At 43.3% G+C, this 57671-nt stretch carries 49 protein-coding genes, 4 tRNA genes and 1 other RNA gene (1 of these 54 running past the window's edge); 32 read left to right on the forward strand and 22 right to left on the reverse strand.

The annotated features are described in order from the left end of the window. From IKB69_RS04800 to ftsZ, 5 genes are all read left to right on the forward strand, one after another. Positions 1–1482: site-specific DNA-methyltransferase (locus IKB69_RS04800; RefSeq protein WP_290946672.1), on the forward strand; the 1482-nt coding region annotated here is incomplete at its 5' end. 84 nt (positions 1483–1566) lie between these two features. Further along, on the forward strand, positions 1567–4146 hold the full coding sequence (locus tag IKB69_RS04805; RefSeq protein WP_290946675.1) for a DEAD/DEAH box helicase family protein: 2580 nt from the start codon (positions 1567–1569) through the stop codon (positions 4144–4146). A gap of 641 nt (positions 4147–4787) precedes the next feature. Beyond that, positions 4788–6275 (forward strand): peptidylprolyl isomerase, encoded by a 1488-nt coding sequence (locus IKB69_RS04810; RefSeq protein ID WP_290946677.1) that lies wholly within the window; start codon positions 4788–4790, stop codon positions 6273–6275. 15 nt (positions 6276–6290) lie between these two features. After that, positions 6291–7727 carry a cell division protein FtsA gene (gene ftsA, locus IKB69_RS04815; RefSeq protein ID WP_290946679.1) on the forward strand — a complete coding sequence of 479 codons (1437 nt, stop codon included), beginning with the start codon at positions 6291–6293 and terminating at the stop codon, positions 7725–7727. A gap of 12 nt (positions 7728–7739) precedes the next feature. After that, a complete protein-coding gene (ftsZ, locus tag IKB69_RS04820) occupies positions 7740–8891 on the forward strand; it encodes a cell division protein FtsZ (RefSeq protein WP_290946681.1) in 1152 nt (383 codons plus the stop codon). A 7-nt stretch (positions 8892–8898) separates the two neighbouring features. Here ftsZ and IKB69_RS04825 read toward each other — a convergent pair whose 3' ends face one another. Together IKB69_RS04825 and rnpB are read right to left on the reverse strand one after the other, a co-directional pair. Further along, complete coding sequence (locus IKB69_RS04825; protein WP_290946684.1) at positions 8899–11034, reverse strand: heavy metal translocating P-type ATPase; 2136 nt, start codon at positions 11032–11034, stop codon at positions 8899–8901. A 62-nt stretch (positions 11035–11096) separates the two neighbouring features. Further along, positions 11097–11455, reverse strand: an RNA gene (rnpB, locus tag IKB69_RS04830) — RNase P RNA component class A. A 60-nt stretch (positions 11456–11515) separates the two neighbouring features. Here rnpB and IKB69_RS04835 point away from each other — a divergent pair. Further along, positions 11516–12721 carry a hypothetical protein gene (locus IKB69_RS04835; RefSeq protein ID WP_290946686.1) on the forward strand — a complete coding sequence of 402 codons (1206 nt, stop codon included), beginning with the start codon at positions 11516–11518 and terminating at the stop codon, positions 12719–12721. A 31-nt stretch (positions 12722–12752) separates the two neighbouring features. On the opposite strand, the gene pta is transcribed toward IKB69_RS04835, so the two are convergent. The 4 genes from pta to IKB69_RS04855 all read right to left on the reverse strand — a co-directional run bounded on the left by pta (position 12753) and on the right by IKB69_RS04855 (position 17496). Beyond that, entirely contained in the window at positions 12753–13781 is a 1029-nt protein-coding gene (gene pta, locus IKB69_RS04840) for a phosphate acetyltransferase (protein WP_290946688.1), read from the reverse strand. A 105-nt stretch (positions 13782–13886) separates the two neighbouring features. Further along, complete coding sequence (locus IKB69_RS04845) at positions 13887–16331, reverse strand: hypothetical protein (RefSeq protein ID WP_290946691.1); 2445 nt, start codon at positions 16329–16331, stop codon at positions 13887–13889. Beyond that, entirely contained in the window at positions 16322–16759 is a 438-nt protein-coding gene (locus IKB69_RS04850) for a GtrA family protein (RefSeq protein ID WP_290946694.1), read from the reverse strand. The genes IKB69_RS04845 and IKB69_RS04850 overlap by 10 nt, the downstream gene beginning before the upstream one ends. After that, positions 16756–17496, reverse strand: coding sequence for a polyprenol monophosphomannose synthase (locus IKB69_RS04855; protein ID WP_290946696.1), 741 nt, complete (start codon positions 17494–17496; stop codon positions 16756–16758). The genes IKB69_RS04850 and IKB69_RS04855 overlap by 4 nt, the downstream gene beginning before the upstream one ends. Here IKB69_RS04855 and IKB69_RS04860 point away from each other — a divergent pair. Then, positions 17471–17740: a hypothetical protein gene (locus tag IKB69_RS04860; protein ID WP_290946699.1), complete on the forward strand. Its 270-nt coding sequence runs from the start codon at positions 17471–17473 to the stop codon at positions 17738–17740. The two genes, IKB69_RS04855 and IKB69_RS04860, sit on opposite strands and share 26 nt — an antisense overlap. 138 nt (positions 17741–17878) lie before the next feature. Here IKB69_RS04860 and pbpC read toward each other — a convergent pair whose 3' ends face one another. Continuing rightward, a complete protein-coding gene (pbpC, locus tag IKB69_RS04865) occupies positions 17879–20047 on the reverse strand; it encodes a penicillin-binding protein 1C (protein WP_290946702.1) in 2169 nt (722 codons plus the stop codon). 113 nt (positions 20048–20160) lie between these two features. Here pbpC and IKB69_RS04870 point away from each other — a divergent pair, with 113 nt between their 5' ends. The 4 genes from IKB69_RS04870 to IKB69_RS04885 are packed head-to-tail and all read left to right on the forward strand — an operon-like array spanning position 20161 to position 28210. After that, positions 20161–25359 (forward strand): MG2 domain-containing protein, encoded by a 5199-nt coding sequence (locus IKB69_RS04870; RefSeq protein WP_290946703.1) that lies wholly within the window; start codon positions 20161–20163, stop codon positions 25357–25359. A gap of 9 nt (positions 25360–25368) precedes the next feature. Beyond that, the gene (locus IKB69_RS04875) at positions 25369–26136 is read left to right on the forward strand and encodes a hypothetical protein (protein WP_290946705.1); all 768 of its coding nucleotides are present in this window, start codon (positions 25369–25371) and stop codon (positions 26134–26136) included. Further along, entirely contained in the window at positions 26133–27311 is a 1179-nt protein-coding gene (locus tag IKB69_RS04880; protein WP_290946707.1) for a sulfatase-like hydrolase/transferase, read from the forward strand. Before IKB69_RS04875 ends, IKB69_RS04880 begins: the two co-directional genes overlap by 4 nt. Positions 27312–27313: 2 nt before the next feature. Then, entirely contained in the window at positions 27314–28210 is an 897-nt protein-coding gene (locus IKB69_RS04885) for a hypothetical protein (protein WP_290946710.1), read from the forward strand. A gap of 200 nt (positions 28211–28410) precedes the next feature. Here the strand turns inward: IKB69_RS04885 and IKB69_RS04890 are convergent, their stop codons facing one another. Together IKB69_RS04890 and coaBC are read right to left on the reverse strand one after the other, a co-directional pair. After that, positions 28411–29196: a hypothetical protein gene (locus IKB69_RS04890; protein ID WP_290946712.1), complete on the reverse strand. Its 786-nt coding sequence runs from the start codon at positions 29194–29196 to the stop codon at positions 28411–28413. A 3-nt stretch (positions 29197–29199) separates the two neighbouring features. Continuing rightward, positions 29200–30552 carry a bifunctional phosphopantothenoylcysteine decarboxylase/phosphopantothenate--cysteine ligase CoaBC gene (gene coaBC / locus IKB69_RS04895; protein WP_290946714.1) on the reverse strand — a complete coding sequence of 451 codons (1353 nt, stop codon included), beginning with the start codon at positions 30550–30552 and terminating at the stop codon, positions 29200–29202. A 494-nt stretch (positions 30553–31046) separates the two neighbouring features. On the opposite strand from coaBC, the gene IKB69_RS04900 reads away from it, so the two are divergent. From IKB69_RS04900 to IKB69_RS04920, 5 genes are all read left to right on the forward strand, one after another. After that, a complete protein-coding gene (locus IKB69_RS04900; protein ID WP_290946716.1) occupies positions 31047–32363 on the forward strand; it encodes an MATE family efflux transporter in 1317 nt (438 codons plus the stop codon). Positions 32364–32472: 109 nt separating this feature from the next. Next, entirely contained in the window at positions 32473–32967 is a 495-nt protein-coding gene (locus IKB69_RS04905; RefSeq protein ID WP_290946718.1) for a ferritin, read from the forward strand. A 136-nt stretch (positions 32968–33103) separates the two neighbouring features. Further along, positions 33104–33547, forward strand: a complete 444-nt coding sequence (locus IKB69_RS04910) for a DUF1104 domain-containing protein (protein ID WP_290946720.1) — start codon at positions 33104–33106, stop codon at positions 33545–33547. 4 nt (positions 33548–33551) lie between these two features. Beyond that, on the forward strand, positions 33552–34262 hold the full coding sequence (locus IKB69_RS04915; RefSeq protein ID WP_290946723.1) for a response regulator transcription factor: 711 nt from the start codon (positions 33552–33554) through the stop codon (positions 34260–34262). A 2-nt stretch (positions 34263–34264) separates the two neighbouring features. Further along, the gene (locus IKB69_RS04920) at positions 34265–35584 is read left to right on the forward strand and encodes a HAMP domain-containing sensor histidine kinase (RefSeq protein ID WP_290946725.1); all 1320 of its coding nucleotides are present in this window, start codon (positions 34265–34267) and stop codon (positions 35582–35584) included. Here IKB69_RS04920 and IKB69_RS04925 read toward each other — a convergent pair. From IKB69_RS04925 to IKB69_RS04945, 5 genes are all read right to left on the reverse strand, one after another. Continuing rightward, positions 35573–36754 (reverse strand): glycosyltransferase family 9 protein, encoded by a 1182-nt coding sequence (locus tag IKB69_RS04925; protein ID WP_290946728.1) that lies wholly within the window; start codon positions 36752–36754, stop codon positions 35573–35575. The two genes, IKB69_RS04920 and IKB69_RS04925, sit on opposite strands and share 12 nt — an antisense overlap. 20 nt (positions 36755–36774) lie before the next feature. Beyond that, a tRNA-Arg gene (locus tag IKB69_RS04930) sits at positions 36775–36851 on the reverse strand. A gap of 10 nt (positions 36852–36861) precedes the next feature. Then, positions 36862–36938, reverse strand: a tRNA-Arg gene (locus IKB69_RS04935). 6 nt (positions 36939–36944) lie between these two features. Further along, positions 36945–37021: transfer RNA gene (locus tag IKB69_RS04940), tRNA-His, on the reverse strand. 41 nt (positions 37022–37062) lie between these two features. Continuing rightward, positions 37063–37140: transfer RNA gene (locus tag IKB69_RS04945), tRNA-Pro, on the reverse strand. 145 nt (positions 37141–37285) lie between these two features. On the opposite strand from IKB69_RS04945, the gene IKB69_RS04950 reads away from it, so the two are divergent. The 8 genes from IKB69_RS04950 to IKB69_RS04985 all read left to right on the forward strand — a co-directional run bounded on the left by IKB69_RS04950 (position 37286) and on the right by IKB69_RS04985 (position 42766). Further along, positions 37286–37414, forward strand: coding sequence for a hypothetical protein (locus IKB69_RS04950; protein WP_290946730.1), 129 nt, complete (start codon positions 37286–37288; stop codon positions 37412–37414). 203 nt (positions 37415–37617) lie between these two features. After that, positions 37618–38253, forward strand: a complete 636-nt coding sequence (locus tag IKB69_RS04955; RefSeq protein ID WP_290946732.1) for a superoxide dismutase — start codon at positions 37618–37620, stop codon at positions 38251–38253. Positions 38254–38418: 165 nt separating this feature from the next. Next, positions 38419–39720 (forward strand): transcription termination factor Rho, encoded by a 1302-nt coding sequence (gene rho / locus IKB69_RS04960; protein ID WP_290946734.1) that lies wholly within the window; start codon positions 38419–38421, stop codon positions 39718–39720. A gap of 8 nt (positions 39721–39728) precedes the next feature. Then, positions 39729–40547: a glutamate racemase gene (murI, locus tag IKB69_RS04965; protein ID WP_290946737.1), complete on the forward strand. Its 819-nt coding sequence runs from the start codon at positions 39729–39731 to the stop codon at positions 40545–40547. Continuing rightward, positions 40534–40968 carry a nickel-responsive transcriptional regulator NikR gene (nikR, locus tag IKB69_RS04970; protein WP_290946739.1) on the forward strand — a complete coding sequence of 145 codons (435 nt, stop codon included), beginning with the start codon at positions 40534–40536 and terminating at the stop codon, positions 40966–40968. Before murI ends, nikR begins: the two co-directional genes overlap by 14 nt. A 2-nt stretch (positions 40969–40970) precedes the next feature. Beyond that, positions 40971–41618 carry a nicotinate-nicotinamide nucleotide adenylyltransferase gene (locus IKB69_RS04975; RefSeq protein ID WP_290946741.1) on the forward strand — a complete coding sequence of 216 codons (648 nt, stop codon included), beginning with the start codon at positions 40971–40973 and terminating at the stop codon, positions 41616–41618. A 17-nt stretch (positions 41619–41635) separates the two neighbouring features. Then, the gene (rsfS, locus tag IKB69_RS04980; protein ID WP_290946744.1) at positions 41636–41968 is read left to right on the forward strand and encodes a ribosome silencing factor; all 333 of its coding nucleotides are present in this window, start codon (positions 41636–41638) and stop codon (positions 41966–41968) included. A 3-nt stretch (positions 41969–41971) separates the two neighbouring features. After that, positions 41972–42766 carry a histidinol-phosphatase gene (locus IKB69_RS04985; protein WP_290946747.1) on the forward strand — a complete coding sequence of 265 codons (795 nt, stop codon included), beginning with the start codon at positions 41972–41974 and terminating at the stop codon, positions 42764–42766. Here IKB69_RS04985 and IKB69_RS04990 read toward each other — a convergent pair. From IKB69_RS04990 to rpe, 5 genes are read right to left on the reverse strand one after another with little or no spacing between them, the layout of a single operon-like run. Beyond that, the gene (locus IKB69_RS04990) at positions 42763–43296 is read right to left on the reverse strand and encodes a hypothetical protein (RefSeq protein WP_290946749.1); all 534 of its coding nucleotides are present in this window, start codon (positions 43294–43296) and stop codon (positions 42763–42765) included. The genes IKB69_RS04985 and IKB69_RS04990 overlap by 4 nt on opposite strands. Before the next feature lie 9 nt (positions 43297–43305). After that, positions 43306–44145 carry a cytolethal distending toxin subunit B family protein gene (locus IKB69_RS04995; protein ID WP_290946751.1) on the reverse strand — a complete coding sequence of 280 codons (840 nt, stop codon included), beginning with the start codon at positions 44143–44145 and terminating at the stop codon, positions 43306–43308. A 15-nt stretch (positions 44146–44160) separates the two neighbouring features. Then, positions 44161–44862, reverse strand: coding sequence for an RICIN domain-containing protein (locus tag IKB69_RS05000; RefSeq protein ID WP_290946754.1), 702 nt, complete (start codon positions 44860–44862; stop codon positions 44161–44163). A gap of 51 nt (positions 44863–44913) precedes the next feature. Beyond that, complete coding sequence (locus tag IKB69_RS05005) at positions 44914–45675, reverse strand: 3'-5' exonuclease (RefSeq protein ID WP_290946756.1); 762 nt, start codon at positions 45673–45675, stop codon at positions 44914–44916. Continuing rightward, complete coding sequence (gene rpe, locus IKB69_RS05010; RefSeq protein WP_290946758.1) at positions 45672–46325, reverse strand: ribulose-phosphate 3-epimerase; 654 nt, start codon at positions 46323–46325, stop codon at positions 45672–45674. Before rpe ends, IKB69_RS05005 begins: the two co-directional genes overlap by 4 nt. 141 nt (positions 46326–46466) lie before the next feature. On the opposite strand from rpe, the gene IKB69_RS05015 reads away from it, so the two are divergent. The 5 genes from IKB69_RS05015 to IKB69_RS05035 all read left to right on the forward strand — a co-directional run bounded on the left by IKB69_RS05015 (position 46467) and on the right by IKB69_RS05035 (position 51418). Further along, on the forward strand, positions 46467–47342 hold the full coding sequence (locus tag IKB69_RS05015) for a class 1 fructose-bisphosphatase (protein WP_290946874.1): 876 nt from the start codon (positions 46467–46469) through the stop codon (positions 47340–47342). Positions 47343–47351: 9 nt separating this feature from the next. Then, positions 47352–47579 (forward strand): hypothetical protein, encoded by a 228-nt coding sequence (locus tag IKB69_RS05020; protein ID WP_290946760.1) that lies wholly within the window; start codon positions 47352–47354, stop codon positions 47577–47579. 70 nt (positions 47580–47649) lie between these two features. Continuing rightward, positions 47650–49284, forward strand: a complete 1635-nt coding sequence (gene dnaG / locus IKB69_RS05025) for a DNA primase (protein WP_290946762.1) — start codon at positions 47650–47652, stop codon at positions 49282–49284. Further along, positions 49281–50324: a 7-cyano-7-deazaguanine synthase gene (locus tag IKB69_RS05030; protein ID WP_290946765.1), complete on the forward strand. Its 1044-nt coding sequence runs from the start codon at positions 49281–49283 to the stop codon at positions 50322–50324. The genes dnaG and IKB69_RS05030 overlap by 4 nt, the downstream gene beginning before the upstream one ends. Positions 50325–50335: 11 nt before the next feature. Next, positions 50336–51418 (forward strand): glycosyltransferase family 9 protein, encoded by a 1083-nt coding sequence (locus tag IKB69_RS05035; RefSeq protein ID WP_290946768.1) that lies wholly within the window; start codon positions 50336–50338, stop codon positions 51416–51418. Here the strand turns inward: IKB69_RS05035 and IKB69_RS05040 are convergent. From IKB69_RS05040 to IKB69_RS05050, 3 genes are read right to left on the reverse strand one after another with little or no spacing between them, the layout of a single operon-like run. After that, the gene (locus tag IKB69_RS05040) at positions 51405–52523 is read right to left on the reverse strand and encodes an SLAC1 anion channel family protein (RefSeq protein WP_290946770.1); all 1119 of its coding nucleotides are present in this window, start codon (positions 52521–52523) and stop codon (positions 51405–51407) included. The genes IKB69_RS05035 and IKB69_RS05040 overlap by 14 nt on opposite strands. A gap of 3 nt (positions 52524–52526) precedes the next feature. After that, the gene (locus IKB69_RS05045; RefSeq protein WP_290946773.1) at positions 52527–53255 is read right to left on the reverse strand and encodes a cytochrome b/b6 domain-containing protein; all 729 of its coding nucleotides are present in this window, start codon (positions 53253–53255) and stop codon (positions 52527–52529) included. 3 nt (positions 53256–53258) lie between these two features. After that, entirely contained in the window at positions 53259–54311 is a 1053-nt protein-coding gene (locus IKB69_RS05050; RefSeq protein ID WP_290946775.1) for a 4Fe-4S dicluster domain-containing protein, read from the reverse strand. 88 nt (positions 54312–54399) lie between these two features. Here IKB69_RS05050 and IKB69_RS05055 point away from each other — a divergent pair, with 88 nt between their 5' ends. The 3 genes in view from IKB69_RS05055 to IKB69_RS05065 are tightly spaced (at most 27 nt apart) and all read left to right on the forward strand, a layout consistent with a single transcriptional unit that may run on beyond the window. After that, positions 54400–55065, forward strand: coding sequence for a Crp/Fnr family transcriptional regulator (locus IKB69_RS05055; protein ID WP_290946777.1), 666 nt, complete (start codon positions 54400–54402; stop codon positions 55063–55065). Between the two features lie 27 nt (positions 55066–55092). Continuing rightward, positions 55093–57525: an EcoAI/FtnUII family type I restriction enzme subunit R gene (gene hsdR, locus IKB69_RS05060; RefSeq protein ID WP_290946779.1), complete on the forward strand. Its 2433-nt coding sequence runs from the start codon at positions 55093–55095 to the stop codon at positions 57523–57525. After that, positions 57525–57671: the 5' end (the start) of a class I SAM-dependent DNA methyltransferase gene (locus IKB69_RS05065; protein ID WP_290946781.1), read on the forward strand. 1344 nt of this gene lie beyond the right edge of the window; only the first 147 of its 1491 coding nucleotides appear in the window; the start codon lies at positions 57525–57527; its stop codon lies beyond the right edge, outside the window. Before hsdR ends, IKB69_RS05065 begins: the two co-directional genes overlap by 1 nt.

Here is a 57671-nt window from a genome sequence, read left to right on the forward strand (position 1 = left end):
AGACCGCAGCTTAAAGATAGCTTAAGCATAAGTGCTAACCTACTCATCAAAGGTAACAATCTCCTAGCGCTCCACACACTTAAAAAGAGAAAAGATATTTATGGTAAGGTAAAGCTTATTTATCTTGATCCTCCATATAACACTGGTAATGATAGCTTTAACTATAACGATAGATTTAACCACAGCACCTGGCTAACCTTTATGAAAAATCGCCTTGAAATTGCAAGAGAATTTTTAAGCGAAGATGGGGTGATATTTGTGCAATGCGATGATAACGAGCAAGCCTATTTAAAAGTGCTAATGGATGAGATTTTTGGTAGGGAGAATTTTGTAGCGTGCGGAATTTGGAATTCTATTTCTAGTGTTTTAAAACAATCTAAATTTATAAGAAAAGAACACGAATTTATCTTAATTTACGCTAAAAATAAATTAAATTTAAAATTTAATAAATTAGAAAATTCTATGAAATTTGAAAACTTGGATAATGATCCAAATGGTGCTTGGTTTAGTTCAAATGCAGCTAGTCCTAATCAAAAATCAAAAACTAATTTTTTTGGAATAAAATTACCAAATGGTGAAATTTGTGAAAGAAATTGGAAATTTACATATGAAGAATTTATAAATGGAGAAGTTTCATTATATTTTAAAGACGGAAATGTTCCTAGATTAAAGATATATGAAAAAGACTATGATAAAAATACAGCGATACAATCTAGTATTTTTATAGATTTAGGTTCTATTACAACTGCTAAAACTGAATTAAAATATATTTTTAAAGATGATTTATTTGCCACACCAAAACCCGAAGCCTTACTTCAAAGAATTATCGAAATCTCTACAAACGAAAACGACTTAGTCTTAGACTTTTTTGCTGGTAGTGGGACGACTTTAGCAGTTGCTCACAAGATGAAAAGACGCTATATAGGAATTGAGCAGATGGATTATATAGAATCCATCACCAAAGAGAGATTAAAAAAGGTAATTGAAGGCGAGCAAGGTGGAGTTAGCAAAGCTGTAGGCTGGAGTGGCGGCGGAAGCTTTGTGTATGCTGAGTTAATGCCTTTAAATGCGGTGTATAAAGAGAGAATATTATCATTGCAAAACGAAGCTTATTCTCTGTCATTGCGAGGGAGTGAAGCGAGTGAAGCAATCCATAATCAAAAAGTAGATTTTGGTATAGATTGCCACGAAAAATCTAGCGATAAGTCTTGCAATGACAAAGCAATAGAAAGAGACCTAGAAAAGCTTTACACAGAGCTAGAGTCTAAAGCCTTTGTAGATTATCGAGTGGATATACAAGCAATGCTACAAGATAAAGAATTTCACGCATTAAGCCTTGATGAAAAACTAAAGGTTTTATACACGATTTTGGATTCTAATATGGACTATGTCCCCTATGCGGATATGGAAGATAGTGAGTATGGGGTAAGTGAAGAGCTAAAGAGGCTAAATAGAATCTTTTATGGGGATGATGATGAGTGAAAGGGTGGATTACCGCGGTTTGCTACCGCAAAATCTCGCAACGACGATAAAAGCCATTTGCAATGATAAAAGAAAGGGAAAATAATGAGTGAAAATACACAAAAACTCAGTGAAGAGCTACAAAGCGCTTTAAAATATGCAAGTGTAGAAGTCCCAAGCTATATAAGCGATAATCTAAGCAAAGAGCTAAGAGAGTATCAAAAAGAAGCCTTAAAGCACTATCTTTTACAAAGGCAAAGACCTAATACAAATCATCTAATGTTTAATATGGCAACAGGCAGTGGCAAAACGCTAATAATGGCAGCTTTAATGCTTGATTTGTATAAAAGGGGATATAGGGAGTTTGTGTTTTTTGTAAATTCTAGTGAGATTGTGGAAAAGACAAGGGATAACTTTTGCGATAAGACAAGTAGTAAATATCTTTTTAAGCAAGAGATTATTGTAGATTCTAAACGCGTGGAGATAAAGAGTGTAGAGAACTTTAGCGCGTGTGATGGTGAGAGCATTAATATAAGCTTTAGCACGATACAGGGCTTACACTCACTCCTTACACAAGAGAGGGAAAATAGCTTAACTCTTGCGGATTTAGCAGGGAGAAAACTCGTGCTTATTGCCGATGAGGCACATCATCTAAACACAGAGACGAAAAGTAAGCTAACTAAAAAGCAAGAAGAAGAGAAGCAAAACTGGGAGAGCACAATAAAAAATGCCCTGAAACAAAACAAAGAAAACCTTCTACTAGAATTTAGTGCGACTATCCCAAAAGATAAGAGCGTGCTAGAAAAATATAGAGATAAAATTATCTATGAATATGCACTAAAGGAGTTTTATAGCGATAAATATAGTAAGAAAATATTTTTAGTCAAATATGAGAGTAGGGGGCTAAAGGAGCTGTATTTAGGAGCGTGTGTTTTGAGCCTTTTTAGGCAGCTTGTGGGGAGGGATTTTAATGTATGGCTAAAGCCTGTGATACTCTTTAAAAGTGGGAGCATTGCTAAGTCAAAAGAGAATGAAAAGGGCTTTTATGAGTTTTTAGATAGGCTAGATTCTAAAGAGATTGAGAGCTTTTTTGCTAAAGTGGATTCTAGCGGGGAGGAGTTATTACAAAAAGCAAAGGGGTATTTTGAAAAGGCGCTTGAAAACTATGCGTTCAAAGTAGTAGAGCATATAAAGGCTAGTTTTGATAAAAGCTACTGCATAAATATGAATGATGAAAAGGACTTAAATGCCAATCAAAAGCGAATAAATACTCTAGAATCTAGAGATAATGCTTTTCGTGTGATTTTTGCCGTAGATAAGCTTAATGAGGGCTGGGATGTGCTAAATCTCTATGATATTGTGCGACTTGATACCACAAAGGATAAAAACACGACTAAAAATGCCCAGCTTATAGGGCGGGGGGCAAGGTATTATCCATTTAGCTTTAAAGAGTATGCGAAAGATAAGCGGAAATTTGATGAATCGCGGCACGATTTAGAAGTACTAGAAGCTTTAAGCTATCATTCTTTTAATGAGAGTGGCTATATTGCCGCTTTGCAAAAAGAGCTAGACAATCAAGGCACACCAGCACAAGATAAAAGGACTCGCTACATTTTAAACCCACAAGATAAGGCACTCGCACTTGCAAGGGAGTTTGCTATACATAACTCAAAAGATTCTGCGAAAACCTTGCAGCAAGATGAGGATCTGCTCCTCCCTATAATGAGTAATGATATACGAAAGCTTAGGCAAGATGAGCATTTGTTTAGTGAGAAAATAGAAAAAGATATAAAAACAACGATAAGCACACTGCATATACCACTATTAAATAGCACGGAAAAATCGCAAGTAGAAGTCTATGAAAAGCAGGATTTTAAAGAAGATGCATTTAATACAAAAAGCTTAGAATCTATCAGCAAAGCTGCGTTTCTAAAAGCTATGAATAAGGAGGGTATAGGCTTTGATTTGCTTAAAAATCTGCGTGAAGTGGCAAGTAAAGGGGAGTTTATAGATAAGCATTTATACACACTTGAAGTGCGTTTCCACAAAAGACAGGAATTTAGCAGAAAATCGCAACTACATATTGCACTTTTTATAGCGGGGAGATTGAAAGAGATTCTAAACACAAGTACTACAAAGTGGAAAATAGAGAACTTTAGTATAAAGTATTTTACACTAAAAGCTAGAGAACTATGGAGTGAGAGAGTGCTAGAATCTAGCAAATATCAATGGCTAGTGTATGACAAAATGCTAAAGGATTCTAGCTATGAAGAGAAGTTTTTAGACTTTATCAACGGCTACGCAGGGGAGCTTGATGCAAAGTATCAACACTGGTGTGTGATACGCAATGAATGCTTTAGTGAATTTAAGCTTTTTGGTAAGAATAGTATGGGGGAGATTAGGGGGTTTAACCCAGATTTTGTGTTTTTTGGTGTAAGTGATGATAGCAGGGAAGTGCTATTTGAGTGTGTGATAGAGGCTAAGGGGGAGCAGCTAGAATCTAAGGATGAGTGGAAAGAGAGGGTTTTACTAAATTTAGAGAGAGAGCTTTTAGGGGTGAGGGAAAAGGACAAGAGTGCCAAGAATCTAAGGCTAAGAGGGCTTGGGTTTTTTAGTGTTGGCGATAAAGAAAAACAAGTGGAGTTTCAAAACGAATTTAAAAAAGTAGTGCTGGGGGCTAGCTAGAGTTTAGAATCTTTGCCTTGTATTGGCTAGGTGCAGGACTTGGGGTGCAAAAATTAGAGTTTAGATTCTAGTCAGTACTAGGTGGCGTAATTACAGAAGTGTGAAAATGGATTTAGAATATATGGGAAGCATAATTGTCAAAGAATCCGTGCTTGCATAACAATTTTTATCATATAAAAATTTTAGCGATTGCTTATTGATACGCAAACAAATAAACAGCAAAATAAATAATTGCTTGTGCAGTTTTGCTTCTAAAGCTTTAATGCTCACTTCTACACATAGAATCTATTTGTTATGCGGTTGCAAAATTACCCATCTATCTGCTAAAGTGATGGTAGTTTTGTGGTTAAATTTTTTCTATTGGTATGGGCTTGGGCATAAGCACTAGCTCCATCTATGTATCGCACTATGACTTAACAATATTTGTTAAAATTAATCTCCACCTACATAAACATCTAAATCACAAAAAGCTCGCAAATATGTTTAGGGGTTGGCACAATATCTCAAAGTTTGTCTCTAGCAAGATTAGCAACACACTTATGGTGCTGGGCAAGACTTTGCTATGAAGTGGGGTGGCGTTATTGTGGATAATGGTTTTCTGTGTTACAATCGTGCTTTATTTGTGTGGTTAGGATGGATGAATGATTGAATGGATGCAAAAGCACAAAAAATGGCTTGTGGTTACTATTTGGATTAGCACGATAGCATTTATCGGTGCTGGTGGCTTTGCTTGGGGAGTTTATGATTACTCTCTCTCTGGAAACTCTGTGGCAAAAGTGGGGCAGATAAATATTAGCAAGGCAGAGTTTGCCCAAGCGTATCAAAATGAATTTGATCGTCGCAACTACCAGCAAGGAGGCACTTTAGATGAAGCGCAAGCTAAGGAAATGGGGCTTGATCAATATGTTTTAAACAATCTTATCTCCAATGCACTTATTCGTAATTACGCGTTAGATCTAGGCTTGCGCGTGAGTGATGAGGAGATTGCTAAAGAGATTAGCTCAGGGAGAGATTATGAGTCTTTTCGCACAGATGGGGTGTTTGATCTGCAGAAGTATGACCAATTTATCGCATCTAATGGGATTACCAAGCAGTATTTTGAAGAGCAAGTGCAGCAGCAGCTTCTCACGCATAAGATTTTAGGACTCTTGCTCCCGCAAATCATCACACAGCAGCCCTTGCCAGCTACGCCGCTTGAGCGCAGTGCTTTGAGCTTTGGCTTTGCTATGCAGGATATTGTAGAGCTGGAAGTGATCCATGGAGCAAGCGTGGCAATCACCCATACTGAGAGCGCACTCAAGGCATTTTGGGAAGAACATAAAGATTCTTATCAAACGCCAGCGAGCTATAAGGTGGAGATGGTTGTTTCTCTAGCAAAGTCTCAGGTCTATGATGAAGAAGAGCTACAAAAATTCTATGAGCAAAACTACATTACTCAAGGGAGCAAAGAGATCCCAGAATCCATAAAACCCCAAGTCGTTTTAGCCCTGCAGCAGCAAAAGGCACGAGTTGCCGCACTTAAGGAGTATTCTAAGCTACAAAAATCACAGCAAGCTGATAGCAAAGAGCAGATAATCACACAAGATTCTAGTGAATACAGTCAGGAGATTATTCAAGCATTAGATTCTAGCGCTACGGGTAGTGTGCTTAAGCCTATGCCCTTGGGTGATGACTTTATCACATTAAAAATATTGGAGAAGATCCAGCCTAAGCCATATCCATTTGATGAAGTGCGCGCGCAAATCCAAGAAGAGTATAGTAAGAGTGAGCGATTAAAAGAGCTTCATAAGCTAGCATTAGCACGACTTGGGACTTTTAAAGGGCAAAAGGTTGTAGCGAGATTCCCTACGCAATCAGAGATTTCCAAGCAGCAATATAGGCTTGGTAGCCTTGACTTTTATACATCTATGGGGCTTTTGCAGTATATCTTTGATAGTCATAAAAGTGCAAATTATGCTATAATTGGCGAAAACGCGTTTTTGTTTAGGATTGTTTCGCAGTCGGTGTCGCCTATGGATTCTGCAGATAGCTATGTGGGTGCGCTTGTCAATCAGGTAAAAATGGAGCTTATGACAAGACTTGTGTTCAACTTCTTGGAGCAGCGTTATAGGGTTAAGAAGTTTATTTAGGTGTAGGAGGATAGTTTGGATCAGACGATTTTGGGCATTGATATAGGCTCCAGCAAAATCTGTGCCGTGATCGCTAGCGTGCGCGATGGTGTGCCGCACATTATTGGCGTAGGTAGGCATCGATCACAGGGGCTTAAAAAAGGCTTGGTTGTCAATATCGACTTGGCAAGCAAGGCTATCAAGGCTGCAGTGGAAGAGGCAAAGAGTCAGGCTGAGGGGACAGAATCTATCAACAAAGCCATTGTCTCTGTCTCTGGTGCTTATACAAAGAGTGTATTGAGCTCTGGTGTTTATAATGTTACAGAAAATGAAATTACTATTCGGGAGATTGGTAAGGCACTTAATAATGCTGTTTATAATGCCTCAATCCCACAGGAATTTGATGTCATTCATGTGCTTCCATATAAATTCCGCCTTGATGAGCAAGACCACATAGAAGATCCTATGGGTATGACTGGGCGCAGGCTTGAGGTATTTGCACATATTGTTACAGCGCAGCACTCAAGCCTAGAGAATCTGCGCAGGACAATTCAGCTAGCTGGCGTTGAGATACAAAATATCGTGCTAGCTTCCTATGCTTCTTCAATTGCTGTACTTAGTGATGATGAGAAGAACCTAGGCGTGGCGTGTATTGATATTGGTGGAAGCACTTGTGAGATTATGATCCACGATGGCAATGCTATGCGCTATAACAATTTCTTTGGTGTTGGATCGCATCATATTACAAGCGATCTTGCCATAACGCTAAATACAAAGATTTCTGCTGCCGAAGAGGTCAAAATCCGTTATGGAGACTTAGGTATAAAAAGCGATGGTGAGACAGGTGATCAGATGCAAGGTGATCAAATGATTGAAGTGCCATCTGTGGGCGTAGATGAGGCGGTGCATTTTGTCGAGCTGGCTAAGGCACAAGAAGTAATTAAAGCGCGCGTTCTAGAGACTTTTAGCGTGCTCACCCGATATATTGATCAAAGTGGGCTTAAGGATAGGCTTGGTGCGGGAATTGTTCTAACAGGCGGAATGATGAATATGCAGGGCATCCGTGATCTTGCAAAGGTGTTTTTCCACAATATGCCTACAAGGATTTCAAAAACTATTGAAATGCCCGGGATTTATGATGAGTTGCGAGATCCTTCGTATTCCACGGTGCTTGGATTGATTTGGTATGGGGCTGGTAAATGCACAAATTATGAGCGCGATTCAATGATGAAGATCTGTCATAAAGAGACCAAGAATCAAGATGCACTGCCAGCTTTCTCGCAGTCAAACTCATACGCTCCAAATCGCGACTATCAAAATATCTTAGATACGGATTTGTCAAATCTCAAGGAAGATCTCGCACAAGGAGCAAGAAGCCAGGCAAGCATACCAAGTGCGAATCGAGGCAAGGGTGAGTTTTCTCTTAGCAAGGCAAAGCAAGCTTTCACCAAGTTTGCAGAGAAATTATTTTAGAAAGGAAGTGCGATGCAAGATACCCACATAGAAGTTCAAGAAATTAGGCAGACAAAAGGGGCGAAGATCATTGTTGTTGGTGTGGGTGGTGGTGGCTCAAATATGGTGGCGCATTTACATCACAATAACCAATACCAAGATCTTACTTTGATCGTGGCAAATACCGACTATCAGCACCTTAGTGTAAGCCCAGTGCCAAATAAAATTCAGCTGGGCGAACGACTTACAAGTGGCTTGGGTGCTGGGGCAGATGATGAGGTAGGCAAAAAAGCTGCGCTAGAGAGTGCCGATGAGATTAAGCAGGCTTTGAGTGGAGCGGATATGGTGATTGTGTGTGTTGGACTTGGTGGTGGGACAGGCACGGGGGCGGCTCCTGTGGTGGCACAAATTGCTAAAGACTTGGGGGCATTGACTGTTGCTGTTACGACTAAGCCTTTTGTTATGGAGGGCTCAAAGCGTGCAAAAACTGCACAAAGAGGGTTTGATGAGCTTAATAAAATCACCGACTCTATTATTGTTGTCCCTAATGATAAGGTCCTATCGATTATTGGGAAGAATACCGGCTTAAGAGAGAGTTTCCGTCATATTGATGATGTGTTGGCGCGTGCGGCTAATGGTATATCAAGTGTGATTTTGACCTGTGGTGCTGGTGATATTAATGTGGATTTTGCTGATTTGACTCGTGTTATGAAGCATCAGGGGCTGGCACTTATGGGTGTAGGTGAAGGCTCTGGAGAAAATGCTTGCATAGATGCCTTGCGCAATGCTATAGAATCTCCACTTTTTGACAATCTCTCTATAAGCGGAGCTAGAGGTGTGCTTATGAATTTTGAAATACACCCTGATTACCCATTGTCCCAGATAGCAGATGCATTAAGCTATATTTTCGAAGTCGCCGATGCTGATGGGTCGGATATTATTTGGGGGACAAATTGTGATGAGAGTCGTCCATTAGATTTTATGCGTGTGACGGTGATTGCCACAGGGTTTGAAAAAAACATAACTACCTCCCATCAAACGCCGCATCAGGAAGTCAAGCAGCCAGCGGCTAAAGCACAGCAAGAAACTCTCCAAATGGATCTTACCGCGTTGTTGCGCGCAAGTGGAAGCGATGAGGTGGTTGATTATGATAGTCCAGCGTGGCAGCGAGCGAAGAAGGACTAGATAAGATTTACTTATGGCTCTGTGAGCTGGCAAGTTTGTTGGCACTTGTCATCGTGCGCATAGCATTTGCTAACGCTAGCAGTGCCACACCCACATCGCCAAACACTGCCTCCCAAATACTTGTTGCCCCAAAAATACCCAAGATGATAAATAGCCCCTTTATCCCAAGTGCTAGGGCAATGTTTTCGTAGATGATGGTTTTTGTCTTTTTGGCGATTTTGATGGCTTGTAAGAGAGAGTCTAGCGAGCTATTAAGCACGATAATATCAGCTTTTTGTTGCGAGAGATCGCTTCCGCTTCCCATAGCGACTCCCACATCGGCAAGTGCGAGTGTGGGCGCATCATTGATCCCATCACCCACAAAGCCGACCTTCCCTCTGCTTTGCGCCTTAAGCTTTGCAAAAAGTGCTACTTTATCTTGTGGTAGAAGCTCGCTGTGATAAGCGATAGAGAGTTGCTTGCCTACGATTTTGCAAGGATACTCCCCATCGCCACTTAGCATAATTGGCGTGATATGTAGTCGCTTTAGCTCATCTATCACGCGTTTAGATTCTACTTTAAGCTCATCAGCGATGGTGATGTAGCCTAGGTAGCGTTTATCTACGCTTATATGCACAATCGTGCCATCTATATCGCAAGTGCTATGCGGGATAGAAAATTTATGCAAAATTTTGTCATTACCTGCGATGATCTCTCTGCTATCACACACCGCGCGCACACCAAGCCCAGAAAACTCTTCAAACTCGCTGATATGATGAGTGTGTGCTATATCCATATAGGCTTGTTTGATTGATTGAGCTATGGGGTGGCTTGAGAGATTTTGCGCGCACACAGCAAAGCCTAGAATCTCTCTTTTGCTCACGCCTTCTTCAGGCACAATTTCTGCGACCTTAAACACACCCTTTGTCAGCGTACCTGTTTTATCAAAGCTTAGCATACTAAGCTGGCTTAGGGCTTCTAGGTAGCTTGAGCCTTTAAGTAGCACACCAACTTTTGAGCAAGCAGCAATCCCGCCAAAATACCCAAGCGGCACAGAGATGACAAGCGCGCAAGGGCAGCTTACCATAAGCACAACAATTGCACGATACGCCCATTCATAGAGATTCTGGCTATAGGCGTTGCTTGCAAAAAGTGGTGGCACAAAGGCGATACACAAAGCAGCAAAAAATACAATGGGTGTGTAATATCTGGCAAAAGAGGTGATAAAACTCTCAGTCTTCGCCTTTTTTGCCGTGGCATTTGCGATGAGTTCGTTGATCTTGGCAATTTGACTTATGTGGTAGGGGCGCAAGACGCGTAGTTTTGCTGGGGAATGTAAGACAATCGATCCTGCTAGAATCTCAGTATTTTGGTTGTTTGTAGTGGGAAGAGATTCTCCACTAATGGCACTTGTATCAAAGCTAGCTAGCTCATCAAGCAATACGCAATCCACTGGCACCATCTCTCCAGCAAGCACGATGATTTTATCATTTGGCATAAGCTCTTGTGCTGCTATATCAATAGTTTTTTTGTTGTGGATTTTATGGGCTTTTGGTGGGGTGAGATTGGCTAGGGCGTTGATAGACTCCATACCTTTGCGCACGCTGGCATTTTGCAAATACTCCCCTACGCAAAAAAAGAGCATAATCCCAACTGCCTCTTCGCTTGCCCCGATGATAAAAGCTGCAATAGAAGCTACGATCATTAACACATTTTCATTGAAAAACTCCTTGCGCCTAGCATTGCGCAAGGCACGCTTGAACACCTCTTTGCCTGCGATGATATACAGCACAATATGCCCTAGCCATAGCATAGTTTTGTAGGATTCATAATCTTTTTGCCTAGCACTTTCTAGCGGTGCAAGTAGTGCATACTCTACTACTAAGCTTGCAAGAAACACAGCAATTAACCCCAGCAAGACAAATAGCTCAATACTAAGAAATTTGCGTGCTGATCGTCTCTCTTCTAGGTGTGATAGGCGCACTTGTGGCTCTACTTGCGTGATGAGTGTTTGAAGCTTTTGTATATCATTGCAATCAGTTTGCAAAGTGCTAGTGGCGAAATTTACTCGTGCTTGTCCTATGCCTTGCGCTTTGCGCAAGGCAGATTCTAGCTTGGCAGCACAATTTGGGCAATCGAGATTCTCTAGTCGATATTGTTGCATAAAATTATCCATATAGCGAAATGGTCTAGTGAAGTGTAGCGCATAAAGGCAATGATTGTGTACGGAGCTGGTTTAGTATAAGCCGAGTTCTGTCAAGGGTGGCTATTTATCTAGGATATATTTCACAATATATCTCAAGCAAAGAGCAAAATTTAAGACATTTACCACGCTCTTCTTGCTACGGATTGGGTTTACATAGCGAGTCTAATTGCTTAGGCTCCGGTAGGCTCTTACCCCACCTTTTCACCCTTACCTAAACATAGATTCTAGCTCTAGAGCCAGAATCTATGTTTAGGCGGTTCTTTTCTGTTGCACTTTCCCTTAGGTTACCCTAGCCATTTGTTAAATGGAATCCTGTCTTTGTAGCTCGGACTTTCCTCCCCTTAAGCCTATGCTAAGGAGCAGCCACCACTAAACCAGCCCATAGATTATAGCAAATTACGCTAAAATGCTACTTCCATAATTGTATTTAGGAGATTTTATGCGAGTATGTTTGGGGCTGCTGTGTTATATTAGCGTGTGCTTTGGTGCGCATTTGCTTGATGATGATCCTAGGGATTTGGATGAGTCTCTAGAATCTAAAAAGATAGAATCTAGCAGACAAATAGCCCCAGAGCAGCTCACTAACATCACATACAAGAATCCAGCGCGAACAATGCTTGATCCGCGTGCTTCAATTGGCTTTGACTCCTACCTTGATAATTTAGAGGGTGATAGTGCGCTTTGGGCTGCGCGCACACTCTATGCCCTGCGTCTTAGCCCAGAGATAGGACTTGGGATCAATCACAAGCACGCGCTGATGCTTGGGGGCTTTGTGCTACAAAATATGGGCGCACGCACTTTCCCCACAAAGGCAAATGTTACTGCTTACTATGCGTATAATAATGAAGGCTTTGGAAGCTTGATGGGAATTTTTCCGCGCACAAAACTTAAAGGGCATTATCCGCTTAGCTTCTTCCGCCCAGATTTTTTGTTTTTCTCGCCAAATGTCAATGGGCTAGCACTTAATATCCACACAAAAGGTGCGCTACTAGCTCTTAGAGGGGAATTTGTGTTTGATTGGTATGGGTTGAGCAAGAGATATGATGAGTTTTACGCTCTAGCGCATGCTGAAGCTACTATGCTGCACTTCCTTTATCTGCGCGCAAATGGGCTTATTTATCACATCAAAAATGAAGAGCTCCTTAGCGCAGATGGTAGCAAAAACCCAGCCAACCCACTTTTGCCAAATACACAGCTTTTGGATAAGATTTTGTATGAAGTGGCTTTTGGGGTGGATTTTGCGAAGTTTGTAAGCGTTGAGCACTTGCAAAAAGCAGATATTGGCATAGTGGCTTTAGGAAGTCTAGAGCGCAAGAGACGAGCTAGTGGGCTTGGGGATTTCTATGTCGGTAGTGGAGGAGAGATAAGGGCAAGCTTGCAGTATAAAAGGTTTGGCATAGAGGAGAGCTATTACTTTGGCAAGCCACAAATGCGGTATTTTGGGGAGTATGGAGAAAGCGTGTATAATGGGCTACCCTTTTACCAAGCCTCATCGTTTAATCGCATAAATGCCTATTATGAGTATAGAGACGACTTTTTGCGGCTCAATGTCGGGTTTGCATTTTATAACTTTGATAGGCAATTCGCACTCTCTCAAATGCTCACCCTAACCCTTGATACTCAAAAGATTTTCAAGCAATTTTAAGGGCTAGAATCTAGTGCCGCATTTATGCACACTAGCTTTGTGCTTGGAGTGCGGTTAGTGCGACTACGCCGACAATATCAAGTGCGCTACACCCTCTTGATAGGTCATTGATAGGAGCTGCCATACCCTGTGAGATAGGTCCATACGCTTCAGCTTTAGCAAACCGCTGGACAAGCTTATAGCCGATATTACCTGCATCAAGATCGGGAAAGACAAGCACATTTGCCTTGCCAGCAACATTTGAGCCTTTTGCCTTAGAAGATCCCACACTTGGGACAATGGCTGCATCAAGCTGCAGCTCTCCATCAATGGCAATATTGGGGGCAAGCTCTTTGGCAATCTTTGTCGCTTGCACAACCTTGCTTACATCATCGTGTTTGGCACTGCCATAGGTGGAGTGGCTAAGCATTGCTACATAAGGCGTAGCTTTAATGACAGATTGAAAGCTCTTCGCACTAGAAATTGCAATATGAGCAAGCTCTTGTGGCGTTGGATTCTGGCATAGCGCACAATCAGAAAACACTAAAATCCCATTTTCCCCATAGGTGTTATCAGGCATTACCATTATAAAAAAGCTTGATACAACCGCTGCATCTTTTGCCGTACCTACAATCTGCAACGCCGCACGCAAGACATCAGAAGTCGCGTGGATCGCCCCTGCAACCATACCATCAGCCTTGCTGGATTTCACTAGAGCTGCGCCAAAATACAGCTTATCTCCGAGCAAAAGCTCACGCGCTTTGGTGGCATCCATCCCCTTTTGCCCTCGTAGCTCGACAAAAAGTGCGATAAATTCTTCTAGCAGGCTGGATTCCTTGGGGTTTATGAAAGTGGCTTTTTCAAGGTAGGCTAGTGCCTGTTCTTGTGAGATTTCTGCTAGATTTAGTTCTCTTGCTTTTGTTAGGATCTCTTCTTTATCGCCTAGTAGGATAATATTTGCAAACTCTTCTTTAAGCACCAAAATCGCTGCTTCTATCGTGCGTTCATCGCTTGTCTCTGGCAGGACTATGGTCTTTTTCTGCGCTTTTGCCTTTGCCTTGATTGCTTCTATAAAGCTCATTTTCTCTCCTTATGTGTAAGTGGATTCTCATTAATCTTAAGCAAAGTTGCCTAAAGCCGCTTATATTTTCACGCACAAATTTTTCTAAGCTTTTCTTATTGTAACTTAGAATATGACTTTATAGATGAAATCTTGGGACTCCTTTAGATCTCTTTCTTTTTGTATCCCAAAGGGAATGGGCTGGATTCTAGCTCCATTTGTGCTAAGTGTGCTTAAGACTGCTTGCATAGTGGGCTTATCGATAAAGTAGCTATCAATATAGAGTATATCGCCTTTGCGGAAGTGTCTTTGTGTTAGCTCTAGCACACTTATGCGTAAAAACTCCGCGCTAGGCTTAAATCCATAGATCTCATACTGCCGCTGCTTTGTAGCCATTGCCGTATGTAAATCAATGATATAAATTCTAGGCTTTTGTGCTGGATTTTTATGGGCTTCATTGTTGGAATCTAGCGTGATGAAACGGAATTTCGCGCGTGTATTATCCCCCACGCCAATAGGTTGGACTCTATGATCAAGTAGGCTTATACTAACTATGCATACAAGTAGAGCGATGAGAAAGCTAGCATTTTTGCCTGCCACTTTTCTAGCAAAAAGCACAAGAGCTGTGGCACAAAGTGCTAGCATAAAGGCATAAGTAGCATAAATGGCGTATTTAGGGTAGTAAATGGGGCGTATAAAGCTAGCGATAAATGGCAGCAGTACTCCAAGGACTATAATAATTACACAGAAGTTAAGGAAGCGATTTTTGAGCATAGGAGTTAGTAACAACAGCACGATAAAGATAAAAGCCCCACTAGAGCTACCAAAGGCTTGTGGCAGAAACTGCAGTAGTCCATTAAGCGAAGGAGCTGGAATCCAAGTGTTAAAGCTTGTATCGCCTAATGCTTGCGAAAAAGCCGTGATAGCAAAAAATGGCATTAAAGAGCTAGCGATAAGTATATCTAGTAGCAGTAGTGCCATTAGCTTTTTGCGCTTTTGCTCGGTGCTAAGCTCTGTAGCTCGCCAAGTAAGGGCGGCACTTGCGATAAAGCCAGCTAGGATCATTACCGCGCCAAAATAGTGCGTATTGCACACCATAGCCCCAAGTAGCACATAGCCTAGTGTGTTTGAGATCTTTGGGGCTTTAAGGAAATGTAGCAAAAAGTAAAACACAAATGGTAGCAGTGCTAGCTCTAGCACATAGCCACGCACTTCGTGTGCTGCGCCGATGGCGACAAAAGAGATGGCATAAAAAAACGCCCCTAGAGTGGGTATGAGTAATCGTGGGTTTTTGGTGGATTTGGTTTTACGCGATTGCCTGCAGTCATTACCTTCTAGGTAACTCCCTTGCCAATTGCTTGAAGACTCAGATCTACTAAATAAACTGCGGCTTTGCCTTGTTTTTTCATCGCAAACCCTAGAGTCATTTGCTGGCATTTTTAGATTTTGTGTTTTGCTATGACTACTCAAATCCAAATTCTCACAAGCGTGATCGCGCAAAAGCAAGTAAATCCCTACTACCCCCAAGCTCCCAATCACCACGCTTAAACTCCTAGCAGCCCCACTTGTGTAGCCAAAGCAGTGTAGCCATAGCTTTAGCAAGAAGTTGTAAAAGGGTGGATTCCCCGGGTCTTTAAACACACTTGCAAAATCTCCATCAGGGTAACCCACAACGCCTACAGAGTAGAGCTCATCGCCCCATAAGCTAAAGCTATCATAGTGATAAAGTCGCAAGATTAAGGCAAGGGCTAGAATCAATCCTAGAGTAATAAGCTCTTGATATTTTGTTGCTTGATTTTGCCTAGAGCAACTAGGTTTTAGCGCGATCCACGCTAGCACACACACAAGCCATAGTGGCAAAAATGGCGGCGAAAGAAAATAGTAGAAAAATCCAAGCCAAATAGAGTCAAATATTGTAGAGCCATAGAGATTTATGATCTCGCTAGAGGCATTGAGCTTGTAGCTGGATAGATCTATGGTGAGTGTTTGACTGGATTCTAGTATTTGAGTTTCATTCCTAGAATCCACTTTTTCACTTCGCGCTTGGCTTTCTGCTAAGATTCTAGGAGTTGCGGTAGTGTCAGTGGTGCTTTTTGTGGATTTTGGGGTAGAGCTAGACGGGCGGTCTGCAGTTGTCCTAAAATCCACAAAATCGCCGCTATGATTACCCAAGACCGAATCTATCGACTCCCTATTAACATAAAAACTCTCACTCCCCATAGTGATAGCGATAAACTCTATCCTCTCCATATCGCTTACATTCGCGCTAAGCTTTAGGCTAGTGAGTGGCGCAGTGATAACATTCCTAGCTAGGGCGCAGATATGCGCACTAGAATCTAAAGTGTAGAATCTAAATGGCTCTTGCACTTTGCCATAATCTAGCGCGATTTTATTGGTGCTAGCACTAAGTTTGTAGGCTTCACAAGGGCTTGTAGTAGCGATGGTGATATGCGTAGGGGCGAAAGCATTTGGCACATCGGCATAGCTTTTGGTATAGATTGGCTTAAGCACAATCATAGCAACAGCGATGACTAGGCAGATAACAAAGTAGGCTTGTGGAGTTAGTCGCATTGATGTTCCTTATAGATGAGAAGTTTGGCAAAGAGAAAGTTGCTAATAAATGCACAGATAATGCAAAAGGCTTGGAGGCACATAAACACTCCGCGCCTAAGCACACTAGAATCTAGCTCTAAAAATATAGATGCAAGCAGCTCTAAACAGGGCTCTAGTAAGAGCTTTTGGCACAGAGCTAGGATAGAGAGATTAACACAAAGTCCAAAGAGATTTGCCCCCACATAGCCCAAATATGCGCGCCATTTTAAGCTATGCTTGAAAGTAAAAGTTGCATTTAGTATATAGTTTTGGCTAACTGCTAGGGCAAAGCACAAGCAGGCATTGAGCAAATACCACACATTGAAAAAATCAAGCACATAAAAGCACGCAAGATTGCTTAAAACTCCCAGTACACCAACAAAGCTAAAGCTGATAAGCCCTCTCACTCGCGCACCTTTTTGGAAGAAATTTTGATAGCTTGCAAGCGTAAAAATGGCGTGCGCCACAGGGCTTCTAGTACGATTGTTTTGCTCATTTTAGACTTACCAGCTATGCGATCTTCAAAGATTATAGGTAGCTCAAGAATTCTTAGTCTAGCTTTGTAGGCGCGGTATTTCATCTCAATTTGGAAGCAGTAGCCACTAGATTTTATGCTATGGAGATTGATCGCGCGTAGCGCGCGTGTAGAGTAGGCATTAAAGCCTCCGGTAAAGTCCATAACCCTAGCCCCAAGCCAGAATCTAGCATACAAAGAGCCAAAGCGCGAGAGAATCTTGCGCGAAATTCCCCAGCCCACAACGCCACCACCAATAATATTGCGCGAATTTATAATGACATCAAAGCAGGAAAGATTGTGTAGGGTTTGGCTTAGGTAGCGGGGGTGGTGAGAAAAGTCGGCATCCATTTGGATAAAGTGCGAGAAGCCACGCTTTAATCCCCAAGAAAAGCCATCGATATACGCGCTTGCTAGCCCTAGTTTGCCCGTGCGCTTTAAGATATGGAGGTTGGGGTAGATGGGGGAGAGTGAAGCTAGGATTTCTTGCGTGCCATCAGTGGAGTTGTCATCGATGATTAGGATATGTATTTTGGGATAAAGGTAAAAAATCTCGCGCAAAAGTGGAGAGATGTTGGAGACTTCATTGTAGGTGGGGATGCAGATGAGCGGTGTTGGCTTGGGTGTCATATTTGGCACTTGGCTTTTACTAGAATCTAGCTTTAATTGTGCCTGCGAGTCGTTTGGAATCTTTGCGTTTTGGGTAAAGATTCTAGAATCCTTTGCTAGCTCGTTTGGGATTGTTGTGTTTGCGGGATTTAATTTTCTGTCATTTGTGCCAGTGGTAGCGTGGCAATCCACGCTAGAATCTAGCTTTTTAGATTCTAGCTCTTGTGTGTGGTTAGATCCTAGGTATTGGCTAGGGCTGTTGTAATGATAGGAACTACTAGGAGAGCTAGTGGGGCTATGCTGTTTGCCTTCTACTCTATGCTGCCCCCCCCCCTAAGCGTTTAATACAATAAAGTTGCATAGTTAAATCCTTGTAAAAAGCAGTGATTATACTATATATTTATCATTTTAGCATTTCAAAGCGCACGCTAGAATGTTCGCCTTGCTGCGTGATGACATAGAGCGTGTTTGTGCCAATTTTGGGAGAGATTTTTAGCCGCCCGATCTGGCTTGTGCCGATAAACTCGTTGTTTAAAAAAAAGTAGGATAGCTCTTTGCTTTGCACTAGTGCTACAATGCTATCATCGCTAGGAGATAGGCGCGAGAAGCGCAGATCTTGGGTAGGGTAGATGATAATAGAGCTATCTTTGCTTAGCTGCTCTTTTGTGCGTAAGGGCTTAGCGTAGTAAGGCATAGTAGCAAGCTTGGCATTTTTCTCTAAAGTGCGGTAGCCATCGCTATCGATACGCACTTGGCGGAATCTAGGTGCATTTGCCCACTTGCCCACTTGTCTCCACTCCTTAAACTCGCGCGCATTATTGCCACCTAAAAGCTCAAAAATATCAAACATAGCCACCCCGGCGATTTCTCTGCCTGTGAGATTGGTGCTAGCTTTTGCATTGAAATTTCCGCCCCACACCGCCACGACAAACTCATCACTCACGCCAATCGCCCAGCTATCGACATTGCCATAACTTGTTCCGCTCTTCCACGCTACTTTATGTGCAAAAACAGAGCTTCTAGCATTTACGGGTAGATTAAGTAGGGCTTCTAGGGTTAAATGCGTGCTTGCTTGGGAGACTCCAGCTTTGGCTGATGTGTGGATATAATCTTGTGTGAGATCTTTTTGAGGTGTTTTGTGTGCTTGTATCCGCTCTCTTATGTCTTGGTTTAAAAGATTTGGCGTGATAAACTCTCCGCCCCGCCTAAGCCCTAGGTAGAGCGTGGCAAGCTGGTAGAGACTAAGCTCCTTTGTCCCAAGTATTAGAGAAAGCCCATATTTAGCGTAATCTCGGTCGCTAAAGGGCGCATTTTCGCGCAAAAAGTAAAAAAACTCCTGCACACCATACTCTTGTAGCAGCGCGACAAAGGGTGCATTAAGCGAGTTGCGCAATGCCCATAGTGCGCTTGCTTGCCCATAGAATTGGCGTGAGTTGTTGTGGGGATTGAAATTGCCGTAGAATTGATTGGTGTCTTTGAGTTTGGTTTGGGGGATTATAAGCCCAGAATCTAGGGCTAGTGCGTAGAGAAATGGCTTAAGCGTTGAGCCGACATTGCGCTTTGCTTGCACACCATCAACTTGCCCAAGCTGTGCTAGATCATAAAAATCTTGCGAGCCGACATAGCCTAAGACATCGCCACTTTTTGCCTCTAGCACAAGGCAGGAGAGATTTGCCACGCCTTTATCTTGTGTGATTTGGGCGTAGTCTTTCAGTATAGATTCTAGGTGTAGCTGGAGTGGTTTGCTAAGTGTGGTGTGAAAGACTCTTTGGCTTGAGTGCTTGGCTAGGTAGTGAGTTAAGTGTGGGGCTATGGAGTTTGACTTTTGTAAGGTGGGGGCTGGCTCTAGCAGGGCTAGTTTGTAGTCCATCTCGCTAATAAGCCTAGAATCTAACGCTCTTTTTAGCAGCATATCACGCTTTTGTAGGAGCTTTTGCGGATTGGTAAAAAGTAGGTTGGGCGTGTTTGGTAGCACAGCGAGCAAGGCGGCTTGGGCTGGGGTTAGGCTCTCTAGTTGGCGGTGGAAGTAAAGTAGGGCAGCACTCTTTATGCCCACAATATTGCTACCATAGGGTGTATTGTCAAGATACATACGCAAGATTTCTTGCTTGCTTGTGTTAGATTCTAGGCGCAGAGCTTGGAGTGTTTGGGTAAATTTATTCCACAAGGTGCGCTTATCTCTACTGCCAAGCTTTGCTACTTGCATAGTGATAGTGCTAGCTCCGTGGCGTTTTTGGAGGGTGAGATTGACCCAAATCGTGCGCATAAGTGCTAGCAAATCTACCCCATAGTGTTGGTAAAATCGCTGATCTTCATAGAGTATGACAAGGTTTTGCACAAGTTCTGGTAGTGGGGTTTTGTCAGTATTAATACTGACTTTGAAATTATCTTGCTCATTGACAAAAAAGCTTAGTAGCTCATCATCTCTATCAAAGCTTACTAAAGACTCTTGCTCAAAGGTAAGTTTGCTTGTATCACTAAGCACCCACAATAAACTCACAAATACCACGCAAAGCCCCGCCACACTCCATAGTCTTAAGCGTTTTGCAGAGATATTTGGGGGCTTTAGCATAGCAGTGCCTTAGGGTATAAGTATGGTAAAACAGGACATATACAATATACTATTGCTATAATACACACCTTAAGCAAAGAGTAGCCTAAACACCAAATCTTTAAGGAGATGCAATGTTAGAATCTAACTCCCAAAACCCAGAATCTAAGGGTGTAGCAGGTATTCTTGCGCGTAAAAAGCCGCTGATCATAGCTCTAGTTTGTGTGCTTGTGGCGCTTGTGGCTTTTGCTATCTTCGCACCTAGTGGTAAAAGAAGCACGCAAGCAGATACGCTTATAGCGCGTTTTGGGTATCCAACCTTTGTGGCGCAAGATTCTAGTATAGAGATTACGCTGCCGATTTTGACCAATCTCGCACTAGATTCTAAGACACTTTTAGAGCGAATTAGCATTGACTCTACTCCTGCTGAAAGTCTAGCAGAGCTTATCGCACAAAGTCCGCACGAGTGGAGTTTGCGCTTTAGTGTGCCAAAAGAGTCAAAAAAGTATGAAATCCAAGTGACAAAGGACTTTAGCAAAACAATCACTCTAGATTCTAGTAGTAGTGCTAAAGTGCTTGGCGTAAAGACTTATAGTAGGCAAAAGACGCTAGAAATCTACCTTGATAAAGACTTGCACCTAGATTCACAAAAGGCGCGAAATAGCGTAAAAGTGCTAGATGTAGCCAGTAGAGATATGATTGATAAAGTGCTAGTGCAAGGCAGCAGGCTTATCATCACAGGGGAGTTTGCGCCAAATGAGCAATATAGCATCGCATATAGCCACCCAATAGATGAGCAAGATACAAGTATAAGTTTCCCAGCCCTGCACCCAGTGCTGAAGTTTGCCCAAGCAGGCACGATGATGAGCCACGATGGCAGTGTAAAAATCGGCGTGCTTAGCACAGGCGTTAGAAAAAGTACGCTTAGTATCTACAAAATCCCTGATGAAAACCTAGTCAATGCCTTGAGCAATTCGCATTCACTTGAGAGTTATGGCGATAAGCTTTTGGAGCAGGAGATTAGCTTTGATATTAGTAAAGATCAAACCCAAAGCGCACTTGATTTGCAGCAACTCCTTAGCCAAGATGTGGGCAAAGGCGCGTATGTGCTAGCCTTTAAAACAAAGCGTAGCGATCTTGTGTATCCACATGGAGAGAGTGATGATGAGGATGAGTGGCACACCCATGCACAAAGCCCTAGTAAGCTGCTTATCATCTCAAATATCGCTATAATCGCCGAGCAAGATGGAGAGAAGATCAATGCCTACGCCTTTGACTTTAGCTCTAGTGAGCCACTCTCTAGTGTCAAGCTCTCTTTGCTTTCAAGCACCTATCGCGTGATAGACTCTAAAATGACGGATTCTAGAGGCTTTGCCACACTTAGTACCTACAAATCTAGCGCACTAGGGGGTAAAACCATCAAAGATAAAGATAATGAGCCATCAAGTGAATACGCCCTGCACCCAGCTTATATCATCGCAGAATCTAAGGGAGATAAATCTTATATCCCTTTGCGCTATGATAGACGCTTTTATGATGGTGTGGATACAAGCGGCGCACAGAGCAGGAAGCGCAAGGTTTTCACCTACACAGATAGGGGGCTGGCAAATCCGGGAGAGTCTATCCAGCTTAATGCCCTAGTGCGTGATGAGCGGATACAGGATGCCCCCATTTTGCTCACCATCATCAACCCTCGTGGTAGCAAGATCCTTAACAATGTTGCCGTGCAGCCCACGGGCTATGGGCTATATAGCTATACATTTAGCACAGATATCAATGCGCTTACAGGTGGGTATCGTGCAATTTGGAGTATAGGGAGTGAGAGCTTTAGTAGGAGTTTCCAAGTTGAACACATCACGCCTAATAAAATCCGTGTCGATCTTGATGCGCCAAAGAGTATCACAAAGGACAAAGACAGCCTAGCCTTTTACCTAGAGAGTAGCTATCTTACGGGCGCGAAGTCTTCAGGGCTGGCCTATCGGGTCAATCTCCAAGCCACACCACTGCAATACAAATCAAAAGCCTACCCAAGCTTTGACTTCGCGCTACCAAGCACGCAATCTAGCTATGACAAAACTCTGCAAGGCACTTTAGATGAGATTGGTAAAGCAAATCTCTCACTCCCACTTAGCGATCTTGCTAGCTCACAGAATCTACGCGTAGGGATCAAGGCTCAAGTGTTTGAAGCTACTGGACGCCCTGTGGCTAGAGGCGTGGAGGTGCAGTATTTTGGCTCTAGTAGCGTGATAGGTGTGGGTGAGATCCCGCACTATGTGGATCTAAGCCAGCCCTTGTCGCTACCTATAATCGTGCTAGATCCGCTAAAAGACACCCCCATAGCTAATAGAACAATCCACTATAAAATCTACCGCAACAATCGTTATTGGTGGTTTGACTATGATGTGCAAGAGCGCTTTAACGCCAAAATTAAAAGCGATATAAACACCACGCTTATTCAAGAAGGTAGCATTACTTCTGCTACTAAGCCTATCACGCTAGAAGAAGATTTACGCTCTTTGGTAGAAGATTATGACTCTGTGTTTATCGAGCTAGATGATGGGGTAAGTGCTCCTAAGGTCGTGTGGCTTGTGGCAGATATGTATGGCGATGCTGCCATTAAGGCAAATCCTATGCAGCTACCTTTAGAGCTTGATAAGTCGCATTATGATATAGGGGAGAGTGCGCAGATACATTTTAATGCCAAAGGCTTTAGCTATGCGCTTATTACGCTAAGTCAAGGGGATTTGATTTTTAGCAGCGAGCTTGTAGCAATCAATACGCCTAAGATGAGCTATGCGATCCCTATCATTACTAAATATGCCCCCAATATCGATGTGAGCGTAACTCTTGTGGCAAAAGATGGATCCCTAGATTCTAGTAAGCTAGAATCTAGCGCGGATAACAAGCATGCAGCCATTAAGCGAAGCTTTGGGGTCATTAGTATCCCCGTGCAAGACCCTAGCCTTAAGCTTGCCCCAGAGCTCAAAGTCCCAGAATCTATTAAGCCCGGTTCAAAGCTTCATATACAAATCGCCAATCCAAACAAGCGCAAAATGGCTTACACGCTTGCAATCGTTGATGAGGGGATCTTAAATATCATTAATTTCCGCACGCCAGATCCTATGAAGCTCTATACAAAACTCAACTATGGCATTATGCACTATGATAATTTTGATGAGTTTATGGCAAGGCTCTTTGGTATCGTACATCAAAGCGTGCTAATTGGCGGTGATGAAGAGGCTCTAACTCAAGCTGCCAACTTTAGCAAAAGGCGTAAAGAAAATCTCATATATTTCACAAGTGGGCTAAGTGATGAGAGCGGCAAAGCAAACATAGAATACCAGCTACCAAACTATGTGGGTAGTGCGCGCATAATGCTTGTAGCAAGTGATCAAAGTAGTGTAGGTAGTGCAGAATCTAGCATCCAAATCGCCCAAGCTGCCAATCTCTACTCCAATATCCCTGATGAAATTAAGCTCAATGACACCATTATAGCACCCGTTGAGGTGATCGCCCAAGATGGCGTGGCACTGCAGAGTGTGGAGATAGAATCTAGCGGTGAAGTAGAAATCAAAAAGCTAGAATCTAGTATGAATGACAAGCGCACGCGCTTTATGCAATACTTTGCCATAAGTCCTAAAAAGCTAGGAGAAGTAGAAGTTACAATCACAAGCAAAGTGCAAGTAGATGCTAGTAACTCAAGCAAGATAAGCCAGAAGCAAATCACCCAAAGCAACCGCTATATCCTACGCACCACCACACCCACTCCAGCACAGACGCAAGAAGAGCTCTTTAGCTTGCAGGCTAAAGAGCTCAAGGAGTTTAAGCCAAGCACAGCTTATGTGCCAGAATCTCTTGTGCGTAAGCTTACAATCTCACCTACGCTACTTTTCTCCTATGAAGATAAAGTCGAGTATCTACTCTCATACATTTATGGCTGCATTGAGCAAAGTACCTCTGCGACTATGCCGCTACTACTCGGCTTTAATGGCACACGATTTGAGAGTGAAGAAAGCAAACGCATTAAGGTGCAAAAGTCCATAAACCGCATTGTCAAATTCCAGCATAGTAGCGGGGGCTTTGGGTATTGGATAGATTCTAAAGAGGACAATGCCTTTGGCAGTGATTATGCCGCGCTTTTCCTTACTATCGCAAAAGCTAAGGGCTATGAAGTGCCAGAATCTAGCCTAAAATCCTACGCACACTATGCCACAAGGCGCGTGCAAGCACCAAGCAAGCTTGATCCGATTAAGACTTTGCCACTCTTTGTTCTAGCACTAGGTGGCACGCCAAATATTTCTGCGATGAACCAAGTCTATACTCATAGCTTTACGCAGCTCTCTGTGCGAGAGAAGCTAGCTTTAGCTGCTAGCTATAAGCTTAGTGGGCTAGATAGCATTAGCAAAGAAATCCGCGCCAAGCTCCCAGCTAATTTGCTTGAAGCAAGCCACTATCGTAAAAATGACGATGATTTGGATCGCGTGTTTGGTGGCTATTATTACTATGGAAGTGCGTTAAGCAATCAGGCTTTAAGCGCATATTTTTTATCCATCATTGATGAGAAGCCACATTTAGCCCTGCTAAACTCCCTAGCTAAAACTCTTCAAGATGAGCAGTGGCTTGGCACGCAGGATATTGCTACAAGCTTGCTTGCTCTAAGCACGCTAGATTCTAGCGACTCTAAGGCGGTGCGCTTTATCCTAAATGGCAAGGAGCATAGTATCACTAAGCCTACGACCTTCAAGCTAGGAGAGGGCAAAGAGAGCTTGCAAGCCCTAGACACACTCTATGTCTCTTTGGCAAGCACCGGCGTGCCTAGTGCTAGTCCGCTTGCGATCCCAGCTAGCTCACAGAATCTAGTTTTACAAAGGGAGTTTTTCAAAATCGATGATAATGGCATACGCGTAAGTATTGACCCCGCTATGCTTAAAAAAGGCGATGAGTTTTATATCGCATTAAGGCTTAGCAACCTTGGCGCAAAGTCTGTGCGCAATCTAGCTCTCACGCAAATTATCCCATCTGGCTGGGAGATCCAAAACACACGCATTACTGATGATGAGCAAGACTCACAAGCTAGCCCTGATCGTGCCTTTATGCAGGCAAACTCTCGCGCAAGCTATATGGATATAGGGCGTGATAGGGTGTCGTTTTTCTTTGATGATTGGCTAGATTATGGCTCCAGTGCATCTACACACAACACACGCCAAGTCTTTATCAAATGTATTGCCACGCTTGCTGGGGAGTATATCTTAAGTCCAGCCTTAGCGGAAGCTATGTATAATGGCGAGTTTTTCGCTAAGACAAGCGCACTTGCAGTGCGTGTAGAGCAGTAGGAGTGCGTGATGAGTCTAAGGCAATATTTAGGATATGGCGCGATTTTTGCGATCTATGCGCTTGGGTTTTTCTTGTTGCTTGGCTCGTGGTGGTTGAAGCAAAACTTTGAGATCGTCTCCTTTGAGCAGATTCTCTTCCACTTGCGATTTCCGATACTTGATACAGATTCTTCAATCGCGCGCTATTTTATTAAGACTGTTGCAATTCCTAGTGTGGCTCTTGCATTAGGCTGTGTGCTTGCACCTAGTTTTGTGCAGTTTTTACGCGCATATAAAGAAGCTAGGCTGGGATTTGTGCTTGGGGCTATGGGTGGCTTTGTGGGGTTTGTGCTATTTGCACTGGCAAAAGAGTCGAGCTTTGGTAGCTTGGGTGCGGTACTGCTGACTTTTACTAAGCGTGTATTGCTGCCTGCTGTTTTAGCAAGTGTGGCAAGTGTCTATGGACTTAGGGTATATAGGGAGTGTGTGGCGCGATATGGCTGGCAACCCTCCTTTGGGCTTGTAGCACAAGGGCTTTTGGCGTGCGCAGTGCTTATGCTTGCTGCTAATGTGGTTAATAACAAATTCCACATTACAGCCTATTTTGCTAAGGGTGCGCAGGAGTGGAGTAGCTTGTATGAAAAGCACTACTACTTGCCGATGCTAGATTCTAGCCTAGAATCTAGCAAAGCGCAAAATTTGATTGTTATTTTGGCGGAGTCATTAGAATCTACCTTTAGTAACGGGGGGGGGGGGGGGAATCCTGTAAGGATTCGGCTTGTAGCGATAAAGGCTTGATTGCTTCATACTCGTCGCAGTTACATACGCCGAGTATGCGCCCTTGTGAGCATTCGCAAAGCAAGCCCTTCTCATCTACAAGCCTAGAATCCCAAGCAGAGAGTGAAAAGCCCAAATCCTACTGCGAGCAAATAGAGCTAGAATCCAAAAGCCATAATTCTAGCTCCACAATCCTACAAGCTCAAGCACCCTTTGGTGAGCTAATCCCAAATCTAAGCTCCCTAGCCCAAACGCACATAAACTTTAGCCCTACGCGTTTCATAGGCGGACTTGTGCAAGTAGCTGGCACAGGCTGGACTATGGCTGGCACCATCGCCCATCTATGTGGCATACCGCTAGCTATGCCAATTGGGGGCAACTCCTTTAGCAACAAATACTTTTTAGACTCTGCATTATGTGTAAGCGATGTACTAGCCAATCGCGGCTATAATCAAGCGTATGTATCTGGGCTAGATTCTAGCTTTGCTGGTATGAAGTATTTTCTCCAATCACACTCCATTGCTGTGATGGACTTGCCATACTTCCAAGCACAAGGTGTGCTCCCAGTGCATTTGGGTGCAGATTTACAGGGGTTTTGGGGTTTAAAGGACTCTAAGCTTTTTGAGCTAGCACTTGATATGCTCCCCACGCTTAAAGAGCCCTTTGCACTCTATGTCTCTACCATTGATACCCACCACCCAGATGGCTTTGTCGATAGCCACGCTTGCAACGATATAGAGCGTGATTATAAAGGTGCATTTACTTGCACAGATAGGCTTATGGCAGATTTTATCAAGCGCGCACAAAGTATCTATGGGGATTCTCTTAGCATAGTGGTGCTAGGTGATCACCTCTCAATGAAAGCTGGAGAGTTTTTCCCATCTAATGTCAATCGCTATGTGTTTGATCTCTTTATCAATCCCAAATTCACCGCTCCCTATACCATAGAATCTATCAAATTCCGCACGCTTAGCCACTTTGACATAGCACCATTGCTACTAGATTCTGTGGGGATTAAGGTAGGGGGTTTTGGGCTAGGGCGCAATCCTTTGTATGGGCAGACCCTACTAGAATCTACCTTTAGTCAAGATGAGCTAGATGCCCAAATCTCGCAAAAAAATCGTATGTATGATAGCTTTTGGGAAGTGGGGCGCAAGCCTACCTTTAAGCATTCGTATCTAGCACCAAAGGAGTAGTGATGACAAAGCGTGTAGTAGCAAGGCTAAGCTTCTTGACTCTTGGGGTTGTTTGCTTGAGCTTGTATATGGACAGCATTCCTATTAAAGAGCTAAAGGGCTACACACCCTATGCGCTATATTTGCAAGCCAAAAATGAGCAATGTCCCTTTAACGCGCAAGCTAAAAACTTTAGCCCACTCCCTAATCGACATTTCATTGCCCACGCAGGTGGCGCGATCATAGAAAATGGCAAGCCCTTTACCTATACAAACTCCAAAGAAGCCCTGCTACAAAGCATAGCAGAGGGCTTTTCTTTTATCGAGCTTGATCTAATGCTAGATTCTAGTGGGGGGATATTTGGTGCGCATGACTATGAGCATTTCTCTAGCATTACAGGTGGGAGTTTGCCTAAAGACTCTCCTCCAAGCAAAGAGCAGATTCTATCAAGTAAGATCCATAATCACTTCACCCCACTTGTCGCAGAATCTATTGCAGAAATTTTCTTAGCAAATCCTAGAATCTATCTAGTAACAGATAAACTAAATGACTTTAGCGCGATTACCTCTCAGCTACCTTTTATTGATAGGATTCTTGTTGAAGTATTTTCCTTGCGTGATTATTACAAAGCAAAAAGACTAGGCTTACTCCCAATGCTCTCCACCAGTGACATCGCCCTAGCAAAATCACTCAAAATCCCTATGGTAGCCACGCACACAAGCATGCTAAAAGATCCCACCAAGCTAAAGCTCGCACGAGAATACATCGCCCAAGGTGGGTGCATAATGGCATTTTCAAGTAATGAAAAGAGCTTTATACAAACGCATTTAGAGGCAAGTGCAACAATGTTTTATACAGATTATTTTGATATAAATGCCAATAAATGCAAGCTAGAAGAAGAGATGTGTAAGACTTATTAGAATGCCGCTTGTGGGCTTTGCTTAGATTCTAGTGGAGTGGTTTTACTTGCACGATTCTAAGAATTGCAGTGTTGCTTCGCTTGCTTTGCTTGATTTTTAGGATAGGAGTTACCTTAAGTGGTAATGACTATCTTAAAAATCAAGCAATCAGGCGTATGATCACTCAAAGCTGAATTGCCTAGTAATAGCCAAAACTCAACCTATGTGCGCACATCTAACAGACAGAGTGAAGAGAGAGAAAACAGCTCCTTAGGTGTATTTGTGCTAGAGATTTGCACACTATCAAGCCCTAGCTCATCACTATGCTCTTGCAAAATTTCTTGCACGCGCTCATTCATCACAGCAAGCTGCGCACAAAGCTTCACTCCATTTTTCGTATCTTTGGGGGAGGGCTCTTGCCAAATGGATCCACTAATTGGTCCAAGTTGTGGGAAAATCGCATAAAACTCCAGTGCATCGCGTGATTTTTTGGGTGCTAGCTGCAAGAGTTGATCCTTACCATCCTCACTTACTACAAGCGATAAAACGCCTTGCGCAAGCGAGAGTGTTAGGAATGCAAGCTCTCTAAAATCCTCTTTATGTGCTGCATTGGCAAGCTGGGATAGTAGAAAGTCTTTAAGCTCATGGGTAAATGCCTTGGGATTTGTGGCAAGCAGGCTTAGATCCTGAGCACTAAGCTTTAAGGGCATATTTTTCACTAGCTCATCGATGTCTGGCTTTTTTACAAGCTTGCTTATCACAATCTGCCCCGCGTGGTTGCTTTGCATATTTGCCCAATAGCTTTTGCCCACTTCAAGCTTGGTGTGCGAGGTGGTTTGCAAAGTAGTGTTTCCAAGCTTTAGGAGATAGGAGTTGCCTTGCGATTTGGCTAGGACTTTTAGCAAGATGGGAAGATTGGAGTTGAAGTGCTTTGTGTGTTTAGATTCTGGCGCAGAGACTAGCTTGGGGCTTGCTAGCTTGTCGATTTGGCTAAGTTTGTTAAGCATAGGCTATATGGATTCTAAGCTAGCTTTGATGAAGCTAGCGATCTCATAGCTTAGAGCAAGCTTGGTGCTATGGGGGAGAGCGTGTGTGCTAGAGTCTTGCAGGCTTTGGCGATTAAGCAAGGTGAAGGCATTGTAGCTTGTGCCAAAGGGGGTAGAATCTAGCGTGTTTAGGCATACGATCTCACAATCTTTGCCACCATTTTCACGGGGCAAGAGCATAGTCCTAGCATTACTAAGCCCCACTTCAAGCGAGTCTTCAGCCTTAAAGCCCACTTTGACAAAGTCGCTAGAATCTAAGCTTGCTAAGATATCTTGAGTAGGCTCTAGGGTGATGTGTAGCTGCGTGGTTTTAGACTTTTTGATCTTGCTAGTGGCTTTAGATTTTGGCGCGAAGTCTGCTAGAGCTGCTGCCATAAAAAGAATAGCACGCTGCTTGCTATGCGCCTTTTTGCGCTGCTTGTTATGGCGTAAAAGTGCTTGCTTGTAGTCATCGTTGCTACGCACTTGCTCTACTTCTATGGTTCTAGGCAGTGGAGTGGGGAAGCTACTGCTAATGAGCTTAACGCGCGCGCCAAGAGTGTAGAGCGCGATAGCTAACGCACTGGCTTGCAAGCCACTAGAGTGGTTGGTGATCGCGCGCACAGGATCAAGCATAGCACTAGCACCCCCACCTGTGATATATACCTCTCTATCAAGCCAAAATTGATCTATCTTGCTTGCTTTAAGCAGGGCAAATATTAGCTCATCAATATCTGCTAGCGCGCCTGCGCCTTGTGTGTTGCACGCTAGTAGCCCACTTTTTGGCTCTATGATTTGTATGCCCATTGCTGTAAGAATGGCAAGATTGGCTTGTGTCTGCTTAGATTCTAGCATAGCGGTATTCATCGCTGGGGCACATAAAATAGGCGCGTTTGTGGCAAGCAGCGTTTGGGTGAGAAGATTATCCGCTATGCCATGTGCTAGTTTGGCGATCGAGCTAGCAGTAGCAGGAGCTAGGATACATAAATCCGCCCATTTGGCATAGGCTATGTGGTTGCAAGATTGCGGGCAATTTGCCTTGCTAGAGCTAGAATCTAGCTTCTGCACACTTGTATCCATAGTGCTCCACTCTTCGCTATGCTCATATAGGACTTTATTGTGCGTGATTGCCTCAAAGCTTAGGGGTGTGATGAATTTTTGCGCGCTTTGACTCATCACCACTGCGACTTGTGCGCCAAGTTTTTTAAGCATACTTGCTAGCTCGAGAGCTTTATATGCAGCAATAGAGCCACTGACACAAAGTAGGATATTGCTATGCAAGGGAGTTTGCTCTAAAAGCTCAGTAAGCGTGCTAGGCTTTATGCTAGTTATCATCATTATAGTCCTTGATTGAGCGCTTTGGAAGTGTGCATTGTAGCCGATTTTGGCAATGTTTAGCTAGCTCTTAGGGTGCAAAGCTTGGGAAAATCACTGGAATATCGGCTTGTAGCAGAGTAGGGGCTATCAAGCGTGATACTAGCCTAGATATGCATCGCTGGTGCAAGGTCATTGTGGATAAGCTTATCTATAAAGAGTGGTAAAGGGTATAGGCTATCTCATCACTTGCATTGACAAAGGCTTTGTAAAAAAGGTGTTTGGGTGATTTGAAGGTAGGCGTGTTACCAGAGCCATCAAACTTAGACACTTTATAGCCTTCATCTGCTATCTCTAAATCCCAAGGTACATAGTGCGATATGACTTGCGGACTTCTCTGGGCTAGAATCTAGCTTTTAGATTCTAGTGTTGTTTTAGGTGTGGCTTACGGATAGGACCAGTAGTGCTAGAATTTAGCTTTATTAAAGTATGATTGCTAAAAGATTTTAAGGTAGAGTATGTCCTACACTTATGCACAAAAAACGCGCAAGATTCTCCGTATAGCAGTACCCTCTGGCGCGAACTCCTTGCTTGATATTATAATGCTAGCTCTTGGTATGTTTTTTATGGGCAAATTTGGCGAAGAATATCTTGTGGCATTATCAGTGAGTACGCAGTTTGTGATGCTGTTTTTTGCTATCAATGCGGTGTTTTATATCGGCACAAATGCGCAGATCTCTAGGTTTTATGGAGCGCGCGATGAGATAGCGGCAAAGAGAGCATTTAGCACGCTCATTGTCCTATGTCTTGTGTGTGCATTACCACTTTTGGGGTTTGCTAGTGCGCTGGTTATGCCATTTATCACATGGATGGATATAGGGAAGAATTCTAGCGCGCTTACGGCGAAGTTTTTGTATATCGTGGTTTGGACACTTCCTACAATGCTGCTAAAAAACATCATCATCTCCGCTTTTGCAGCCATCGGCGATACGTTTAGTGTGTTTCTTGTGCGCCTTGCTACTACGATATTTTGCTTGCTGGCAAATATCGCGCTGATTTTTTGGGCTGGGCTTGATATCGTGGGCGCAGCACTTGCTAGCGTGCTTACAAGTGTGTTAGAGCTTATGATTTTCGCGCTGCTTGTGTGGAAGAGGGGGCAGTTTTTCTCCGCTAAAAAGCCTGTGCTTGTAGGAGAGTATGTGCGCGTGGGGCTGTCTGTGGGTATACCTGCTGGGGTTGAGCGATTATTGACACTTGGGTCTTTTGTGCTTACGACAAAGTTTATTGCAGGCTTTGGGGATTTGGTAGTAGCAGGTAGTCAAATTGGCGCGCGTATAGAGGCGTTTGCCTTTATGCCCGGGTTTGGCTTTATGGTTGCGACTATGGCTTTGACAGGACAGAATCTTGGAGCAAATCGCATAGAAGTAGCAAAAGATTTGCATAAGACCATCTTGCAGATTTCGTGCGTGGTTATGGGTGTGCTTGGCGTGCTTATGGCGGTGTTTGCGACTCCTTTGAGTGAGATTTTTTATCGAGATGAAGCGGTGGTAAAAATTGCTGTGTGGTATTTGCTAGCGGTTGGATTCTCGCAAGTGCCTTTGGTGGTGATATTTGTGCTTGATGGTGTGCTACGAGGTGCTGGGATCACAAATCTTAGCTTATTGATCAATGCTCTTAGCATTTGGTGTATGCGTATCGCACCGATGTGGCTAGGTATTGAACTTGGACTGCCTGTGTGGTGGGTATTTGTGATGATTTTTATAGAGACTTATATCCGCGCTTTGGTGTTTTATCTTGTGTATAAAAGAGGCTGTTGGCAGGTGAAAAAGCTCTAATCCTATGCTACGCTTGTAGTATTAAGTAAGCTTTTTACAATGCTCTTATGGTAGTTTAAGTATATTGGTCTATAATCTCAAAATTATCCCAATAATGAAAGGATCTACAATGTTGTCAAAGAAAGTTATCGCACGCTTAAACGATCAGGTTGCTAAAGAAATGTTCGCTTCGAATTTGTATCTAAGTATGAGTTCTTGGTGTTATACGAATGGGTTTGATGGGGCTGGGGTGTTTTTGTTCGAGCACGCAAGCCAAGAGAGTGAGCACGCAAAAAAGCTCATTACCTACCTTAATGAAACAGACTCTAAGCTAAAGCTACAAGCAGTCAAGGAGCCAGAATCCAGCTTTGAAAGCTTGCTTGATGTTTTTACACAAACTTATGAGCACGAGTTAAGTATTACACAATCAATTAATGAGCTTGTGGATTTTACCCTAGCGCAAAAGGACTTCTCTACTTTTAACTTCTTACAATGGTATGTCGCAGAGCAGCACGAAGAAGAAGCATTATTTCGAGGTATTGTAGATAAAATCAAGCTTGTAGGCGATAGTGGCAATAGCCTATATCTTGTTGATCAATACATTAAAACCCTGCTTGGCAAGTAGTGAGCCCTGCGCCTTTTAGGCGGGCTAGATCTAGCCAATTTTCTCCACTTATTCACATTGATTTTACCTTTAAGCTCTATACTTATAGTGTTTATGGATTTTTCTATAAACTACACCACTTTAATAAAGGACTACTATGAAAGCTACAAGACTAGCCATAATGGCAGCAGGTATGATGGCACTAGGAGTGAGTGCGAGCTTTGGCGCGGATTTTAGCAAGCTTAGCGATGAAGCGTTGGTAAAGAAAGTTGCAAGCCTAAGCGCGCAAGATGAGCCAGATTTTGTAATGGAAGTGCATAAGCGATTAAAGGCAAAAGATGAGGCACAGGCTAAAGAGTTTAGAGACTCCATCCACCAAGCACGCAAAGTGGCGCACGATAAGCTATCTCAAGAGAAGCGACATAAGCGCGCAGTGGAGGTGTGCAAGGCTATGCAGAAAAAGACAGATTCTATGAGTGGCAAGGAGATTAGAGAGGCGGGGCTTAAGGTCCATAGCGATTGCGATAAGCTAAAAGAGCCCAAACACCACAAAGAACCAAAGTGCCACGATCATAAAGAAAAATCCCAAAAGGACAAATAGCACAATGGCAGCAAAACTCCTGCTTGTAGAAGATGATATGCTACTCTCTAGTATGCTTGCTTCTATCTTGCAGGAAAGAGGCTTTAGCGTATGTTTATGCGAAGATATGCAGAGTGCTATGGAAAGGGGCTATGAAGAGCATTTTGATCTCTATATCCTTGATGTGAAAATTCCTATGGGAGACCAGAATCTAGTGCGAGGGTCGCTAAATGTCGCAGGTGATGGCTTCGCTCTTTTGCGATATCTGCGATCTATGGGCAAAAGTAGCCCTGCGATTATGCTTACTTCACTCTCCCAAGCCAATGATGTAAAAGAGGGCTTTAGTGCTGGGTGCGATGATTATGTGCGCAAGCCTTTTGATATAGAAGAGCTGTTGCTGCGTGTCAATGCTTTGCTCAAGCGACCATTTTGCCATCAAGATTCTCCTATGATTACACTACATAATGGTGCGCGCTTTGACTGCGTGCAAAAGACTCTTTTTTCTCCACAGGGCGATATGATTGCGCTAACGAATAAAGAGCGTGAGCTTTTAGCACTGCTTGTGCAAAAAAGGGGGCAGTTTGTCTCCCAAGATGAGATATTTGAGCGCCTGTGGAGCTATGATGAAACCCCTACGAGTATGGCGCTGCGCGTGTATGTGAAAAACTTACGCAAAGTTTTGGGAAAAGAGAGCATTATCACCCAGCGATTTTGTGGCTACTGTTACAAGGCGTGAGAGTGCGCGCAAGCTTCTACAAAAGTGTGAAATTTCACAAGAGTATTTTATATATCTTAGCGTTGTATCTTGGCACAAGTATTGTGTTGCTTGGCGTGATATTCTCTGTGATGTATCACAAGGGTTTGCAAAATCTCCACGCATATCAAATGGTGCAGATGCGCAATGACTATATTCAAATTGCTACCATTATCTATACACATAAAAGTGTGCAAGCTGCTAAAAATGAGCTAGAAAATGCGATTGATACGCCATTTGCTATTATAGATTCTAATGGGGAAGTGGTGTTTAGCACAATTACCGATGATCTTAGTGCGATTGTGCGTGCGCTAAAAGGCGAGCGTATTGTGCGTGTGGGGGAGAAGATCTTTGTCGATCATCGATTCTTGCGTCATATCCCATCTCCCAAGCATCCTGCCTATAGTAAAGAGATATTTCACCATATAGATAGCTTCCATAGCAAGGTGATTTTGCAAGGCTATGAGATGAAAGATACTTTTTCACTGCCATTTTCTACCAAGCTTGATAGCATGCAGCTAGATATGCCCCTAGATATCCCCAAAGAAGCCCACAAGCTAGGGGTAGAGATTTTGCTATATTTTGCTGGCTCTATTGTGCTTTTGGGTACGATTGCTTACTGGCTTATGCGCCTAGCTCTAGCGCCTATACGAGAGAAAATCCAAACGCTTGAACGCTTTATCAAAGACTCTACGCACGAGATCAACACCCCACTTAGTGTGATTTTGATGAGTGTGCAGACTTTTGAGACAAAAGATCTTAGCCAGACAAATGTCAAAAAGCTCCAGCATATCAAGCTCTCCGCCCAGAATTTAAACCACCTCTACCAAAATCTTATTTTCCTAAATTTCTATCAAGGCAAGGGCGTGATGCAAGAGATTAATATGCAAGAGTTAGTAGAGAGGCGGCTGGAGTATTTTGGTGCACTATTTGCACAAAAATCACTCACAATCACCAAAGACATAGCCCCCACTTCTTTGTATGCAAACTATGATGAAATGGTCATTTTGCTTGATAATCTCCTAAGCAATGCGATGAAATACAACAAAAAGGGCGGGAACATCCATGTAAGCCTTATGTGCAATGCAGGGTCTAAATCTATCCTTACTATCGCTGATAGTGGTTGCGGGCTAAAATCTAGCGAGTTGGAGCAAATTTTTACACGATATACGCGCTATCACGAGAGTCAAGGTGGCTTTGGTATAGGACTATGCCTTGTGAAAGAAATCGCCACGCGCTATGGGATAGGTATTAGTGTGGAGAGTGAAGTGGGTAAGGGGAGTAGCTTCTCTCTATCGTGGTAGCAGCTCTTGGAGCTTGGCAATGCTAGAGTCTATCACACTAGATTCTAGCTCTTTGCTAATGCGTGATAGTGGCTCTTGTATGATTATATAGCGTTTATCTTGGCTTCCCCAGCGTTTGGTATCAGTGTGTGAGACTAGAGCGATACTTGGGGTAAAGAGATTTTCTGCTAAATGCAGTGCTCCAGTGCTACCTGTGATAATGCAGCTCATCGTCTCTAAAAATGCTGCAAGATTGTGGAGACCGCCTTGATTGCGGTAGATGATACAGCGATCTTGCAGAGTGCAAGAGTGCTTGGTATTGTAGTCTTGTAGGGCTTCTTGGAGCAGTGCGTGTGTTTTGCTATAGGTGCAGATACAAGGGATGCAATTGGGCAAAGAAGCGACTTTATCAATGAGTGTTAGGTAGCTTTCAAGATGAAGGGTGTGCGTGGCTGCTATGGTGAAAGGATTGATACAGATTAGATATAGTGGGTTTTGCGAGTTACTTAGGCTTAGGGCAAGGGGGTCTTGCTTGCTGGTTTGGTTGGCGCGATGGGCTTTGGTGAAAGCGATTTTGCTCTTTAGAGTGGCGTTACCATTAAAATCACTGCGGGAAAAGCGCGTAAGCTCTGTGGCGAGGAAGCGCGCTATTTCTTGCTTTTGTTTATCGCTACTTTTGACCCTAGATTCTAAGAAATCAATAGAGCCTATGTGCTTATCAAAGTGCGTTTTATCAATATTGCGCGCTAGGAGTAGGAGCGTTTGTCTGTGGGTTGTGCTAGGGTTTAGCAATAGCACAGGGCGGAATCTTTTGCGTAGGATATTGGCAAGCTTAGCGCGTGTGATGATGATGGCGGCATTTGTAGAAGCAAAGAAGCGCAAAACTCTTGTCTTGCAGCTAAGGGAGAGTAGGTAGGTAGCGTTATAGGCGTTGATTTTCTCTCGATTTACAGCAGTAGTAAGCTCACCTTCTAGTAGAGAAAACTCATCGACAAAATCTAGCCCTTCAAGTAGTTCTTGCAGAGTTTCACGGGCGAAGACAACAAGACGGGCTTGGTAGATTCTTTTTAATGCTAGTAGGCTATCAAGGGCGATGACATTATCTCCCAATCCATTAACATTATCTGCATGGAGAAAGATTATTGTAGGCTTATTAGTGTTATTAGTGTGAGATAAATGCTTGTGTATCATAAGTGTATCCGGGATCAAGCTGGCGCACCCAAGAGGATTCGAACCTCTGACCTACGGCTTAGAAGGCCGTTGCTCTATCCAGCTGAGCTATGGGCGCAGGAGCTGGGTGGTGCGCCCGAAGGGAGTCGAACCCCTAACCCCCAGATCCGAAGTCTGGTGCTCTATCCAATTGAGCTACGAACGCACAATATGGGGTGGATGATGGGGCTCGAACCCACGACCCTCAGTGCCACAAACTGATGCTCTAACCAACTGAGCTACACCCACCATAAGAAAAAACGAAAAGAAAGAAAAATAAGATTCTAAAATGGTCGGGGCGAAAGGATTCGAACCTTCGACCCCTTGGTCCCAAACCAAGTACTCTAACCAGACTGAGCTACGCCCCGATCACACATCCCAAACACTTTAGAAACGCGCATTATAGCTAAAGGCTATAAATAATGTCAAGCTAGACTAGGACTTTGGTGGTGTGCTTTTGGAAGAACAATACAACAACTAGCCCATATAAAACAACGCTTATAAGCATAAACATTGTGTGGTGTGCTAGCAAAATACACTTCAAGCCTAGATAGCCTTGGTGCGATGATAGTAGGATCAAGTACAAGTGGTAGATGCGATGGTAAAAATAGCGAGCTTGGCGGTAAGAGTTGGGCTGCGTAGTGGCTATGCCATAGTCATTCCATAAGAGTAAAATTTATAAAGCTTCTAATGATGTTTTTGGCTCAAGGAGTGAAACTATTGTAGTAGATATTGCGCTGGCGTATTTTTAGATTCTAGCTAGATTTTTGGGTTAAGGTAGTTATGCTATAATGAAGCCCTGCGAGAGATCGCTATAACAACTACACATAACCAAAGGAGATGGTATGTTTGAACTACGCAAATTACCTTATGAAAAAGATGCATTTGGAGATTTTCTAAGCCCACTAACTTTTGACTTCCACTATGGCAAGCATCATCAAACCTATGTCAATAATCTTAACAACCTAACAAAAGGCAATGAGTTTGAAAATGCTGAGCTTTATGACATTATCAAAAAGTCTAGTGGTGGGATTTTTAACAATGCTGCTCAAGTGTATAACCACGATTTTTACTGGGATTGTATTGCGCCAAAGCCAAGCGAAATGAGCGCGGAACTAAAAGTTGCGATAGAGAGAGATTTTGGTAGTGTTGAAGGCTTTAAAGAAAAATTTATCCAATCAGCTACCACACTCTTTGGTTCTGGTTGGTGCTGGCTGGTGTTTGACCCGAAATCTAGTAAGCTCGAAATTGTCCAAACAAGTAATGCAGCTACACCTATTACAGAAGATAAAGTGCCTCTACTTGTTAGTGATGTATGGGAACACGCATATTATATCGACCATAAAAACGCGCGCCCTGCGTATTTGGAGAAGTTTTTTAGCCACATTAATTGGGCGTTTGTCTCTAGCGCGTTTGAGTGGGCGCAAAAAGAAGGTGCTAGTTCTATTCGTTTTTATATCAACGGCTTGCATAAGAAATAGCCCTTATGCATTGGGCATATGCCCAATGTGCTTCACCTTGATTTTTTCTTATTTTTCGCTACAATCTCACTCTACTTTTTGATTATCTTCAAAGATTCCAGCAGTTTGTGTCTCTCGTGCTTACTTTCACGCCCACACACTGAACCTAACTTATAAGGATTTTTAATGGCAGATCACTCTCATAAACGGCAACAACATATTCCCGTGGAAGCTTACAAGCTAGAAGAGCTTAATATGAAGCCAATAGCCGAGCTTATCGCAATCGCGCAATCTCTCTCAATCGACAACCCCCAAGAATTTAAGCGACAAGATTTGATGTTTGAGATCCTAAAGACACAAGTATCCCAAGGTGGCTACATACTCTTTACCGGGATTTTAGAGATCACTCAAGATGGTTATGGCTTTTTGCGCGCCATTGATGAGACATTTACTGATAGTAAAAACAACACCTATGTAAGTCAAACGCAAATCTATCGCTTTGCCCTGCGTAATGGTGATATTGTAACAGGGCAGGTACGCTTGCCTAGGGAGCAAGAGCGGTATTATGCGCTACTAAAGATTGAAGCAGTTAATTATATGTCGCTTGAAGAGATGAGGAACCGCCCACTTTTTGATAATCTAACTCCACTCTTCCCCACCCAGCAGTTACGCTTAGAATACCAGCCTACAAAGGTTACAGGCAGAATGCTTGATCTCTTTAGTCCCATTGGTAAAGGACAGCGCGCTTTGATCGTAGCTCCCCCCCGCACAGGTAAGACTGAGCTTATGAAAGAGCTAGCGCACGGCATTAGTGCTAACCACCCAGAAGTAGAGCTTATGGTACTGCTTGTTGATGAGCGACCCGAAGAAGTAACGGATATGCAGCGCAGTGTTAGAGGTAGCGTGTATAGCTCGACTTTTGATTTGCCATCAAGTAGCCATATCCGCGTGGCAGAGCTTGTACTAGAGCGCGCTAAGCGCGAAGTAGAGAGTGGTAAAGATGTGGTGATTTTGCTAGATTCTATCACGCGTCTTGCGCGAGCTTATAATGCAGTAACTCCAGCAAGTGGCAAGGTGTTAAGCGGGGGTGTTGATGCTAATGCCTTGCACAAGCCTAAGCGATTCTTTGGCGCGGCGCGCAATATCGAGCAAGGCGGTAGCCTTACTATCATCGCTACCGCACTCATCGATACAGGCTCAAGAATGGATGAGGTAATATTTGAAGAGTTCAAAGGTACGGGAAATGCCGAGATAGTCCTAGCACGCAATATCGCTGATCGTAGGATTTACCCTGCTTTTGATATTCTAAAGAGTGGCACACGCAAAGATGATTTACTGCTTGGCAAAGATAAGCTGACAAAAGTATGGATGTTGCGCAATGTAATGCAACAAATGGATGATATTGAAGCCCTATCTTTTATTTATGCCAAAATGCAGCAAACAAAAGATAATGAAGAGTTTTTGAATAAAATGAATGAAAAAGAGTAGGCAAGTCTATGGGGTCGCTTAAGCGCGTGGGGATTTTTGATAGTGGAATAGGGGGACTTAGTGTCGCAAAAAGCGTGCTAGAATCTAAACTATTTGAGAGTGCGGTGTATTTTGGCGATACAGCGCGCGTGCCTTATGGTGTCAAAGACGAGAAGACTATCGTAGCTTTTGCTCTAGAGTGTTTAGAGTTTTTCCGTGCGCAGGAAGTAGATATGTTGCTTGTAGCGTGTAATACCGTAAGTGCTTATGCGCTAGAATCTATGCGCACTTATGCAAGTTTTCCCATTATCGGCGTGATAGAGCCGGGTGTGCTTGCTAGAATCCAAGCAAACCCAGCTCTAGATTCTAGCACGCTAATCCTTGGCACACAAGCGACTATTACTTCTGCGCGCTACCAAGCACTTCTGCAAGAAGCTGGGTTTTCTAAGCTAAGTGCGGTGGCGACAGGGCTCTTTGTGCCAATTGTAGAGGAGGGTTCTTATCGCACGCCAAGTGGAGCAGCTATCTTGCGAGCGTGCTTGCATCACTATTTACACCCATTTTTGCAAGCAAGTGAGCTTGGTGGCAAGGTTCCAGATACGATTATTCTAGGCTGCACACATTTTCCCCTTATCGCTAAAGAAATTAGTGCATATTTTCACCATCAAAGCACGCTGATCCACTCAGGCGATGCGATTGTGGAGTATTTGGTGGAGCATTTCGCGCTTAAGCCTAGCTCGTATGCGCAGACGCATATAGAGTTTTTCGCTTCTAGCGATGCAAGTGGGCTAAAAAGGCGTGCGAAAATCTGGCTTGATGATCAAGGGGGAGTGAGTGAGAGATCATAAAGTAGTGCGATTTTCTGTGTCTTTGGAGCCAAGCTTGCTAGAGGCTATGGATACGCGTTTTATCAAACAGGGCTATACTTCGCGCTCCGAGCTTGTGCGTGATCTAATCCGTCAGAAGCTCGCCCAAGAGCAGTGGCAAGATGATAGCAATCTACAAACAGCGGTACTAGTAGTTATCTATGATCATCACCAAAGAGAACTAAACCAAAAAATCATCGACATAGGGCATAACGCCAGCCATAATGGGATAGAGATCCTCTGCACCACGCATATCCATATCGATGCGCATAATTGCCTTGAGACAATTATCTTGCGTGGAATGGGTGGGCGGATACAGCAGTTCGCGCTTGATCTCTCTGGGCTTAAAGGTGTGAAATTTAGCAAGCTTACGCGTACGAGCACATTTGATACGCAGCAGTAGTGGTGTGTCAAGTGGATTCTAGCTCGCAGTACTCTCTTGTGGTGCTTTTTGGTGGAAGCTTTGATCCGCCGCATTTGGGGCATTTGGAGATTATAAAAAGGCTAGATTCTAGCTACAAGCGAGTGATTGTAATCCCCACATTTTGTAATCCATTTAAAGCTCCGCCACAAGCACCGATACACACACGCATAGCGTGGCTAAAAGAGCTTTGTGCAGATTATTTGCGTGTGGAGATTAGCGACTTTGAGGCGCGCGCTAATCGCGTGGTATATGCCATTGAATATGTGCGCTACTATACTAGTAAATATGGAGAGATCGGGCTAGCATTAGGGAGTGATGCGCTAGAGTCTTTGCCTAGGTGGAGAGAAGCTAGCGAGCTTGCTCGGCTTGCTAGGATTGTGCCACTTATGCGGGATTTTGAGTTTTGTGACACTGCTCACAATGTAGGCAGCCCACAAACACAAAAGCTAGTACTAGAAAAAGTAGATTCTAGGTATAGCACCACTGTACCCTTGCATATCACAGGCTTCCCTATTTCTTCCACGCAAATCCGCGCAGCTCTAGTGCGCGGAGAGTTTGAGCGAGTAGCACGCTGGGTCCCGCCAAGCATTGTCCCTTGTGTGCGAAAAATATACTACAATACCCACTAACTTTTAAAAGGAGCAAGATGAATCAAGCATTATCCAAGCGCACACAAGCCATAGTTCAAGCACTTGATGAGAAAAAGGCTCAGGATATTGAGGTTTTTGATGTAGAAGAGAGTGAGTATATTACTGATAGTGTGGTGATTGCTACGGCACTAGCTGGTAAGCATTCTTATGCGCTGCTTGATCACTTAAAGGCTATATGTAGTGATGAAGAGTTTTACTATGTTGATGATGAGAGTGAGGATTGGATTGTCGTGGATTTAGGGGAGATTATGGTGCATATTTTTACAGACAATACACGCAAACGCTTTAACCTTGAAGAGTTCTTGCGCAATCACTTTGTGCGTGGGTGAGCTATGCGCGTAGATTTGCATAATCACACCCCCTTTTGCAAGCATGCAAGCGGAAGCCCGAGTGAGTTTATCGCTCGTGCTAAGGAGCTCGGAGTTGATGTGTATGGATTCTCGTGTCACGCGCCAATGAAGTTTGATGAAGCTTATCGCATGAGTAGTGATGAGCTAGAATCTTATTTTGCACAGATTGCAGAGATACAAGAGAGAGAGCGGGGTAAAATCGAAGTGCTATGTGGGCTTGAAGTGGATTTTATCAAGGGCAAGGAGAGCTTGCTAGAAGAGCGTGTGCTACAAGCCAGCGTGGATTACCTCATAGGATCGGTGCATTTTTTGGATACTTGGGGGTTTGATAATCCAGCTTTTATAGCAGAGTATGCTAGGCGCGATATGGTGTGTTGTTGGCGAGAGTATTTGGGCGCGATAAAGGCTATGGCTGATAGTGGGCTCTTCCAAATCGCCGGACATTTGGACTTACTAAAGGTTTTTGGCTATACAATGCCAGATTGTGTGAGTGAAGAGCTGGATTCTGCCCTAGCATCTATCGCAAAGGCACAAATGAGCATTGAGATAAATAGCGCGGGCTTGCGTAAGACAATTGCGCAAGCCTATCCTAGCAAGGAGATTTTATCGCGTGCGTTTGCATATAAGATTCCCATTACATTTTCTTCTGATGCGCATAGTATAGAGCAGGTGGGGGCTGGCTATGAACAGTGCTTGGAGCTGGCTAAAGAAGTTGGCTATACAGAGTGCGTGATCTATCGCAAAAAGCGTGCGATCACTTTGCAGCTTAAGGGCTAGGATACTAGCTTTGCATCAATGACTGGGGGAGTTAGTATCCAGAGCCAGCGCAAGTCTATGGGTGTGTGTGCATCGGTGAAGCAGGGCTGCAAGCGTATGCTTTGGGCGATTTTTTTGTCATTAGATTCTACCACTAGGCAGCTTTCAGTAGCAATTGATTGGATTTGTAAAGCACCGCTAGAAGTTGGCAGTAGGGAAAATAGCGTGCGGTGATCGCCAAACCTAACTGCCGAGCACTCGCCTATACTTAGCCACGACCCATTGCTCATAAGGCATTGATCATCTTTGCTAATATGGCGGAACTGCACCGCTCCAAAAGGGAATTTCCTAGTCAAATAGCCCGGTAGCATTACTTCTACAAGATTCCAGCTTAGCTCTGTGACCACGCCACCAGCGTAGAGAGATTCTCCTGTGCTCATAGCACGGATAGAGACAGACTGATTGGTGATAAGCTTTTTAGCATAAAGTGATGGGGTAAGCACTAGCACACTAGCTAGAATCCATAGCCTAGAGAGATTGCTAAAAGTCATAGATAATCCTTACTTACTAAAGATAATGGGGATAAACACAGAGTCAAACTGCTGCCTTACATTGCCATACCCTAGGTAGGCATTAAGCGTGGGGGCTAGGTATGGAGACTCGCCAGAATTCCCACTAAGGGCATATTCGAAGATACCACCACTCTTCCTAGTTGCCACAGATGGTGCTATGATGGCTATGCGCTCCTGCAGTTTTGGTGGGATCGCTGACTGCAGGGCTTGAGGATGGATATTAAAGCTTCCAAGGATAAGCCACTGCAGCGATTGCGCTCTTTGATGTTTGCTAAAGTAGTCAAACACATTAGTGATATTGGCTAGGGTGTCCGCTCCTTTTCTATCGAGAGAATCCATTGTGATAAAGACATCACTACCTAGAGCTATGGCTAGCATTGGCAGGGAGGTTTTGCTACTTGATTTAATGGCAAAGATCTCACTCGCACGCTTTTTAGTGATTATGGCAAGATTGATTCCACGCATATTAGTATCTGTGCGCATAAAATACACATATACTTTCCCATAGCCTCTGCCCAGGTTCCACTGGTATTCTTGGATAGGGAGTGTGATCGCATAAGGCAGGGTAAAGGTATTGAGAAACTCCACATTTGTAGGGAGTCCGCCGACTTCCTGCAGTGCTAAAATATCTACGCCATTGCTCCCACTAAGTAAGCTACGGATTGTGTTGTTCCACTTTTCTTCGATGGGCATTTGCGTGTCATTTAGATTCCACGAGCCTATTTTGTAGCTGCGCATATCAGCTAGTGCGTGTGTGATGGCAAAGCACGCCACTAGGGTTATAAGCAGAATCTTGTGGTATATGGTCGATGATGTGGCATAAGGCATAGCATCTCCTTAAACTTATGGGTAGATAATTGGCGTGGGTTTGAGAAAAGGCGGAATAATAAACCACTGCTGCTCGGAGTTTGCCACTTGTAAGCATTTGTTAAGCGTGATTGGGTGGTTTGCTTTAGTGTGCATACTTGTCTGCAAGCAGAGATTTGTGCTAGCACTTTGGATAACATTTGCGCCATTATCCATAGGCAATATACGGAAAAGCTGATTAGGATTATTTGGGTCGCAGGGGTAGTGTATCACGCCTTGCCCATAAGCATTCAAGCAAGTGCGTGTAAGTTTATTGACAAAGCGAAAAAACCCATTGTCAATGGGCTGTATAGCCCAATTAAACGCATCGCCAAAGCTTGCATTTAACGCTGCAGAGTGTGCCCAAACCCAGCTAGCAGGCGCGCTAGCCCAGATGCTCACCACGCCACCGCCTTGATTGAGTAGCGCGACAAAGTCTCTAGCATCGCCTGAGAGCGGGCTAAGACTGAACTTTGTATTGTGGATAAAACTTGGGGTTACCTGCTTGGCAGGGGCGGTGGGCTTTGTGCCTATCCCTAGTGGGTCATCGATTTGATTGGGGATTTTGCCATTGATATTTGCTGCAAGCGGATTTGATGTATTTTTGGCGCAACCAGCTAGGGCAAGTACGCTCAATGCCACTACACTTAGCGTAAATAACGATCGCATAAGAGTATGGAGAAAAGGTAGATGCGACACACAAACTCCTTATAACTTGTGGTGTTCTAGTTGGACAAGCAAAAACTATGCCTAGAATCCTTTATGCTTGCTGCGCGAGAAAGTGATTAAGTCTTTTGCTGTGCAAATGGAGCTGGGTAGGCAAAGGCACGCGATTTCAAATACCTTTAGCGCGGTGAGCGCATCTGCATAGGCTCTGTGCGCTTTTGGCGTGTTGATTCCCAAAAATTCGTTTAAATACTGCAAGGAGTATCGCTTGGAGAGAATAGTCTTTCTAGCTAGATCGATGGTGCATAGACGATGATTAAGCAAGCCTCCAAGCCCACAAGTTTCTAGTGCGTGGCTAATGAAGCTATAATCAAAACCCACATTATGCGCGACAAATACACTTTGTCCTAAAAACACACGAAAATCCTCTAAAACCGCTTGCGCTTTGCGAGCATTTGCTAGCATATTAGCGGTAATGCCCGTAATATCTGTGATAATTTCTGGTACAAATGGTGCGTAAATAAACTCATCAAACTCCTCCACGATCCTACCATTTTCATACATAATCGCGCCAATTTCTATGATTTGGGACTCTTGTGGGCGTGCGCCTGTGGTCTCTATATCAACAAAGCAGAATTTCTGCTTGGCATAAGGCGTGCTAGCAGTGCGGAGGAAGTAGGCTTGCTCGTTAGATTCTAGCGGGAAGCCGCGGGCTTTTAGGAGTTCTAGCTCTAGCGTATTTGCACCAAAGCTCTCTAGGAGTGCTTGCATATCATCGTGCGCAAGCGCGTGGCTATGTAGCCTTGTATCTATGGCTTTGGCAAGTGGAGTTAGATTAGCTATCAATGGAGATCTCGAGGCTTTAGCGAGCATATAGCTTTAGCATAATTGCTACTATTGAAGATATAGCTCCCTGCCACAGCGACATCAACGCCCGCCTCTTGCAGACTTTTGATATTGTCTGCATTAATTCCACCATCAACCTCAATCAAACAGCTAGGGTTTGTAGATTCTATCAAGTCTTTTAATCGACGCGCTTTGTCGAGCACACTTGGGATAAAGCTCTGCCCCCCAAAGCCCGGATTCACACTCATTAAAAGCACCATATCTACATCTGGCAAGATATAGCGCAAGCTCTCTTCGCTTGTATGTGGGTTTAGCACGACTGCGGGGCGCACGCCATTTGCGCGGATATGAGTAATAAGCCTATGCAAATGCGCCACTGCTTCAATATGCACACTGATAAATTCTGGGCGCAAGGGCAGAAAATACTCTACAAACCACTCGACATTCTCCACCATTAAATGCACATCAAGCGGAATGCTCGTGCGCTTAGCGACTTGCGAGATGATGGGTAACCCAAAGGTAAGATTAGGGACGAAGTGCCCATCCATCACATCAAGATGCAAATAATCTGCACCAGCCTTGCAGATAGAATCTATCTCTTCACCAAGTCGCAAAAAATCCGCAGATAAAATACTAGGAGAAACAAGCATAAAAAACCTTTGAAAATGTGGAGTTATGGATTAAGTATATGCTTAAAGCATAGCATAATTTGCTTTAGTTTATAATCACGGCAGAATCACAACACCTAGACCAACCAAGGACATACAATGACAGAATCTAAACTAGAATCAATGGTTGCAGAGATATTCTCTAGCATACTAGAGTGCGCTACTAGAGTGCAAGAGCTTTTGCAAAGTGATGCTAGTGGCTATCTAGCTAGCACCAATGCTAGTGGTGATATACAGCTAGCCGTTGATGTGCGCGCAGATATGTTACTAGAAGAAGCCTTGCTAAAGTTGCCTTGTGTGAAGGGTGTTTGCTCGGAAGAAAAATCAAGCGCGCTCTATAAGCAGGATGCGAGCATTGTAGAATCTACTTCTTTGCACGCTCTAGACAAGGGACTGCTTGTGGCTTACGATCCACTTGATGGCTCAAGTCTCTTTGACTCAAACTTAAGCGTGGGGAGTATATTTGGGATTTATGATAGCGCATTTAGTGCGAGTGCGCTTGTAGCAGCAGCATATATTGTGTATGGACCGCGCTTAGAAGCCGTGCTAGCTTATAAGGAAGCAAAGCACTATGCCCATAATGAGAAGCAGTGGCAAGGCAAGGGCACACTCCAGCTAGAATCTAAAGGCAAGCTTAACGCCCCGGGTGGCACGCAAAAAAATTGGGAAGCAAAGCATAAGGAGTTGGTGGAGAGCTTGTTTGCTAAGGGGTATCGCCTGCGCTATTCTGGGGGTATGGTGCCAGATTTGCACCAGATTTTATGCAAAAGAGGTGGGCTTTTTAGTTACCCTGCTACAAGTGATGCGCCAAGTGGCAAGCTAAGGAAGCTTTTTGAAGTTTTTCCATTTGCCTTTATCTATGAAATGGCTGGAGGAGAGGCGATAGATGGGCAAAGACGGCTACTCTCTCTGCCTTGCGCAAGCCTACATGAGAGCACCCCTTGCTTCTTAGGTAGCAAGGAAGAGATAGCGCAAGTACGCGTAGTCTATATGAAATAAGGAGAAAAAATGAGTGCTAATCCCAGTGAAGATGTATTTGAAAGAGAGCTAGAGGAGCAGCTTAAGCTTCTGCAAGAGTGTCAAGAGACTAGGGGGCTACTGCCAGATGCGAGCGATCCTCATAAGCAAGGCTGCTTTGGGTGCGCGGATATGGAGCAGTGCGAGATACGCCAGAGCTATGTCAAGGCAGTGTATAGAAGTATGAATAAGGGCGAGGCTGGGGACTTTGCGTTTTAGATCTGCTCCCAATCACTTTTAGCAGAAGCTAGATTCTAGATGGGGCTAGGGTATTGTTTAACAAAGGTATATGATGATCACAAGCGCGTCGATTGAGAATCTAAAAAACCGCATTGATATTCTTGAAATCATAACTCACTACCTTGAGCTAAAGCGTGTAGGGAGTAACTATGCTGCCACTTGTCCTTTCCATAATGAAAAAAGCCCAAGCTTTATGGTCTCGCCTAGTAAGGGGATATTCCACTGCTATGGTTGCGGCATAGGGGGTGATAGCATAAAGTTTGTGATGGAGTATGAGAAGCTAAGCTTTGTAGAAGCAGTTGAAAAAATCGCTGATATGTTTGACTTTCGCCTAGAGTATGACAACAAAGAGCGCATAAAGCGCACAGATACACTAGAGAAGGTCGCGGCTTTTTACCACACAAGCCTTTTAGATTCTGCTGCTGTGCTAGAATATTTGCATAAGCGCGGTATTGATGATAGGCTAATTACGCAGTGGAATCTAGGGCTTTGTCCAAGCCACGCTAGACACCAAGCCTTTATCAACGCCCAAAATCTCCCCACAGATGAGTTGCTAAAAAATGGCATCATCGGCAGAAATGAGCAGCCCGATCAAGCCCAATTTTATGCGCGATTTAGTGAGCGCGTGATGTTTCCCATCTACTCGCCAAATGGCAAGGTTGTAGGCTTTGGTGGGCGTAGCCTTAAAGATGGTGCGCCAGCTAAATACCTAAACTCTCCCCAAAACCCACTTTTTAATAAATCACGCTTACTTTATGGCTATCACATCGCTAGACAAGCAATCTTTGCATCACAGCAAATTATCATCACAGAAGGCTATATCGATACAATAATGCTTCATAAAGCTGGTATTAATAACGCCGTAGCCACGCTTGGCACTGCGCTTACAAAAGAGCATATTCCTTTGCTCAATAAAGGCGAGCCAGAGATTATCCTAAGCTATGATGGCGATAAAGCCGGCATTAACGCAGCTTTTCGCGCAAGCATTATGCTAGCACCTTTGAGCAAAAAGGGTGGGGTGGTAATCTTCCCTGATGGTGCAGACCCAGCGGATATGATCCTAGCAGGTAGGGAGCAAGAAGTAAAAGAGCTTTTTGCAAGACCTAAACCTTTTATTGAGTTTTGCTTGACAATGATTGCTAGCAGGCATAATCTAGCCAACCCCCTTAGCAAAGAAGATGCACTTAAAGAGATCAAAGCCTTTTTAAGCTCTCTTAGCCCCCTTATGCAAGATGAATACGCCCAATTTAGTGCCGATTTGATTCAAGTGCCATTGCAGTTTATACGCGCTAAAAGGAGAGTTAAAAGCTTAGGCTATACCCCAGCCCCAGAATCTAGCGGCGATAAGCTTGAGCGGCTCATTTTACGCTATATGCTTGAAGATGAAGCTTTGCTTAATCAAGCTTTGCTCTATATTGATAGAAGTATTTTCGCAGATTATCAAGATGCTTTTGATGCTTTATGTGCCAATAATCTTAGCCACCCAAAGCTTTTGGGAATAGCTCTTGACCCACTGCCTTTGTGTGAGGGGGGCTTTGAAGCAGAGCTACGCATTTTTATCCTGCGCTTTTTAGAATCTAAACTCAAGCAGACTAAAGACATTGCGCAAATCACCCAACTTCGCGCTAAAATTCTAAGCCTTAAAGCTACTAAATTTACCGAAAGGAAACTACAACCAATATGACAGCATTAGCACTTTTTAGCGGAGGATGCGATAGTCTCATTGCGATGAAGCTACTTACATCCCAAGGGATCAAAGTCAAAGCCTTGCATTTTAATATAGGTTTTGGAGGCAATAAAGACAAGGGTGAATATCTGCGCAATGCCGCCCAGCAAGTAGGCGCGGAGCTCGTGCTAATTGATATTAGAAAGCAGTTTTTTGACAATGTGCTTTTCACGCCTAAGTATGGTTATGGCAAGTATTTTAACCCCTGTATCGACTGCCACGCTAATATGTTTGCCCAAGCATTTTTGCGGCTTGAAGAGTTGGGGGCTAGCTTTGTAATAAGTGGGGAGGTGCTAGGGCAGCGCCCTAAATCCCAGCGCAAAGAAGCCCTAGACCAAGTGAGAAAGCTTGTGCGTGGCTTTGGGAGTGATGAGAGATTTGCGCATTTGCTAGCACAAGGAGAGGATTCTAGTAAGCCGCAGTATTTAGATGAGCTGCTCCTGCGCCCAATGTGTGCCAAGCTTTTAGAGCCAAGCTTCCCAGAGAAAATGGGCTGGGTCGATAGAGAAAAACTCCTTGATATAAGTGGTAGGGGACGCACAAGACAGCTTGAGCTAGTGAAGCAATGGGGCTTTAAATACTATGAAAACCCCGGTGGAGGTTGCTTATTGACAGATATAAGCGTAGCAAATAAAATCAAAGACCTAAGCGCGCATAGAAAAATGGTGCTAGAAGATGTAGCACTAGTAAAAGCGGGGCGATATATGGTTCTACCAGATGGCGCACGCTGTGTGATTGCCCGTAACGAAGAAGAAAACCAAAAGCTCTCCACCCCCAATCCAAAAATGTCGCATATTACTCTACTAGATTCTAAGGGTCCACTTGGGCTTGTAGAATCTAGCGCAAGTGATGAAGATAGAATCCTAGCAGCTAGGCTTACACTTGCTTATGCTAAGCATAGTGGGGCAAAAGAGCGCGTACAAGTGGGAGAATCTATCCTAGAAGTAGAGCCACTTGAAAAGCAAAAAGCACAAGAGTTTTTATTTTTCAAAGCATAGGGATCGCTAGCGTGGTTGTGGGGTTTGCTTGTGCTTCAAGGGAGCTTGGCTCAAATATCATCTATGCCAAAGCTTTGTATGCGATTAAGGCGTTGTTTTCTTGTAGGCTCATAGTTTTTGGCAATGATATGACCACCGCGCTTTACTCACAAGCAAGCCATATTGATACGCTGCTAGATATTGGGCTTGATGTGCGGCGGCTAGATTCTAGCTCCAAAGAGAATATGAGTAAGCAAATCGCGCTAATCAATAGCTTTGCTTGCGACTATCTTATCCTAAGCGATGCTAAAAGCTCATTTCTGCGCTTTGGGCTTGCTACCAATGCAAAGCGCGTGCTATGTGCTAGGAAGTTTGTAAGCTTGATTGCGTGGCGCGCAAGGAGTTTGCCTATTTATGCGAGTAAGACTTATAAGCAAATGAGCTTTGAAAATATACTACTGCATTTGGTGCGACTTATCAACCCAAAAGCCTTTGATGCTGGTATCGCAAGGCTTGACTTCTCTCCTGCTAGGCTTTTTGCGCCAAAGTCTATCCAAGCCCAAGCTGATAAAATCTTGCGCTATGTTTATAAAAAGCGTTTTTGCCAGAATCGTATAGCGGAGAGGCTGCGAGATTCTAGGTTTATCGCGATTAATCCTTTTAATGTCAATAATGCCTACTCACTTCCACAGCACGCGTGGCTAGAGCTTATAGAGAAAGTGTGCAAGACCCACCAAGTGCTAGTGATCACCTATCCTACTGTGCATAGAGAGTTTATGCAAGCTTTGAGAGACTACAAACGACAGAGAGGATTTGAATCGCGCAATCTTATAATTTTTGCCAATAATAAGCTCCCCCACCTTATCGCGCTAATCACTCGCGCGAGTTTGTGTATTAGCCCAAGTACAGGCACAACGCACCTAGCACTAAATCTGGGCATCCCAAGCATAGGGCTCTATGCCCAATACGACAAGGTGCGCTGGGGACATAAAGATCTACACTACATTACCCTAGAAGCCCCAAGAGATCAGCTCACCAAAGCCCAGTGCCAAGATATTATCCAAGCTACCATAGCCCTGCTTGAGCAATGTCTAAGGGAAGCTACGACTCCCTAAAAATCGCTCCATTCACCACAGCCCTTAAAGTCTTGTATGAGATAAACACCACTGCAAAAAATGCCATCACAAGCCCTAAAATCCCCAAAAGCCCATAAAAACACCTAAAATCAATCATATATAAATCAAAGCTTGCTATCCCAAAAGCACATAGCGGAAAGGTAAAAGCCCACCACGATGGCGCAAAGTTTAGCTTAGTAAAGATATTCCCTAGACTTAAAAGCAACAGCACGAAAAACAACGCTACATTAAAGCTAACAAAACTCAAAGCATTGTGAATCCCAAAAAGACTATGAAAATCCACCACAAAAATGCTAGGCGGTGCGATAAAAATAAAAAGTGTGGGGATAAATTTAGATTCTAAACTTTGCTCAAAGATAAGCCGCTGCATTATCATCGCACTTAGCAGAATCCAAAAAAAGCAACCGATAGAAAAGAAAAAGAGTAATAATTCCTTTGGTGCGTTGATTAAACCACCACTTAAAGGCACGATTAAGTTGCCCACAATCGGTATAAACCACGCAGGGGATAGCAAAGCACTCTTCATACTCTCTTTAAACCAAAAGCTCATCACATATAAACTAAGCACGAGCTGCAAAGCACTTGCCACATAAAAAAGCCCCAAAATCCCTTGCCATAGCAAATCTACCCCGCTACTCAAATCACTCCAAAATGCCACAATGATAAGCATACTGATAGGAATGCTTGAGAGAAAGTTAATCTTTACTTGGTGTTTTAAATCCGCCTTGAATGCCTCAAAGTGATAGAATATTTTTGCAGAGTAGCACACAAGCAAAAGGGCAAAGACAACCACCGCCAATATCGCAAAGCCATACGCCCCCCACCATAAAAATGGTGCAATTATCCCTTGCCAGCTAGATTCTAATGTAGAATCTAAAGTAGATTCTGCCCCACTCCAAAATGCCACACTTGCTTTCTTTAGCACAAGGCTAAGTCCGCCTATCCCCATAACTGAAGCAAATAATGCGATGGGCAAGTTTGCAATGGGTGAGCTGGTAACAGGAAAATCGGCAAGTTTAGATTCTACTTTGTCTTGTGTTTGGTTTGTAGAATTTAGGCTAGATTCTGTATTGACATTTTGCATAGCTTAGTCCTTATTTTGCGTGGATTGTATATCGCTCATTTTAGCATTCTCCACCATTTTAATCCCCTCTTGCCACAAGCTATGTCGCTCCACAATGTAAGCTGAATCTACCTTGCCACTAAACATTGCCCTTAAAAGTGGGCGATTTGCCTTGAAAATGAATGCCGCTAAATGCCCTATAATTCCAAGTATGATGAGAAACATTCCAAGATTATGCAGCTGCGCACTCCATAGATACAAGCTATCGCTTAGATTCCACCCAGCAAGGTTTTTTGCAGTTTTCACTAAACCAGTAACTATTAAAAGCAGTAGCACAAGCCCTATGAAAAAATACGCCAATCTTTGTTCAGGCAGGTATTTCTCACTCTTTGGCTCAACTCCTCCAAAAAGCATAGCCTTGATGATTTTAAGACTTTTTACTCCATCGCCCTTTTTGGGGAAAATGTCAAATTCCGCCCTTGCAATATGAAAATATAAGTGAAACGCTACAAAAAATATCAGCCCAAACGCCCCTGCATAATGTAGCATTAAGCTTATATGATAGTCCCCACTCCACGCCATTAAAGGCAGTTCATTTATCATATACCTCTTTGACACAGGCATTTGAAAAATTCCACTTGCAATTAAAATAAATGTGCTTACCGCCGCACCCCAATGCACGATACGATTTTGCAGACTTTGACGCAATATCATAGGCTTTTTTGCCCTTATTAGAGTAGATTTTGTTTTCATAATTTATCCTTTCTTTATATTCTTTTTAGATTTTGCCACAGCGATTGCCCCAGCCACTACACCAATAAGAGATGCAGCTAACACACCTTTAATAAGTGCTGAATCTTCACTCACAAAGTTTTTTACCACCACATTCATATGCGGTCGCCCCATCTTTTGACTTTTAGAATCTAGCACACCATCTTCCTTGCCATACTTTCTAGCAATCGCTTCATCAATCTTTGCAAAATCAACTGATGAGATATAAAAGGTGCTTGTGCCACCATTTTGTGCGTCTCCATAAATGAATTTACCTTCTTTTTTCGCTTCTTCCACAAGTGCTAGAATCTTAGCCTTATCATCAAAGATTATGGCTTCTTTTGGACATTGTGTCTCACACGCAGGTTTTTTACCCTGTGCGAGTAGGTCCGCACACATATCGCATTTAAACATCGCACCACCACCAGCGAGTTTTGGGGCGATTTTAAGATAGATTCCAACTCCAGCTTGTCTTTGCGGTATCCCCCACGGGCAGACATCACGGCATTTTGCCCCACCAAAGCAATAGTGTTCGTCAATATTTACAGCATTATTATCATCTTTGCCAATAATCCCAAAAGGGCAGATTTTTTGACAAGTCGGGTCATCGCAATGCATACAGCGGCGTGGGACAAACACCTTTTTAGAATCTATTTCTAACTCTTCTACAAAAGTCCAATTATACGGGCTTAAGCGTGATATATCATCTCTATTTTTAGAGTAGTCTTCATAGATTTTACGCGGGAAATATTGCGGAATTTCTTTGATAGGTTCAGGGAATCTAGGGGCATTTTTCTCTTTACACGCACTCACACATTGTGGCATTTCATAGCCTTGGCAACCATCGCATTTATCAAGGTTTATAATACTTGCCTTGCCTTTGGTCTTACTAAACTCACTAGAATCTATAAGCGACCTTTTCTCTTTTGTAGAATCGCTAGATTCAGCATTTGCTCCAGCCACTAGCACGGGGGTAAGTGCTAGGGATTTTAAAAAGTTGCGCCGATTTAGCGCGCTGCTTGCATTGGTGTTTGCCATAATCCTACCTTTTTGATTTTGTGGGTATAATCGCGCATTGTATGGCAGATCTTAGGCTTTATGTGTAACTTTATCACAAAAGGGAAATATGCAACCACTAACTAAAGATACCTTAACGCAGATAAACACCACAATATGTGGCGATGAGAAAAGCCTTGAAGTCCTGCAGAATAAGGGCATTGTAAAGACATACACAAAGGGATATAGAATCTACCCTGATAGCGATGAGCTTTTGGGCTTTTTGTATGTTTTAAGCGGGAAAGTCCGCTTTTTTAGCGTATCAAGCAATGCTAAGGAAATCACCATTTTTACCATAAGCGATAAGGAAAGCTGTATCATTTCAACAAGCTGTATTTTATCAAACATTAAGGCTGATGTGGTGCTTGAGTTTATGGAAGATTCTAGCGTGTTTATCCTGCCAAATAAGATTTTTGAGACACTCACACGGAGTAATGAATCTATTATGCGTTTTAATCTCTCTTTGGTCTCTAAACGCCTAAAACAAGCCTTTGATACCATCAATGATGTAACCTTTAAAAGTCTCAAAAATCGCGTAGTAAAATTTCTACTAAATAACGCCAAAGATAACCGCGTAGAAGCAAGTCAAGAAAGCATAGCAAACAATATCGGCAGTGCGAGAGAAGCAGTTACAAGAGTGATAAAAGAGCTAAAAACACAAGGGCTAATTGAGACAAATCGCAATGAGATTGTGCTTAAAAATGGGATTTATGAGCTAGGCGAAGCAGAATGCTAGATAAGAATCTTAGACAAAGGGGCAATAATGGATAATGTAATACTTAGCGAAGAAGACACCAAAAAGCGTTATATTGAGCCTGCTTTAAGCAAAGTGGGCTGGGATTTTGAATCCATTAAAATGGAATATGGAATCAAAGCCAAGGGCTATAAGTTTAGCGAAGGCAAAATTGACATAAAAACAGGTAAAAGAGATAAAAGCACTATAAAAAAGGCTGATTATGTGCTTTTTCACAATGGAATCGCCCTTGCAGTGTTAGAAGCAAAAGCCTATAAATACGAAGATAGCGAGGGGATAGAGCAAGCAAAAAACTATGCCAAAGCACTTAAAGCCCCCTTTGCCTTTTCTAGTAGTGGTAAAGGCTTTGTACAATACACGCTTGCAAAAGATTTTAAGGGAGTAACAAAAGAGATTTTACCCCTTAATGCCTTCCCAAGCCCACAAGAGCTTTATGAAGCCTACAAAAAATGGCAAAATCTCACAAATGACAATCTTTTACAAACGCATTGTGATTTAAGCCAAACAACACCGCGTTATTATCAAAATAACGCCATAAACGCCGCCCTAATCGCTGCACAACAAGGGCAAAACAGAATCTTACTCGTCCTTGCCACAGGCACGGGCAAAACTCTCATCGCCTATCAAATCGCCCACCGCCTTTTTAACCAAACCCTGCCAAATGGCAAAAAGATACAAAAGATTCTCTACCTAGCTGATAGAAATGAGCTTATAAATACCGACACCACAAAGACTTTTAAAAGCTTTGCCAAAGGCATTTATACGATACATAACCGCGACTTTAAAAGCGGATATAGTTTGTATTTTGGAATCTATCAGCAATTTATCAGCGGTAGTGAAGAAAATGGCGATAAGAAAGAGCATTATAAAGCCTTAAAGCCGGACTTTTTTGACCTTATTTTTATCGATGAGTGCCACAGGGGTAGTGCTAGGGCGGATTCTACTTGGCGGGAGATTTTGGAGTATTTTGACTCCGCACTGCAAATTGGTATGACTGCCACACCTAAATACAACAAAGAGCAAAGAGAGAGCCAAGAGACAGGGGAGCTAGAAGCAAGAGAAGATGATAATATAGACTATTTCGGTGAGCCGGTGTATCAATACAGCTTACAACAAGGCATAGAAGATGGCTATTTGGCTCCCTTTTGCGTGGTAGAAAAATTATCAAATATAGAAACGCAAGGCTACACACCAGAGCCAGGTAAGCTTGATGAAAAAGGCAAAGAAATCCCGCAAGAGACTTTTAACTCCCCAGATTTTAACCGCACAATTTATCTCAAACCTCAAATCCGCTTCGTTGCTAAAGAAGTGAGCAAATTTTTACACCATACCCTAAAAAATCCTTATGCTAAAACTATCATTTTCTGCGAAGACCAACACCACGCCCTTTTGATGAGAAATGCCCTGCAAGATGAAAACGAACAAGAAAGGGCAAAAGACTCTAACTACATCGCACGCATAACAAGCGATGACAACGAGGGCAAAGCCCTGCTAGATGACTTTAAAAGCGTAAGCAAACGCTACCCAGTCATCGCCACGACTTCCCAGCTTTTAAGCACGGGGGTAGATACACAAATGGTGCAAGTCATAGTCATTGATAAAATCGTGCGTGATAAAAGCCTATTTAAGCAAATGATAGGGCGAGGCACAAGGCTCAATGAAGTCCTAGAATCTAGGGGTAAAACGCATTTTTATGTGCTTGATTTCAAAGGCATTGCAAGGGATTTTTTAAACGACCCTGACTTTGATGGCGAGGTGGAGTTTATCGACACAGATGAGGTAAGAGAGCGAGAGAAAAAGCCAGAAAACACAAGCCAAGAGAATGAAAACAGCAAAGACAATAAAACCCAAACTAAAGAACCGCCGATAAAGCACACCATAGACGGCGAAGAGATACAAGTCTATCCACACAGCGAATCTATCATCATCTTGCGCAATGTTAATGGCGTTTTGACACCCATCACACAAAGCCTAGAATCCTTTAGCGGTGAAAAGCTTCAAAATACGAAAGCTTTTGAATCCTATCTTGAGACTTTACGCACAGGCGATAAAGCCACGCGTGAAGAGCTTTTAGCTATGCTAGAGCAAAAGGGTATTTTTATCCAAGAATTACAGCAAATGGAGAAATTTCAAAACTGCGATGAATTTGATATTTTACTCTCCCTTGCTAAAGGCAGCCCCGCCCTAAGCCGCACACAAAGAGCCAAAAAAGCAAATAAATTCCTAGAATCTTTACAGCCAAAGGCTAGAGAGCTTTTAGAACTCTTGCTTGAGAAATACGCACAAGGTGGCATCGATGAGCTAGATTCTAGCGTGTTTGTCAATGAGCCTTTTGCTTCAAAGTATAATCTCACCACAATTGCACAGATTTTTAAAGAATATGGCGGAGTAAATGCTATGCTACAAAATCTTAAAAACGCACTTTATGAGGAGGTAAGCTAATGCTAAATATCAAAAAACTTCAAAACATTATGCGCAACGACGCAGGAGTGAATGGCGATGCGCAAAGAATGGAGCAAATCGCGTGGATTTTATTCCTAAAGCTTTATGATTATTATGAAAAAGAATGGACTGCCCTAAATGAGATG

This window comes from Helicobacter sp. (assembly GCF_017502485.1).
Lineage (GTDB): Bacteria > Campylobacterota > Campylobacteria > Campylobacterales > Helicobacteraceae > Helicobacter_B.

Coding starts and splice junctions, on each gene's coding strand:
- IKB69_RS04810 (WP_290946677.1), top strand. CDS start 4,788: ATGATTGAATGGATGCAAAAGCACAAAAAATGGCTTGTGGTTACTATT.
- pta (WP_290946688.1), bottom strand. CDS start 13,781: ATGAGCTTTATAGAAGCAATCAAGGCAAAGGCAAAAGCGCAGAAAAAG.
- IKB69_RS04855 (WP_290946696.1), bottom strand. CDS start 17,496: ATGACACCCAAGCCAACACCGCTCATCTGCATCCCCACCTACAATGAA.
- murI (WP_290946737.1), top strand. CDS start 39,729: ATGGGGTCGCTTAAGCGCGTGGGGATTTTTGATAGTGGAATAGGGGGA.
- IKB69_RS04910 (WP_290946720.1), top strand. CDS start 33,104: ATGAAAGCTACAAGACTAGCCATAATGGCAGCAGGTATGATGGCACTA.
- IKB69_RS05045 (WP_290946773.1), bottom strand. CDS start 53,255: ATGAAAACAAAATCTACTCTAATAAGGGCAAAAAAGCCTATGATATTG.
- dnaG (WP_290946762.1), top strand. CDS start 47,650: ATGATGATCACAAGCGCGTCGATTGAGAATCTAAAAAACCGCATTGAT.
- IKB69_RS05015 (WP_290946874.1), top strand. CDS start 46,467: ATGGTTGCAGAGATATTCTCTAGCATACTAGAGTGCGCTACTAGAGTG.
- IKB69_RS04985 (WP_290946747.1), top strand. CDS start 41,972: ATGCGCGTAGATTTGCATAATCACACCCCCTTTTGCAAGCATGCAAGC.
- pbpC (WP_290946702.1), bottom strand. CDS start 20,047: ATGCTAAAGCCCCCAAATATCTCTGCAAAACGCTTAAGACTATGGAGT.
- coaBC (WP_290946714.1), bottom strand. CDS start 30,552: ATGATGATAACTAGCATAAAGCCTAGCACGCTTACTGAGCTTTTAGAG.
- ftsZ (WP_290946681.1), top strand. CDS start 7,740: ATGCAAGATACCCACATAGAAGTTCAAGAAATTAGGCAGACAAAAGGG.
- IKB69_RS04990 (WP_290946749.1), bottom strand. CDS start 43,296: ATGACTTTTAGCAATCTCTCTAGGCTATGGATTCTAGCTAGTGTGCTA.
- IKB69_RS05040 (WP_290946770.1), bottom strand. CDS start 52,523: ATGCAAAATGTCAATACAGAATCTAGCCTAAATTCTACAAACCAAACA.
- IKB69_RS04925 (WP_290946728.1), bottom strand. CDS start 36,754: ATGATACACAAGCATTTATCTCACACTAATAACACTAATAAGCCTACA.
- IKB69_RS05030 (WP_290946765.1), top strand. CDS start 49,281: ATGACAGCATTAGCACTTTTTAGCGGAGGATGCGATAGTCTCATTGCG.
- IKB69_RS04890 (WP_290946712.1), bottom strand. CDS start 29,196: ATGCTTAACAAACTTAGCCAAATCGACAAGCTAGCAAGCCCCAAGCTA.
- IKB69_RS05050 (WP_290946775.1), bottom strand. CDS start 54,311: ATGGCAAACACCAATGCAAGCAGCGCGCTAAATCGGCGCAACTTTTTA.
- IKB69_RS05055 (WP_290946777.1), top strand. CDS start 54,400: ATGCAACCACTAACTAAAGATACCTTAACGCAGATAAACACCACAATA.
- IKB69_RS04835 (WP_290946686.1), top strand. CDS start 11,516: ATGCGAGTATGTTTGGGGCTGCTGTGTTATATTAGCGTGTGCTTTGGT.
- IKB69_RS04805 (WP_290946675.1), top strand. CDS start 1,567: ATGAGTGAAAATACACAAAAACTCAGTGAAGAGCTACAAAGCGCTTTA.
- IKB69_RS05020 (WP_290946760.1), top strand. CDS start 47,352: ATGAGTGCTAATCCCAGTGAAGATGTATTTGAAAGAGAGCTAGAGGAG.
- IKB69_RS04860 (WP_290946699.1), top strand. CDS start 17,471: ATGAGCGGTGTTGGCTTGGGTGTCATATTTGGCACTTGGCTTTTACTA.
- IKB69_RS04825 (WP_290946684.1), bottom strand. CDS start 11,034: ATGCAACAATATCGACTAGAGAATCTCGATTGCCCAAATTGTGCTGCC.
- rsfS (WP_290946744.1), top strand. CDS start 41,636: ATGAATCAAGCATTATCCAAGCGCACACAAGCCATAGTTCAAGCACTT.
- IKB69_RS04900 (WP_290946716.1), top strand. CDS start 31,047: ATGTCCTACACTTATGCACAAAAAACGCGCAAGATTCTCCGTATAGCA.
- IKB69_RS04870 (WP_290946703.1), top strand. CDS start 20,161: ATGTTAGAATCTAACTCCCAAAACCCAGAATCTAAGGGTGTAGCAGGT.
- rho (WP_290946734.1), top strand. CDS start 38,419: ATGGCAGATCACTCTCATAAACGGCAACAACATATTCCCGTGGAAGCT.
- IKB69_RS04885 (WP_290946710.1), top strand. CDS start 27,314: ATGACAAAGCGTGTAGTAGCAAGGCTAAGCTTCTTGACTCTTGGGGTT.
- rpe (WP_290946758.1), bottom strand. CDS start 46,325: ATGCTTGTTTCTCCTAGTATTTTATCTGCGGATTTTTTGCGACTTGGT.
- IKB69_RS04915 (WP_290946723.1), top strand. CDS start 33,552: ATGGCAGCAAAACTCCTGCTTGTAGAAGATGATATGCTACTCTCTAGT.
- IKB69_RS04845 (WP_290946691.1), bottom strand. CDS start 16,331: ATGCGACTAACTCCACAAGCCTACTTTGTTATCTGCCTAGTCATCGCT.
- hsdR (WP_290946779.1), top strand. CDS start 55,093: ATGGATAATGTAATACTTAGCGAAGAAGACACCAAAAAGCGTTATATT.
- IKB69_RS04955 (WP_290946732.1), top strand. CDS start 37,618: ATGTTTGAACTACGCAAATTACCTTATGAAAAAGATGCATTTGGAGAT.
- IKB69_RS04875 (WP_290946705.1), top strand. CDS start 25,369: ATGAGTCTAAGGCAATATTTAGGATATGGCGCGATTTTTGCGATCTAT.
- IKB69_RS04905 (WP_290946718.1), top strand. CDS start 32,473: ATGTTGTCAAAGAAAGTTATCGCACGCTTAAACGATCAGGTTGCTAAA.
- IKB69_RS04995 (WP_290946751.1), bottom strand. CDS start 44,145: ATGCCTTATGCCACATCATCGACCATATACCACAAGATTCTGCTTATA.